General features: G+C 44.6%; 47 protein-coding genes and 1 pseudogene (1 of these 48 running past the window's edge). 17 read left to right on the top strand and 31 right to left on the bottom strand.

What is annotated here, in order from left to right:
• The coding region (locus RH88_RS16690; protein ID WP_005598194.1) for a retention module-containing protein at window positions 1-11,612 on the bottom strand (11,612 nt) is incomplete at its 3' end.
• 366 nt (window positions 11,613-11,978) lie between these two features.
• Here RH88_RS16690 and RH88_RS16695 point away from each other — a divergent pair.
• Window positions 11,979-13,571 carry an EAL domain-containing protein gene (locus RH88_RS16695; RefSeq protein WP_005598195.1) on the top strand — a complete coding sequence of 531 codons (1,593 nt, stop codon included), beginning with the start codon at window positions 11,979-11,981 and terminating at the stop codon, window positions 13,569-13,571.
• Window positions 13,572-13,637: 66 nt separating this feature from the next.
• On the opposite strand, the gene RH88_RS16700 is transcribed toward RH88_RS16695, so the two are convergent.
• The 7 genes from RH88_RS16700 to RH88_RS16730 form a co-directional block, all read right to left on the bottom strand.
• The gene (locus tag RH88_RS16700) at window positions 13,638-14,546 is read right to left on the bottom strand and encodes an aldo/keto reductase (RefSeq protein WP_005598196.1); all 909 of its coding nucleotides are present in this window, start codon (window positions 14,544-14,546) and stop codon (window positions 13,638-13,640) included.
• A 297-nt stretch (window positions 14,547-14,843) separates the two neighbouring features.
• Window positions 14,844-15,896: a 3-deoxy-7-phosphoheptulonate synthase AroG gene (gene aroG / locus RH88_RS16705; protein WP_005598197.1), complete on the bottom strand. Its 1,053-nt coding sequence runs from the start codon at window positions 15,894-15,896 to the stop codon at window positions 14,844-14,846.
• A 393-nt stretch (window positions 15,897-16,289) separates the two neighbouring features.
• Window positions 16,290-16,691: a VanZ family protein gene (locus tag RH88_RS16710; RefSeq protein ID WP_005598199.1), complete on the bottom strand. Its 402-nt coding sequence runs from the start codon at window positions 16,689-16,691 to the stop codon at window positions 16,290-16,292.
• A gap of 113 nt (window positions 16,692-16,804) precedes the next feature.
• Window positions 16,805-17,701 (bottom strand): heme o synthase, encoded by an 897-nt coding sequence (gene cyoE, locus RH88_RS16715; protein WP_005598200.1) that lies wholly within the window; start codon window positions 17,699-17,701, stop codon window positions 16,805-16,807.
• On the bottom strand, window positions 17,694-18,788 hold the full coding sequence (locus RH88_RS16720; RefSeq protein ID WP_005598202.1) for a COX15/CtaA family protein: 1,095 nt from the start codon (window positions 18,786-18,788) through the stop codon (window positions 17,694-17,696). Before RH88_RS16720 ends, cyoE begins: the two co-directional genes overlap by 8 nt.
• Before the next feature lie 9 nt (window positions 18,789-18,797).
• Window positions 18,798-19,346 (bottom strand): hypothetical protein, encoded by a 549-nt coding sequence (locus tag RH88_RS16725; protein WP_005598204.1) that lies wholly within the window; start codon window positions 19,344-19,346, stop codon window positions 18,798-18,800.
• Between the two features lie 24 nt (window positions 19,347-19,370).
• Window positions 19,371-20,138 (bottom strand): SURF1 family protein, encoded by a 768-nt coding sequence (locus RH88_RS16730; protein ID WP_005598206.1) that lies wholly within the window; start codon window positions 20,136-20,138, stop codon window positions 19,371-19,373.
• On the opposite strand from RH88_RS16730, the gene RH88_RS16735 reads away from it, so the two are divergent.
• Window positions 20,128-20,364 carry a DUF2909 domain-containing protein gene (locus RH88_RS16735; RefSeq protein ID WP_005598209.1) on the top strand — a complete coding sequence of 79 codons (237 nt, stop codon included), beginning with the start codon at window positions 20,128-20,130 and terminating at the stop codon, window positions 20,362-20,364. The two genes, RH88_RS16730 and RH88_RS16735, sit on opposite strands and share 11 nt — an antisense overlap.
• An 82-nt stretch (window positions 20,365-20,446) precedes the next feature.
• On the opposite strand, the gene RH88_RS16740 is transcribed toward RH88_RS16735, so the two are convergent.
• The 4 genes from RH88_RS16740 to coxB form a co-directional block, all read right to left on the bottom strand.
• On the bottom strand, window positions 20,447-21,331 hold the full coding sequence (locus RH88_RS16740) for a cytochrome c oxidase subunit 3 (protein WP_005598212.1): 885 nt from the start codon (window positions 21,329-21,331) through the stop codon (window positions 20,447-20,449).
• A 64-nt stretch (window positions 21,332-21,395) separates the two neighbouring features.
• Window positions 21,396-22,037, bottom strand: a complete 642-nt coding sequence (locus RH88_RS16745; RefSeq protein WP_005598214.1) for a cytochrome c oxidase assembly protein — start codon at window positions 22,035-22,037, stop codon at window positions 21,396-21,398.
• Between the two features lie 10 nt (window positions 22,038-22,047).
• Window positions 22,048-23,688, bottom strand: a complete 1,641-nt coding sequence (gene ctaD / locus RH88_RS16750) for a cytochrome c oxidase subunit I (protein WP_005598216.1) — start codon at window positions 23,686-23,688, stop codon at window positions 22,048-22,050.
• Complete coding sequence (coxB, locus tag RH88_RS16755; protein WP_081467388.1) at window positions 23,685-24,848, bottom strand: cytochrome c oxidase subunit II; 1,164 nt, start codon at window positions 24,846-24,848, stop codon at window positions 23,685-23,687. Before coxB ends, ctaD begins: the two co-directional genes overlap by 4 nt.
• A gap of 337 nt (window positions 24,849-25,185) precedes the next feature.
• Between coxB and RH88_RS16760 the strand changes: the two genes are divergently transcribed.
• Window positions 25,186-26,889 carry a phospho-sugar mutase gene (locus RH88_RS16760; protein WP_005598222.1) on the top strand — a complete coding sequence of 568 codons (1,704 nt, stop codon included), beginning with the start codon at window positions 25,186-25,188 and terminating at the stop codon, window positions 26,887-26,889.
• 88 nt (window positions 26,890-26,977) lie between these two features.
• On the opposite strand, the gene RH88_RS16765 is transcribed toward RH88_RS16760, so the two are convergent.
• Both RH88_RS16765 and RH88_RS16770 read right to left on the bottom strand, forming a co-directional pair.
• Entirely contained in the window at window positions 26,978-27,397 is a 420-nt protein-coding gene (locus RH88_RS16765) for a GNAT family N-acetyltransferase (protein ID WP_005598224.1), read from the bottom strand.
• Window positions 27,398-27,506: 109 nt separating this feature from the next.
• Window positions 27,507-28,142 carry a LysE family translocator gene (locus tag RH88_RS16770; RefSeq protein WP_005598226.1) on the bottom strand — a complete coding sequence of 212 codons (636 nt, stop codon included), beginning with the start codon at window positions 28,140-28,142 and terminating at the stop codon, window positions 27,507-27,509.
• Between the two features lie 275 nt (window positions 28,143-28,417).
• Here RH88_RS16770 and RH88_RS16775 point away from each other — a divergent pair, with 275 nt between their 5' ends.
• From RH88_RS16775 to RH88_RS16785, 3 genes are all read left to right on the top strand, one after another.
• Window positions 28,418-29,245: an AraC family transcriptional regulator gene (locus RH88_RS16775; protein WP_005598228.1), complete on the top strand. Its 828-nt coding sequence runs from the start codon at window positions 28,418-28,420 to the stop codon at window positions 29,243-29,245.
• 74 nt (window positions 29,246-29,319) lie between these two features.
• Complete coding sequence (locus RH88_RS16780; protein WP_005598230.1) at window positions 29,320-30,117, top strand: AzlC family ABC transporter permease; 798 nt, start codon at window positions 29,320-29,322, stop codon at window positions 30,115-30,117.
• On the top strand, window positions 30,114-30,428 hold the full coding sequence (locus RH88_RS16785) for an AzlD domain-containing protein (RefSeq protein ID WP_005598233.1): 315 nt from the start codon (window positions 30,114-30,116) through the stop codon (window positions 30,426-30,428). The genes RH88_RS16780 and RH88_RS16785 overlap by 4 nt, the downstream gene beginning before the upstream one ends.
• Before the next feature lie 98 nt (window positions 30,429-30,526).
• Here RH88_RS16785 and RH88_RS16790 read toward each other — a convergent pair whose 3' ends face one another.
• The 3 genes from RH88_RS16790 to RH88_RS16800 form a co-directional block, all read right to left on the bottom strand.
• Window positions 30,527-31,141, bottom strand: coding sequence for a fumarylacetoacetate hydrolase family protein (locus RH88_RS16790; protein WP_005598234.1), 615 nt, complete (start codon window positions 31,139-31,141; stop codon window positions 30,527-30,529).
• A 152-nt stretch (window positions 31,142-31,293) separates the two neighbouring features.
• Window positions 31,294-32,298, bottom strand: coding sequence for a porin (locus tag RH88_RS16795; RefSeq protein ID WP_005598236.1), 1,005 nt, complete (start codon window positions 32,296-32,298; stop codon window positions 31,294-31,296).
• Window positions 32,299-32,789: 491 nt separating this feature from the next.
• Window positions 32,790-33,449 carry a pyridoxamine 5'-phosphate oxidase family protein gene (locus tag RH88_RS16800; RefSeq protein WP_005598237.1) on the bottom strand — a complete coding sequence of 220 codons (660 nt, stop codon included), beginning with the start codon at window positions 33,447-33,449 and terminating at the stop codon, window positions 32,790-32,792.
• A 111-nt stretch (window positions 33,450-33,560) separates the two neighbouring features.
• Between RH88_RS16800 and pdxR the strand changes: the two genes are divergently transcribed.
• Together pdxR and cspE are read left to right on the top strand one after the other, a co-directional pair.
• Complete coding sequence (gene pdxR / locus RH88_RS16805; RefSeq protein ID WP_005598239.1) at window positions 33,561-35,003, top strand: MocR-like pyridoxine biosynthesis transcription factor PdxR; 1,443 nt, start codon at window positions 33,561-33,563, stop codon at window positions 35,001-35,003.
• 258 nt (window positions 35,004-35,261) lie between these two features.
• Entirely contained in the window at window positions 35,262-35,474 is a 213-nt protein-coding gene (gene cspE / locus RH88_RS16810) for a transcription antiterminator/RNA stability regulator CspE (protein ID WP_005598240.1), read from the top strand.
• 75 nt (window positions 35,475-35,549) lie between these two features.
• Here the strand turns inward: cspE and RH88_RS16815 are convergent, their stop codons facing one another.
• The 8 genes from RH88_RS16815 to RH88_RS16850 form a co-directional block, all read right to left on the bottom strand.
• Entirely contained in the window at window positions 35,550-36,185 is a 636-nt protein-coding gene (locus RH88_RS16815; protein ID WP_005598242.1) for a DsbA family protein, read from the bottom strand.
• Window positions 36,186-36,212: 27 nt separating this feature from the next.
• Window positions 36,213-37,082 carry a patatin-like phospholipase family protein gene (locus RH88_RS16820; protein ID WP_005598243.1) on the bottom strand — a complete coding sequence of 290 codons (870 nt, stop codon included), beginning with the start codon at window positions 37,080-37,082 and terminating at the stop codon, window positions 36,213-36,215.
• Window positions 37,083-37,258: 176 nt separating this feature from the next.
• On the bottom strand, window positions 37,259-37,897 hold the full coding sequence (pcp, locus tag RH88_RS16825; protein WP_005598245.1) for a pyroglutamyl-peptidase I: 639 nt from the start codon (window positions 37,895-37,897) through the stop codon (window positions 37,259-37,261).
• Window positions 37,898-37,905: 8 nt separating this feature from the next.
• Window positions 37,906-38,811, bottom strand: a complete 906-nt coding sequence (locus RH88_RS16830; protein WP_005598246.1) for a DUF979 domain-containing protein — start codon at window positions 38,809-38,811, stop codon at window positions 37,906-37,908.
• A 2-nt stretch (window positions 38,812-38,813) separates the two neighbouring features.
• Window positions 38,814-39,536 carry a DUF969 domain-containing protein gene (locus tag RH88_RS16835; protein WP_005598249.1) on the bottom strand — a complete coding sequence of 241 codons (723 nt, stop codon included), beginning with the start codon at window positions 39,534-39,536 and terminating at the stop codon, window positions 38,814-38,816.
• A gap of 665 nt (window positions 39,537-40,201) precedes the next feature.
• Window positions 40,202-42,148 carry a tetratricopeptide repeat-containing diguanylate cyclase gene (locus RH88_RS16840; protein WP_005598251.1) on the bottom strand — a complete coding sequence of 649 codons (1,947 nt, stop codon included), beginning with the start codon at window positions 42,146-42,148 and terminating at the stop codon, window positions 40,202-40,204.
• A 310-nt stretch (window positions 42,149-42,458) separates the two neighbouring features.
• Complete coding sequence (locus RH88_RS16845; protein WP_005598253.1) at window positions 42,459-43,556, bottom strand: methyl-accepting chemotaxis protein; 1,098 nt, start codon at window positions 43,554-43,556, stop codon at window positions 42,459-42,461.
• A 343-nt stretch (window positions 43,557-43,899) separates the two neighbouring features.
• Complete coding sequence (locus tag RH88_RS16850) at window positions 43,900-44,742, bottom strand: hypothetical protein (RefSeq protein ID WP_005598254.1); 843 nt, start codon at window positions 44,740-44,742, stop codon at window positions 43,900-43,902.
• Between the two features lie 485 nt (window positions 44,743-45,227).
• Between RH88_RS16850 and RH88_RS16855 the strand changes: the two genes are divergently transcribed.
• Entirely contained in the window at window positions 45,228-46,106 is an 879-nt protein-coding gene (locus RH88_RS16855) for a hypothetical protein (RefSeq protein ID WP_005598256.1), read from the top strand.
• Window positions 46,107-46,458: 352 nt separating this feature from the next.
• Here the strand turns inward: RH88_RS16855 and RH88_RS16860 are convergent, their stop codons facing one another.
• From RH88_RS16860 to RH88_RS16880, 5 genes are all read right to left on the bottom strand, one after another.
• Window positions 46,459-46,689 carry a DUF3820 family protein gene (locus RH88_RS16860; protein WP_005598258.1) on the bottom strand — a complete coding sequence of 77 codons (231 nt, stop codon included), beginning with the start codon at window positions 46,687-46,689 and terminating at the stop codon, window positions 46,459-46,461.
• A gap of 123 nt (window positions 46,690-46,812) precedes the next feature.
• Window positions 46,813-47,484: a DUF3313 domain-containing protein gene (locus RH88_RS16865; RefSeq protein WP_005598260.1), complete on the bottom strand. Its 672-nt coding sequence runs from the start codon at window positions 47,482-47,484 to the stop codon at window positions 46,813-46,815.
• A gap of 97 nt (window positions 47,485-47,581) precedes the next feature.
• The gene (locus RH88_RS16870) at window positions 47,582-47,932 is read right to left on the bottom strand and encodes a helix-turn-helix domain-containing protein (protein WP_005598261.1); all 351 of its coding nucleotides are present in this window, start codon (window positions 47,930-47,932) and stop codon (window positions 47,582-47,584) included.
• 234 nt (window positions 47,933-48,166) lie between these two features.
• Entirely contained in the window at window positions 48,167-49,333 is a 1,167-nt protein-coding gene (locus tag RH88_RS16875; RefSeq protein WP_005598263.1) for a D-alanyl-D-alanine carboxypeptidase family protein, read from the bottom strand.
• Window positions 49,334-49,508: 175 nt separating this feature from the next.
• A complete protein-coding gene (locus tag RH88_RS16880; protein ID WP_005598265.1) occupies window positions 49,509-49,865 on the bottom strand; it encodes a hypothetical protein in 357 nt (118 codons plus the stop codon).
• A gap of 720 nt (window positions 49,866-50,585) precedes the next feature.
• Here RH88_RS16880 and RH88_RS16885 point away from each other — a divergent pair.
• From RH88_RS16885 to RH88_RS16895, 3 genes are all read left to right on the top strand, one after another.
• Window positions 50,586-50,795 carry a cold-shock protein gene (locus tag RH88_RS16885; RefSeq protein ID WP_005598267.1) on the top strand — a complete coding sequence of 70 codons (210 nt, stop codon included), beginning with the start codon at window positions 50,586-50,588 and terminating at the stop codon, window positions 50,793-50,795.
• Between the two features lie 65 nt (window positions 50,796-50,860).
• Window positions 50,861-51,397, top strand: coding sequence for a YaeQ family protein (locus tag RH88_RS16890; protein WP_005598269.1), 537 nt, complete (start codon window positions 50,861-50,863; stop codon window positions 51,395-51,397).
• Complete coding sequence (locus RH88_RS16895; RefSeq protein WP_005598271.1) at window positions 51,390-51,929, top strand: hypothetical protein; 540 nt, start codon at window positions 51,390-51,392, stop codon at window positions 51,927-51,929. The genes RH88_RS16890 and RH88_RS16895 overlap by 8 nt, the downstream gene beginning before the upstream one ends.
• Window positions 51,930-51,976: 47 nt before the next feature.
• On the opposite strand, the gene hmpA is transcribed toward RH88_RS16895, so the two are convergent.
• Complete coding sequence (gene hmpA / locus RH88_RS16900; protein WP_005598273.1) at window positions 51,977-53,137, bottom strand: NO-inducible flavohemoprotein; 1,161 nt, start codon at window positions 53,135-53,137, stop codon at window positions 51,977-51,979.
• Window positions 53,138-53,333: 196 nt separating this feature from the next.
• On the opposite strand from hmpA, the gene norR reads away from it, so the two are divergent.
• The 5 genes and pseudogenes from norR to RH88_RS16925 form a co-directional block, all read left to right on the top strand.
• On the top strand, window positions 53,334-54,917 hold the full coding sequence (gene norR, locus RH88_RS16905; RefSeq protein WP_005598274.1) for a nitric oxide reductase transcriptional regulator NorR: 1,584 nt from the start codon (window positions 53,334-53,336) through the stop codon (window positions 54,915-54,917).
• 62 nt (window positions 54,918-54,979) lie between these two features.
• The gene (locus RH88_RS16910) at window positions 54,980-55,339 is read left to right on the top strand and encodes a glutaredoxin family protein (RefSeq protein WP_005598276.1); all 360 of its coding nucleotides are present in this window, start codon (window positions 54,980-54,982) and stop codon (window positions 55,337-55,339) included.
• A gap of 51 nt (window positions 55,340-55,390) precedes the next feature.
• On the top strand, window positions 55,391-56,005 hold the full coding sequence (locus RH88_RS16915; RefSeq protein ID WP_005598278.1) for an HAD family hydrolase: 615 nt from the start codon (window positions 55,391-55,393) through the stop codon (window positions 56,003-56,005).
• A gap of 89 nt (window positions 56,006-56,094) precedes the next feature.
• Window positions 56,095-56,715 (top strand): NAD(P)H-dependent oxidoreductase, encoded by a 621-nt coding sequence (locus RH88_RS16920; RefSeq protein WP_005598281.1) that lies wholly within the window; start codon window positions 56,095-56,097, stop codon window positions 56,713-56,715.
• Window positions 56,712-57,671: pseudogene (locus RH88_RS16925) on the top strand (monovalent cation:proton antiporter-2 (CPA2) family protein) (it continues 962 nt past the right edge of the window). Before RH88_RS16920 ends, RH88_RS16925 begins: the two are co-directional and overlap by 4 nt.

The raw sequence follows: 57,671 nt of genomic DNA on the forward strand, positions 1-57,671 counted from the left end.
AAGTCATTGCTATCTGGCGCAGGGGTGAAACTCACTAGGTTTTGCGTGAGCGCTTGGTTGATCTCACTCACCGTACCGCTAATGGTAATGGTGTTCCCACCCGTGACATTAACGGTGAGGTTGTTGTTACTCGCCACCGTGGCATCTTGCGCCAACGTACCGCTATCAACGTTCAGTGTTAACGTGTAGCTCGCATTCGGGTCATCCAATGTGGCATCGATATCATTAATCGTGAATCCTTTAACGAACACCGAGGTATCTTCTGCGGTTTGAAGGTTATTGATATCTTCAAAATAAGGGCGGTCGTTAACAGCCTCTACAACCACTCCCACTTCAAACTGGCTGATTGGGCCAAGGTGTTTAACGCCATCATAACCCGTATCAACGGACTGCACTTTGATCGTCAGTTGGTCTGGATCCCACGTGCCTTGGTTTTGGTCACCCGAGTTAAACACCACTTTATCGATCGATTGCGCATTCACCTCTAGTTGCCATACTCCACCACCTAAATCGGTCGCGAGCGTAATGCCATCATCAAAGAAGATCTGACCACCAGCAGGGACATTCTCCACCGTAATCAACAAGGTTTCTGGCTGATCTTGAGCGCTATCTGATGGCAATAAATCTATCTTATCAATCACACTGGCGTTTATGGTGATGTCAATGTTCTGCCCTTCATCACCCGTCACCGAATCAACTGGATCGGTATCGACAGGATCTCCTACCGGAGTTACATCTATCGTAAATTGACCAGTATGTTCCACAGGAACACCCAGCAGTTGTTCTTGAGTAAAGACAACAATATTAATATCAGCCTTACCACTGAAGTTTTTGGCCGGTGTGATCGTTACTTGTGATAAATCGATGGAGGTAACACTTGGATTGGTTAATTGAATCGTCCATTCACCGCCACCGTTGTTTTTCACCACAAAATCACTCGAAGTACTATCAACAATAAAGTCGTCTGGTACACCAGTGAGTTTGGCAGATAAGAACTGCTCTGAACCATCAGTATCGGTAAGGGAGATCTGTAAGCCACTGCCGTTACTTTCCAGGTGAATATCGGTATCTTCATCGCCAACCACGACAATGTTGTCAGACGCTTCTGGCATCGTCACTGGGTCAACAACCGGTGTAATGTCGAAAGACATCTCGGCACTAAAGGTCTTGTCGGCCTGTTCATCTGGTGTTTGTGTGGTCCCCGTTTGGTCAAAGATGGTTTTATCACTAACGGTTCCAGTGACTCGCACTTCAACGGTATTGTTGTTATTGCCCGTTGGGTAATTGTGTTTTGGAACAAAATAGATTGCTTGCAATGCCGCTTCTATCACCGCGGGATCACTCGATTCAATCACCAACACACCTGGTGTTGTGGTTGTAATTGGATCGCCATTAATGTCGGCAAAGAAACCTAAGTCACTATCAACCAGTTCAATCTCTACTTTACTTAACGTTTCACGCCCTTGCGTTGGTGCATCACGTTCATCTGCGAGCGCGATATCAAGCTCAAGTTTGATTAAGTTATCTTCTAGAGCGTCAGCGGAGAGCTCTGCGCCTGTACCCGCTTCAACAGAGCTTGCATCAATCGTGAAACTTGGCGTGACGTCGGTATCTTCCGGTTGCGGACTACCGCCCGATGAGACTGGCACATCAACCAATGGCGTCACGGCAAACTTCACATCAACCGGTAACACTTTCTCATCACCGGAGATGGTATCAGTGGTCACGACCGACATAGGAATAATGAAATCACCAGCGTAATCTTCCGGAGTTATAAACTCCCAACCAGCCGGAATAATCAGATCGCCACCCGCTGTTACTTGCGCTTCAAAAATATACATTTCATTGGCGAAATCATACGTACCGCCACTGATCACCAGCCCCGACACTTCCGCCGGAATGTCACTGTGCGCAATGACGATGGTGACTTGGTCTGCGATACCATCCGCCGTGCCCGCTTTCAGTTTGATCACGTTCGATAATTGGCTACTAACATCAAACTGGTTATCTTCTTGGCCTAAGATAATCGCGGTAGGCGCCGTGATTTCCTCAACCTCTGCAGCTTCACTGGTTAGGGTGGATACATCACTTGGGAATACTAAGTCGACGATGGTTTTCACTTCGCGTGGCGCGCTGCCTTCGCCTTCATCACCGGCGTCTCGCACTTCAGCAACGAACTCGACTTTTATGCTATTTTCAGCCGCCCCAGCATTGGGATAAGTGAGGCCTTTTGGCGCTGAAATGGTGAAGTTTTCTTCATCCAAAATCGTCCACGAACCATCACCATTATTGACCGCGCCAAACACGATCAATTGATCCATTACCGCTTCGAGATCGGCATCTGGAATGCCACCAGTAAAACCTGCAAAACGCACCACCACTTGATCGACATTTTCCGTTGAGCTTGGGTCGAGATCTTGGAACTTAACGATGTTGGCATCACCATTTTGATCATTAATGGTAAAGTCAATTCGACCGTTACTGTTACCATCATCGGCATCATTGATTGACGTGACGACGTTACCATTGCTGTCTTCAATGCTCAGAGTACCATCAGGTTCCACAACAGGACGCACGACAATACTTAGTTGCCCCGTGACATCTGCTTCCACCGTCAGCGATGGATCATCTTCATCGATCTCTTTGACTTTTAATACGCTGGTTAGGGTAAAGTCCTTACTGGAGTCCTCCCCTGGGCGCACAAAGATTTTCGGTGGTGTTGAGCTCTGATCCAGCCCAGTAATATTCAATACGCCATTAGTGTAAGAAATATTACTAAAACCGGATTGCAGAACACCGTCAATCACGACATCGTTGCCATCAACTCGGATGTCGACCTCTTCACCGGCAATAGTAGGAAAACCAGAGATAGTGATTTCAGTGACAAACTCGTAATCACGGCCATTGGTGGTTGCGGTACTATCTGGCGAAGCGCCATTGGTTTCGATAGGCCAAGGTACCCGAATAAAGGTATCTTCATTGCCTGCCGAGGTGTTGCTGTAGCTATTCGTCGCGCCCCCCATTTCAATCACAGGCTCGATATTGACCTTTAGGACACCATTCACTTCACGCACGTGGCCATCATTTTCTGTCACCACCACTTTCGCATCGATGGTGATGTCATCCGTCGAGTACTTAGGAGGACGGATGGTGATGCCTGATTGATAGTTCTCTTGCGTAATGTTGGCTTGATAGATTGGCTTACCCCCTTCTTGGCCTACGTAGACCAAGTCAATCGCACCGCCATTAGCATCAAACAGCTCAACACCATCTGGAATATTAGATAACAGAACAGACAAACTCTCAGAGCCGTCAAAGACGCTATCATCTTCCTCGCCCGATAACACCGCGAAACTAATATCGGCCTCGGTACTTTCATTGATGGTCACTTGTGCGCCAACCAAGCCAGACGGTGGATCATATTCGTACCATGTTCCCAGCACGCCGCCCGTTGCAGGCTCTTCTGGTACATCCGGTAAAAATGGAATATCAGCGACGCCTTTCACGGTGACATTGACGGTTTTCGCCGCGCCCATCGGCTTAGTATCCACCACTTGTGAGCCATCGGCTAAGGTGGCGGTATCTTTAACAATACCAACCACATCAAAACTGAAATCAACGTTACTGTGCAGTGGCGGTTGGATTTCAACGAATGGCAATGCCGCTTCAGGGATCTCAAACACACCCGGCGAGAGTTCCACTATTGGGCTATCACCGGTGCCGATCCAACGCACTTCATAGCCAACCAGTACAGAGCCATCTTCTGATTTGAAATTATCAAGATGCACAAACTGTGCTTCTGAATCATCGTTTGGCGTGTCGATATCATCTGTTGAGCCTAACGAGATAACCTTATTGAGCGTAAACGCTTCGTGATCGGTTTCTGGATCAATCGTGTCTTGCGTTTTCGCGTTATCTTCAAAGATGGTGATTCGACTGACACTGAAAGAGCCTTGGTCAGCAATCGGATTAACATTGATCACCAACTCTTGCACGACGGATTCAGCCTGCTCTTTGCCTGCGAGTGCGTTGTCGGTCTCTTCTGTCAATGCGGTGGCATTAAACTTAATGAAACCTGAGAAGTGATCAATCGGATTCACTTGCACCGAATTAATATCGCCCGAGGTAATTTCATACACGCCCGGAGAAACTTCATTGATCACTTGGTCATTGCCATCCAGCAGTTCGAATTTACCTTCCCCTGCGGTGACTTCTAAGCGATAAGTGATCGTTTCTGGGTTACTGCCATCTTGCGTTACAGCTTGCAAGGCAAGGTTGGCATTTTCACCATCTTCAAACAGCGAATAAGTGTAGAGACTGTTCGCATCATTCCACTCTGCGATATCAGCAACCGCCTCAACCTCGATGTTCAAATTGCCGCCAATGGCATGATCTGGGGTTACACCATTGAGTATTTCAACCGTTATCGGCACCGAGAAACCACCATCACCTGACGAATAATTTCGATCGGGCACAAAGTAAAGATTATCAATGCTGGCAATCGTCGTCGTAGGATCGATAGTTTGTTGTACATCATCCGCATTTAACACCACACGGCCATCTGGTTGCGTGGTTAACTCAGTGTAAGTCGTGCCATCGAAGAAGTAGAATTTACCGTTATGCGTGCCCGCTTCAATAATAACCGTGCCGACTTTCTCACCATTATCTAAGTCGAACAACTTAACGGTTAAGTCCACTTTGCTTGGCGTTATCGCTAACGAACCTTGATTGTCTTCGACATTACTGTTGGTTATAGGCGGATTAAAGGTCAGTGAACTGTCTCGGCCTGAATCCTCAAAGCTCACCACGCTTGAAGATTCAATTATCGCGTCTCTATCTAAGATATTCACAGTGTAGGTTTTGACTGAGGTATCTTGATCACCATCAGTCGCGGTAACCGTCATGCTAAAGGTGAATTGGCCACTTTCATGCTCGAGGTTATCGACTGGCGTAAAGCGGAACTGGCCTCGATCGCCCGAGGTAGGGCGAACTTGCAATGTCCCTTGTACAATGTTGTCGGTGATAGTGCCGCCAGAATCACGGATGGTTTCGACAACCGTCACTGTTGTACGCGCTCCGGCCGGATCTAAGGCATCAACGTAAGTTCCGTCGGCAAGTAGAAAACGAATCTCCCCATTTGGAGTATCGTTACCTTCCACTAGCGTTATTTCAGCACCATCAGCGCCCGGTTTACCAAAAAGATTCGATCGAGTGCTATTCGTCTCGCCTTCAATAACCGTGATTGTTCGGTCGATGATATTAGGAACGTCATCACGTACCACAATATCCAGTGGCAGAGTGGCGGTTGGATCTTTGTCGAAATCCAATCCGCGAATATCAAAACCAATTGTAATATCGTTTTGACCTTGTCCGGCAGGATGGTCAAAAGGTTGCTCAATAGTAAAGGCGTAGCTGTTATCTGCAGTATCAAAAATCAAGGTGAAGACCGTATCGCCATCCGTTGCGGTTTGCGCGGTATGAGTCACCTTAGTGCCATCGGTTTGCACTGCGGCCCATACCAAGTCTTGCTCATCTGATTTTAACCCATCTAATGCACTATCAAGATTAACGATCTCATACTCTGTGATGCCATCAGCGCCCTCTTCTACAATAAAATTACCCGCCGCAGTGGTACTCTCTTTGTTACCATCAGAGCCGATGCGCGCAAGATCATCCTCATCAACTAACTTATTACCGCTTATCTCGGTCATTGTGGGTAAATCATCGCTGATATCAACCAAGATACTTTTCGCGCTGGTATCACCATCGAAATCAGTGGCAATAACGGGGAACGTTAATGTAGTGAGATCTGAGCCTTGAGCGTGATCAATTGGCGCTTTGAGTTCAAAGCTATAGTCACCATTAGCTTTAAGAGTTAAAACAAACACCTCAACGCCGCCAGCACTACCTGTGTAAGTATGTTGGTTAGTCGCGGGATCAATAACAGGGCCGGACATCGCCACATCGATGCCTCCGGACTGCAAGCCAGTAACCGGAGAAGTGGTCGATTCTAAACTGTATTTAACCACTGAATCGGCGCCTTGTACCGTCGTAAAGCTGCCATCGACCGTAAGTTCTGTCGCGCTAGGACTAGAACCATCACTGAGATCATTTTCGTTAACCGCCAAACGCTCAACGTCATCTACGGTGGGCACGTCATCAATGACGGTGATCGGCAGCGCAATCGCTGAACTTTCATCGTTATCAAAATCAATTACGCTGATTTGGAAGTTGATATCAAGCTGGTTTTCACCTTGACCCGTTGGGTGATCGAGTGCTTTTAACAAGGTAAAATCATAGCGCTGCGTCTGAGTGTTAAACACCATGGTAAACACCGCTTCGTTACCCGTTTCCGTTTGCGCGGTGTAGGTAATGAGATCGCCCACAGTGGTTGTGGTTGCCCACTCTAAGTTTTCGCCGCCTGATTTTAAGCCATTAAGTACCGATGCTTCATTGGCAATGGTGATCGCTTTGAGCGCATCTGCCCCTTCAGTAATATCGAACGTACCGCCAATGGTAATGGGTTCTTTATCTGGATCAGAGCCGACGATAGCAATGTCGTCTTCATTAACGATTTGATCGCCAGTGAAGCTATTAATCACGGGTGCATCATCGACTAAATTAACAATCAATGGTTTAGTGCTGGTATCACCATCTTGGTCAGTGGCAACCACTGAGAAAGTAATATCTTTGTCGTCTTCTGTGTCGGCGTGGTCAATCGGCGCTTTTAGCTCAAATTCATAACTACCAGCACTGCCATTCAAGGTAAGAATGAATACCTCACCATCCGCAGTAGAGCCAGTATAAGTATAAGTTTGTGTCGCTTGATCAAACACTTCGCTAATCGTGAGCGCTTTACCTTGTGATTGCAGACCTGCAACCGGATCAGTCAATGAGGCAAGGTGATAAGTGATCACTTGGTCAGCCCCTTGCGTCACATCGAAAACGCCAGAGTCTTTGAGTGAATCAGTGCCCTGATCAGAGCCGCCGGTTAAATCATCTTCATCCACGCTCAGTGGCAAAATCGTATTAATCAGTGGAATGTCATCAACCACTGTAATCGTTAGTGGCTTGGCTGCGGTCGTATCGCCATCAAAATCGGTGGCGCTCAGTATAAAATCAAGCGCGAGACTATTCTCACCTTGTCCTACAGGATGATCCAAAGGCTCAAGCAAAGTGAAGCTATAGCTGTTATCGCTGGTATCAAGAACTAAGGTAAACACCGTCGCCCCTGAAGTGGTCTGAGCGGTATACGTAAACTGTGTGCCATTTTGCACCGGACTACCCGCTTGCCATTCTACCGCTTCAGTGCCCGATTTGAGCCCCGAGAGTACGCTATCAATATTGGTGACTTGAAAGCTTTTTAGCCCATCGGCTCCAGCATCAATATCAAAGTTACCATCGATTTGATTGCTGCCATCAAGAGCTGAACCAATGGTTGGAATGTCATCTTCATCAACACTGGTTTCGCCAGTAAAGCCATTCAGTACCGGTGCATCATCAACCAGTTTGACCACTAATGGTTTTATGCTGGTATCGCCATCTCTGTCGGTGGCGACAATTGAGAAGGTGAGATCTTTGTCATCTTCATTTGCGGCATGATCAATCGGTGCTTTTAGTTCAAACTGATAATTACCGTCGCCTTTTAGCGTCAGCACAAACACATCACCATCAGCACTTGATCCGGTATAGGTGTAGGTTTTTGTCGCTGAATCAAACGATTCGTTGATGCTCACTTCCTTACCCTGTGACATCAAGCCGCTTACAGGAACGGTCAATGATTCAAGATGGTACGTGATCACTTGATCAGCGCCTTGCGTGGTATCAAACACGCCAGTATCGATCAGTGAATCGCTACCTGCATCGGTGCCATTGGCTAAATCGTCTTCATCAACACTCAGTGGCGCAATGGTGTCTATTTGCGGCACATCATCAACGACCGTAATCACCAATGGCTTAGCCGCTGTGGTGTCGTTATCAAAGTCCGTTGCTGTTACTTCAAAGGTCAGATCAAGCGTGTTTTGCCCTTGCGCATCAACATGGTTAAGCGGCTTATCGAGCGTAAAGCTGTAGCTATTGTCACTGGTGTCAAACACCAAGCTAAACACGGTTTCACCCGAGGTTGTTTGCGCTGTATAGGTGAACTGAGTGCCAACTTGTTCAGGGCTGCCCGCTTTCCACTCTAGGCTATCATCGCCAGAGCTTAGGCCATTAAGCAAAGTGCCGATATTAGTCACCTGATAGCTTTTAACGCCATCAGCGCCTTCGCTAATATCAACGGTGCCGCCAATAATATTGCTGCCAACTTGCCCAGGCCCAATATCCGAACCAATGGTTGGGATATCATCCTCATCTACGCTGGTCTGGCCGCTAAAGCCATTTAGGATCGGCGCATCATCTTCTAGAGTGACGACGAGTGGTTTCGTACTGGTATCACCATCTTGGTCAGTGGCGACAATCGAGAACGTCAGATCTTGGTTGGTTTCACTGTCGGGATGATCGATCGGCGCTTTTAGCTCAAATTGATAGTTACCGTTGCCACTTAGGATTAACACAAATACAGGGCCATCGGCGGTTTCACCTGTGTAGGTGTAGGTTTTTGTCGCCGTGTCGAACGACTCACTGATGGTGACCGGTTTACCTTGTGATAACAGACCAGAAACAGGGCTAGTTAATGATTCCAGTTGGTAAGTAACGACCCCATCAGCACCTTGCGTGGTATCAAACACGCCAGAGGCGGTCAACGAATCATTGCCCTCATCGGTACCGCCGACCAAATCGTCTTCATCAACACTCAATGGTGCGATGGTATTAATCAGCGGAATATCATCCACCACAGTGATCGTCAGCGGTTGCTCGCCCGTGGTGTCATTATCAAAGTCCGTCGCGGAGACTTGGAAGGCTAACTCTAGGTTATTTTCACCTTGCGAATCAGCATGATCGAGAGGTTTGAGCAAAGTAAATTGATAGCTGTTATTGCTGGTATCAAATACCAAGGTAAAGACTGTCGCTCCTGACGTGGTTTGCGCCGTATAGGTAAACTTGCCGCTATCTTGTTCAGGGCTGCCCGCTTTCCACTCCAACGCTTCATCGCCAGAGGTTAAACCATTAAGTAGCGTAGCGGTGTTGGTCACTTGATAGCTTTTAACACCATCGGCGCCTTCTTCAACATCAATGGTGCCACCGATCACGTTACTGCCGTCGAGCGCAGATCCTATCGCTGGAATATCGTCTTCATCAACTGTAGTCGTGCCAGTAAAACCGTTTAAAATTGGCGCGTCATCCACTAATTTCACCACCAGCGGTTTGGTGCTGGTGTCGCCATCTTGGTCAGTAGCGACGATGGCAAAGGTGAGATCTTTATCATCTTCATTGGTTGCATGATCAATCGGCGCTTTGAGTTCAAATTGATACGCACCGTTGCCACTGAGGGTTAAAACAAATACCTCACCATCGTTAGTCGAGCCGGTATAGGTATAAGTTTGCGTATTAGGATCATAAGACTCGGCAATCGTGATTGCTTTACCTTGCGATTCAAGACCCGACACCGGAACGGTAAGCGATTCAAGACTATACGTCACAACACGGTCAGCACCTTGAGTGGCATCAAAAACACCAGAATCAATCAGAGGATCATTGCCAGCATCAATACCACCAGGCAGGTCATCTTCATCGATTGATAGGGGGGAGATCTCGTTAATCAACGGAATGTCATCGACCACAACGATATCGAGCGATTTGGCTGCGGTCGTATCGTTATCAAAATCCGTTGCGCTGATCATCACATTCAATGTGATGGTGTTTTCACCTTGAACATCGGGATGGTCTAATGGCTTATCTAAGGTAAATCGGTAGCTGTTATCACTGGTATCAAATACAAGAGTAAAGACTGTGTCACCTGCGGTGGTTTGCGCAGTATAAGTAAACTCAGTGCCGCTCTGCTCTGGGCTCCCCGACTTCCATTCCAGTGCTAGCTCACCAGAGGTTAAACCAAACAGTAACGTATCAACGTTGGTGATTTGATAACTTTTAATACCATCAGCACCTTCTTCAATATCAAAGTTACCGCTGATTTGATTGCTTCCATCAAGAGCTGAACCAATGGTTGGAATGTCATCTTCATCAACACTGGTTTCGCCAGTAAAGCCATTGAGTACGGGTTTATCATCAAGAATGGTGATCGGCAATGTGCCTTGGGCGGTGTCATCGTCGTAATCGGTGGCCGTTAATGGGAAATCGATAGTGGTACTATCGCTGCCCACTTGATGATCAATTGGCAGTTTCAATGAAAACTCGTAATCACCTGCGGTATTAATCGTCAGAACAAATACATCACCTGCACTGGTCGAAGCGGTATAAGTAAAACTACCATCACTGTTTGCAACTTCATTAATCGCCAGTGGTTCACCTTGTGAGGTTAAACGGCCATCGGCGTTAAAGTTAGTAACGTCCAAACGATATTGCTCAATGGTGTCACTGCCTAAATTAATATCCACTACATTACCAGCTACTGTGGCTGAGGGATCGGTTGCCGTACCGTCCGTTAAGTTTGCTTCATTCAGGGTGATATTTGGCACATCCACGATTTGTGGATCAATACCATCGCCGATGGTGACGCTGGCACTGATTGGCGCCTGAATCGAATTACCACCGCTATCGGTGCCCGTAATATCAAAATTCACCACGATTTGATCATTAACCAAGGCCACATTGCCACTACCAACAGAAGGTAGATGGTCAATAGGCTGCGATAATGTCGTGGTAATAGTTAGTGTGAGATCTTTTCCTATAGGGGTCACATCCAAGTCGATGCGTATAACCTCACCAGCCGCAGATACACCAATAATGGCATTTTCACTCGCGTCATAAGTAAACGCGACGTCTTGGTTTGCCGATTTAATATCGTTGTTTAATTCAGCCAGCAGGGTGGCAAGAGAGATGGGGTCAGGGACAAAACTGGTTGGATCAAGCGGCAAGTCGCCAGCTTCAATAAATACGGAGGCAGTGACAATAGAAGGATAAGTATCAGGGTCTAGATCCCCCTCTACCACTAGCTCTGCTATGCTTTCTCCCCCAGCAGCAAAGACCGTTGAGCGGCCATCCTCTTCTGGGTCATCAAATATATCACGGCGCGGAGCACTGGTTTCAAAGAAGGTTTGAGCGAGTGTTTGAGCGTTGGTGTAGTCAATTGTAACAAACCCTGCATTGGCAGAACCTAACACGCCCCCCGCAGCCGCGGCTTCTAAAATAGCTGTCGGGTCTTCTCCCGCCAAGATGGCAGCTTGCAGAGCCTCTATCTCGTCGATGGCAAACGTTGTATCTTCAATATTCGACAAATCAACGTTAATTTCGCCACCAATCGGCGCATCTGCGATAGTTTGTTGAGAGACAGTATTATGGTCGAAGCAAGCAACGCAGTTTTGCGTGATAACGGCGACTTCGTTTCCAGACTTAAGCTCTACCTCTGCGCCATTAACAACAATGACTGTATCTTTGTTCGTGACAACATCGCCGACTTTTAGATCTCGCGCATTCCCTTTTTCGTCGATGACAATTGCATCTCCGGTCAGTTTAGCAACCTTGAATCCACCGTCGCCCACTTTATTGTCCATCTCATCCCCCGAAATTTCTTAAATCTTGCAAGTAACTAGTAATTCTTATCATTTTATTTACTATTTTATCACCAGAAACTTACCAAATAAGAAACGATTTTGCATTGATTTTCACTCATTTAGTGACTTTCGTTGTTCAAAAGTAAGTATAGTCATTGAACACAAAATTGGTTGTATGGAATCAAATAACGCACAAATGAAAATACACACATATGAAAATCTGACTAAAGAGCAGACTTTTCAACGTTAGAATGGGACAACTTGAGATGTATTAGTATTGAGACATGCTAAAAAAAACTGAAGTAATTCATAAACTCTCAGTTAAATTTATTTATAGTTGCATAAAGCAATGACAAGCAGGTTCTAATGTACTCAGCAAAGTTTAACTTACGCAAAATCTACACACTCACTCGAGAGATGTGTTCCCATTTGCCAAACTTAATCCCTGTCCTCGTCATTTTCTTCCTTGCCTTCTCATTTTCTATCTTAGGCAATTACTACCATACAAAAAAAGCGGCCTATCAAGATGGGAAAGAGCTCATTCTCGCATTGGAACGCTATATCGAAAAAACGGCTAGTGAACTCTATGTTTTGAATAAACAAATAGGTAAAACATGCAGCGAAGAAGATAAGTTGGCATTACGTAGTCATGTCTTCCATTCTGAATTCATTAAAGAAGTAGGGATATATAGTAACGGTCGAATAATCTGTACAAGTAATGAAGGCCTGACTGATATTGACCTTTCCAATGCGATTGTAGAAAGAATCAATGCTTCTAAAACACATATTACAATTGAAGTCAGCCGCTCCAACAGTGCGTTAAACACCTTTTTCATTTATGCCTCAATCAATGATCACTATGGCCTAAATGCTCTGATGCCCCCGCAACGCTTTATCAATCTCATTGCGCAAAATTTAGATAACAAACAATACAAATATCGACTCAGTATATTAGGTAGGGATCTCAATGGAGAAATACCAAGTAACCTAAAACAAAAAGACCAGTTTATTTTCGACTCTGAAATCTACCCACTGCAAATAGAACTACGCCCTAGCGCTGGCACATATCAATATCACTATTTCAGCCATATTTGGCAGACCATTTTAGTGGCATCTCTGTTTTCTTTAATTTATTTGATTATTGGCTATCAACTGTTGGCTAAGCGTTCGATTGAATTTAACTTAGTCAGCGCCATTGAGAATGACCAAATTGAATTGTATTTACAGCCAATTGTGGATGTAAATAACAACGAAGTGGTTGGTAGTGAAGCCCTTGTGCGCTGGAATCACCCGACACAAGGTCAAATCTCACCTGAAATCTTCATTCCATTGGCGGAGAGCCTCGGCATAATTGACTTGCTGACCAAAAAAACACTATCAAATGTAGCTCGATTTCTCACCAATAATCCCAGCTATCAAGCCAAAAATTATGTCAGCGTCAATCTCAGCCGTGTTTGTTTGGTTGACGATGATTTTATTACTCACTTACTGCTGTTTACCAAACGGTACCCTAAGCTTGTTGGATGCTTGCTGCTTGAAGTCACCGAAAATTTGGATTTTGATCAGCAGCAATTACAAGTAGCATTACGCAATCTCCAGCGAATTCAAAAAATGGGTTTTCAGCTCGCGATTGACGATTTTGGCACTGGTTACTCAGGTCTCAACTTCATCCGTTTGCACCGCTTTCAAGTCATGAAAATCGATCAAGTGTTTATTAAGAGCCTACAAAACGATTCAAGTATTACACCGGTTTTGATTTCGATGATTCAACTTGCAAAAGAGTTGGAAATGAAAGTCATTGCTGAAGGGGTAGAAACCAAGCACCAAATCGATTTGCTGAAAGAGCTCGATGTTAGCTATATACAAGGGTTCTATTACTCACGGCCGATCAAACCAGCGGCGCTAATCGAATTAGGCAGCGAAATCAAGTTCGACCAAGTTAGCCGACTCCCCGCTTAATCACAAACGTGGCGCCAAAAAAAGCCAACCTTGTGGTTGGCTTATACGTTTTCTATTCCATCAGGCTTAGGCAACACCATGACCTTTAGAAGCCACCCAAATGCGATACCATTGTTCACGAGTCAATTCGATTGATAGAGAATTCACGGCGCTTTCTACGCGCTCAATCTTACCCGAACCAATAATTGCCAGCGGTTTTGAGGGTAGGCGTCGTACCCATGCATAAATCACTTGTTCAATCGACTGCGCACCAACTTCTACACGAATCGCTTCGAGCTCAGCTCGAACACGTTTTGCTTGTTCGGATTGGCCAGTAAACAACTCCCCACCAGCAAGGCATGACCACGCCATCGGTCTTACGCGCTTCATTTGTAGTTGATCTAGCGTACCATCATGAGCAACATCAAAATTCAGTGGATTAATTTCGACTTGGTTCGTCACTAGTGGCTTGTGCGTTCGCGACTCAAGCAGATCAAACTGACTTGGCGTAAAATTAGAGACACCGAAGTATTTTACCTTACCAACTTTATGCAGTTCAGAAAAAACCTCAGCAACTTCATCCGCATCCATCAATACATCTGGACGATGAATCAATAATAAATCGATGTGATCAACATTGAGGCGAGACAACGAATTATTCACCGACTCATGAATATGCGCCGAGCTGGTATCATAATGATTCACTTTACGTTGCGGATGTTTTGCACCACACAACTGAATGTCGCACTTAGTGACAATTTGAATTTGCTCGCGAACAGACGGATCCAACTTCATCGCTTCGCCAAACAACTGCTCACACTCATAGCCACCATAAATATCTGCATGATCAACAGTCGTGATCCCTAAATCTATGTGCTGCTTTAAAAACGTCAAACGTTGTTGAGGCGTCATGCCCCACTCCGCTAGTCGCCAGTAACCTTGTACCAGTTCTGAAAGCTCCGGACCTTGTGGGCCAACTACCACTTTAGACACCATCTCTATCACTCCTAAATTATCCTGCCACTAGGCTAAGCTGCTTTGAATAAATGCTCAATGCGAACCCGAGTAGAGCGCCTGATAATTACCAGTTTTGGGTCAACCGCCACACTTTTCTTACTCCAACGCTATGACTACATCAAATAGACACATCGCTTGAAAGCTACCGATAAGTGTAGAGGATGAAATCATAAGCACAGAAACTAAATGTTTTCCTAAATCTAGCTTCTACCAAAACAAACAGACAGCATAAAAAAAGCTCCTACAGATAGGAGCTTTTTCATTTAAAATGAGTGGCTAGGCGTTACGACGCTGTTTCACTGCCTGAGCGAGCTGACGCAGCACTTGTTCAGTGTCACCCCAGTTAATACAACCATCGGTAATCGATTGGCCATAAGTCGCGGCTTTACCATCAATAAGGTCTTGGCGCCCCTCAACCAAATGAGATTCAATCATCACACCAAAAATGGCATCTTCACCTGCCGCTAGCTGGCCTGCCACATCTTCAGCAACCACCATCTGGCGCTTATACTCTTTTGAGCTATTGGCATGGCTAAAGTCAATCATCACTTTCTGCGGCAAACCTGATGCTTCAAGCTCTTGCTTAATTGCACTCACATGCTCTGCGCTGTAGTTCGGCTCTTTACCGCCACGTAAAATGATGTGGCAATCTGGGTTTCCACTGGTCTCAATGATCGCCGAGTGACCAAACTTCGTCACTGATAGGAAATGGTGAGAAGCGCCAGCGGAGCGAATCGCATCTGAGGCGATTTTGATGTTGCCATCAGTACCATTCTTAAAGCCAACTGGACACGATAGGCCCGATGATAACTCACGGTGAACCTGAGATTCCGTGGTACGAGCACCAATTGCACCCCAGCTGATTAAATCGCCAACGTATTGCGGCGTAATCATGTCTAGGAACTCACTTGCCGTTGGAATACCAAGATCAGTTAAATCGAGTAGCAACTTACGGCCAATACGCAGTCCATCGTTGATTTTGAAGGTATCATTCAAGTATGGGTCGTTAATCAAACCTTTCCAACCCACCGTTGTACGTGGTTTTTCAAAGTAAACTCGCATAACCACTTCAAGGTCTTCACTCAGTTCATCACGCAGTACTTTCAGCTTCTTGCCATACTCTAGCGCCGCTTCAGTATCGTGAATCGAACATGGACCGACAATAACCAATAGACGATCGTCAGTGCCCTTTAAAATATTTGAAATTGATTCGCGTGAACGAAATGTTGTAGAAGAAGCGGTTTCTGTTGCCGGAAATTTTTCTAATACAGCTACCGGTGGTAATAACTCTTTTACTTTGTGAATTCGTACATCATCTGTTTGAAACATCGCTACTTCTTCCTGTTTATTTCGAGTGATTGGCATTATTACGTGCTTGCCGATTCGACCCTTTACGTTCCTGTTCCTTGTAACTTATCTATCAAAAACAAACCTTGCAACCATTATTTTATTTAAAAGGCAATATTTCTGCACATTTTAAACTTTACAGCTAATGTAAATAAAAGATTACACCCGTTATCAAAGATAAGAAACTAAGGAAAATCTAATCAAAAATTAATTAAATTCAAAGAATTATAAAAATAACTTTTTAAGCTTCTCGCAAGATTCAGAGCAGATTCAACAAAAACTACTAGATACGTCATCCTAAAGCAGGTTCAATCTGAAAGGGATTATGAGATCTGTGAACGCGGTAAGGTCACAAATTCTCGACTGAATAGGCGATCAATTAGACTGAGTTGCCAAATAGAGGCGATAGACAGCACTACCCAATAAAAGCCCGGAAATATTAATCAAAAAATCTTGCCATGAAAATTCTCTCAACGGGCTAACGGCTTGAAAAGCCTCATCTGCTGAGACGAGACAGAGCATTAAGATCAACAGCGGGGGGAAGCGAAATAAGGCGTTACGAAAATAGTATTTTGGGGTCGCCCAACAGGCTATAAATCCCAATAAAAATGAGAGGATACTGTGCAGAGCCCAATCACCACCAAGCAATACTTCAACTTCTCGTACGCTGTTGCCATGCACATTAAACGTCTTCGCCATTGACGCTAAACCGCCAAGCAATACGACAACCATGAGCAGTACCACTCGGCGATTAAAATATAAAGGACGTTTATTCATGCTTGCTGTTCTAAGGGGTCATGCTGTCTGGATGATGAAAATACGACCAGCATACGTGAACCCCTCGTGATATCAAAGGTCATTTTGTTGATTTTTGGTTATTTTTTATATCGTTAAGTAATGTAGTGATCGACCAACAGTAAAACAAAAAGCAGCATCAGATGGTAAATAGAGAACTTAAAAGTCTCGATGGCTGTTTTCTCTGTTGGCTGGTATTTCAACTTCCAAGCATAACCAATAAAGCCTGCACTCAACACAATGGAGCCTATCCAATAAAGTGGACCACTCATCCCAACCAAAGCGGGCAATAAACACACTAAGGCCAATAAAATGGTGTAAAGCAAGATAGAGGTTTTGGTGTATTCAATCCCATGAGTCACTGGCAGCATAGGAATATCGGCTTTGGCATAATCATCTCGGCGATGGATGGCGAGCGCCCAAAAGTGTGGCGGCGTCCAGATAAAAATGATCATCACGAGCAGCCAAGCATGGCTATGTAGCTCCCCCGTCACCGCGCTCCAACCCAACAACGGTGGCATTGCCCCTGCAATCCCAGCGATGACAATATTTTGTGGCGTCGCACGTTTCAAATACATGGTGTAAACCACTGCATAGCCCAAAAGACTGGCAAACGTCAGCCAAGCCGTTAGCGGATTAACGGTAAACAGTAATATCATAAACCCCGCAACACCGAGGGTAGTGGCAAATCCCGCCACACGCATCGGTGACATCTCCCCTTGTGGTAAAGGGCGGCGGTGCGTTCGAGCCATCACGGCATCAATACGACGATCAATTAAATGATTGAAAGCTGCCGCCGAAGAAGCCATTAAGCCAATGCCCAGCATTCCTAATATACTTTGCTGCAAAGGCAGGGAACCCGGCATAGCCAAACACATTCCAACTAGCGCCGTTAGTAGCATCAACATCACCACTTTTGGCTTGGTTAATGCGAGGTAACTACGCCACACGGCTTTGCTCTGGCTGTATTCATAACTTAGAGATTTACTCATGGTAGGCCTCCTTGCCAACACGCATACCTAGTGCAGAAGTTTTTGGGGTTGATTGCCACAATAAATGATTAATATAAAGTACATTAAGTAAAAGCAATGCGGCTCCGAGATTGTGAGCAACCGCAACCACGATGGGTAAGCTAAAGACAACATTACTGATCCCCAACATAAGCTGTAGCGCCAGCAATCCTGTTAACCACTTAGCTTGGTGCTGACAGGGCAAACTTTCCTGTTTGAATAACTGCCAAATCAAACTAATCAATACGAGACTAACGACCATTGCACCAAAGCGATGCATGACATGAATCGTCATTCTTGCACCATAATCTAACGTACCAAACTCATAGCTCTCTTGTGACGGTTGGATGAGCTGAAAAGCGGTGCTGAAATCCAAATAATCACGCCATTGTCCTTGGCATATCGGCAGTTCGGTACACATTAAGGCGGCATAATTGGAGGATGTCCAACCACCAAGCGCAATTTGCATTACCAGCAGTATTAAAGCCAACACGGCAATGATTTTTATCACACTAGAATTAGGCGATATCCGTTGCTTGGTATTATGCACAAGATGGCCGACATTGGGCTCAGGCTCTTGTTCTAGTGCGGAATGTGAGCATTCACTTGCTCGAACCTGCCAATACAACAAAGCCAATAAGCTAAACAGTGTAAAGCCGCCAAGTAAGTGTCCCATCACCACTAAAGGCATCAACTTCATCGTGACTGTCCACATTCCGAGTAGAGCTTGGAATACGACCACGACACTGATCAAAACAGGCAACACTCGGCCCACTTGTTTTTGCACAATAGCGATAACTGAAATGGCAAAGACCAATAAACCAAGCGAACCTGCAAAATATCGATGGATCATTTCCAGCCATGCTTTATCCGTCTCGACAGTTAAAGCAGGAAAAAGATGGTTGGCTTGAGCAATTTCCAGCTCACTATTGGGTACGCTAAGCAGACCATAACAACCGGGCCAATCTGGGCAGCCTAGTCCGGCATCCGCTAGACGAGTATAAGCACCTAAAAGAATGACGATAAACGTCAGCAGCAAACTCAGTTGTAACATGCGTTTTAATAGCATAGAGCCTCCTTAACCCACCCGAGATAACTTGAGTAGTTTTCTCAGATCAGCCAGTAATCCTTTACTTTGAGCCACTAAATGGTCTTGCGAATCCACCTTTGGGTAGCGCATGACGAGCTGACCTCTTGGGTCAACAATCACATATTCAAAACTGTCCACCACTTGCCCAAATGCGCTGTTGATCGTAAGTGTTGACAAACCAATGTCCTGAAGCGCTTGTTGATCACTACGCTCGCGAACCAGCACGACAGGCTCAACCCGCTGTTGATATTTTCCTAAGGCAGTATGGCTTTGTTTCAGTAGATAGAGTTGTTCTAGGCAGAGCGAGTCGCATACTTCTGGCATCACATAGGCCAATTGCCAACGCTGACCAACATAGGGATTCTCAACACCAAGGCTCGCATAACTGGTGGAGGGTTCAATTAACGTACCTTTATTAGTCACGCCAGCCGTGTACCACTGCTGCTGTAGAATCAACTTGGCTAATAGTGCAGGCAAAGCAAACACGAAAATAAGTGCCAATAACATGATGCGACCGCGAGTAACTGATGCTTTCATTTGCTCTCCTTAGCTCGATGACAATCAAGGTAAATCGTTGACCACTTTTCGCTTTGACTTCACTGCCAACGACAGCCAAATAAGCGCTAATATTGCCAATGCTACTGCCATGGCAAACCACTGCACCGCATAACCAATATGTTTTCCTGCACTCATTGGCAGTGGGTTCCACGGCTGTGGGTAATCCCACTGCTGATCAATCGATTGTGGTTGAACGACAAACCTCTCAATTGGGTATTGCCAAAGGCGGCTTAACGCAGCGATGTTCAAATTTTGAATACGCACTGGCAAGGTATCCTCAGCCATCAATGCGTCACTGAGCGGGTTGTTTGAACGTACATACAATCGCCCTTCCCCTTGATACCTCTCATCCAACCAATTGACTTCAGGCAGTATTGAACGGTTCACACCCGCAGGAATAAAGCCTCGTTCAAGTAATACATAACGCCCTTGTGCCGTTTTCATCAACTGAATCGCCAAATAGCCCACATTGCCCTCAAATACTTGGTTATCTAGCAATAAGTATTTTCCATGTAGTGGCGTCACAAGAACGTCCACTCTTTGCCCGGTCAAATAGCTCTCTTGGCTAGGCTGTACATCGTCTAATGGCAGAAGAGTTTGCCACTGCTTGCTATCAAGCTCTTGCTGTATCGCCTGTTTCTGCTCAGCCCGATTTAATTGCCATAATCCCAAGTTGACCAATATCGATATCGCAACCACAGTTAAGATAAGCGCCAACCAAAACGACGGTTGTTTTATTAACTCACTTAAGGACAACGCTATGGTTTTCATCTTCAAATTACTGCTTGTGGTACTACTGCTTTTTATCATCGCCAACCTCGCCAAAGCCTTAATTGAGATGGTTAAATCGCCCAATGAAGACGAAGCAAACGAATCTGATCAGCCTCCTATGAGTCACTATCTAGGTCAACGTCTCGTTCTCTCCGCCCTAGCGGTGGTGTTACTCATTGTGGCTTTACTTACCGGCATCATCGAAGCCAATATCCGTCCTTATTAGCAATGCCAACCATTGATTAAACACACTCTCAATCCAGCTCTATTCACCCATCGTTTTGATATTTGAGAACGATGGGTTCTCGCTAAAGCACGTAGACAAAGATGAACAAACACAACCACACCACATCAACAAAGTGCCAATACCAACTCCCGGCCTGAAACGCGAAATGATCTTTCGGAGTAAAGTGATCTTTCGCAACCCGAGCCAACAAGATGATCAAGAAAATGGTGCCTAAACAGACATGCAAACCATGAAAGCCGGTTAATAAGAAAAAGGTATTGCCGTAAATTCCTGCATCTAACGTCAAGCCCAGCTCTTCATACGCATGAATGTATTCCGCCGCCTGAAAATATAGAAAGAAGAATGCCAATACGATGGTAATTTCGAGCCACACTATCAACGCCATGCGCTTGTTACGCTCTAAACTGACGTGCGCCATATGCAAAGTGACGGAAGATAACAGCAGGATCAGCGTATTTTTTAGCGGAATACCTGCCCAGCCCATAGCCATGGTTGTCGTACCATCTGGTGTCGTGGTCAATGGCCATATTGCCTCAAACGCCGGCCACAGCACTTCATGAGTCATCGCATTATTACTTGCTCCAGCAAGCCAAGGAACCGAGATCAAACGTGCATAAAACAGTGCCCCGAAAAATGCACCAAAAAACATGATTTCCGAGAAGATAAACCAGCTCATTCCCTGACGAAACGAGCGTGATATTTGCGCAGAATAGAGACCGGTCATCGACTCAGTAATCATGTTACTGAACCACCTTGCTAAGACGTAGAGCAGAAAAAGAAAGCCAAAACCCAATATAATTTTTGAAAAGAGACTCGCACTGCCACCCTCTGCCATGGTTTGCACCGTCAACCCTGCCCCTAGCGCAATCAAAAACAAGGCGATGGCTGCCACGATCGGCCAGGTACTTTGTGCCGGTACATAATATGATTGAGGTTTAGAGCTCATGCTGTTTCTCCTTGTAAGCCACGAGTTTCGCGGTTGTGGCATGCTTCTGACCAAGCATTTGTGTTCAGTTACCCTGCAAATTATTGTCGCGCATTGTTTGTTTAGTCATATCGCGTGATGCCGGAGCCTCAATTTTCGCCACTTGTTTGCTCTTCTTATTTTGTGCAGCCGTGATGTCATAAAGCGTGTAAGAGAGCGTTAAGGTATGAATCGATTGAGGTATATCTCGTTCTATGTAGAAAATCAGCGGCATGTCCACGCCACTTTGGGCATCAAGCGGTTGCTTGTTAAAACAAAAACACTCCACTTTGTTAAAGTAGCTTGCCCCCATTCCGGGAGAAACCGAGGGGACGGCTTGGCCAATCACCGTTTGATCGGAACGATTAAATGCATAGTAAGAGGTTTGAATTACCTCCCCAGGATGTACATCCATGCTCATAACTTGAGGTTTAAACTCCCACGGCATGGTCGGATTAGGGTGAGCAATAAACTCAACTCGAATCGTGCGCGACGTATCAGGTGTTAACGCAGCGGGTTGCTCCACAGCCTCACGATTAGTTTTGCCATTGATGCCAAGTGCATCGCACATAATGTCGTACAACGGCACTAATGCGAAACCAAAGCCAAACATCGCTATCGTGGCGACCAACAACTTAGCCGTTAAGGTTTTGTTCGCTTTGCGTTGAATATGCTCTTGTTCATCCATGATCATCACCTCAATCTATTTTAGGCGGCGTCGAAAAGGTATGGTGAGGAGCAGGGCTTGGAACGGTCCATTCCAAGCCTTCCGCCCGTTCCCATGGCTTCGCAGGGGCTTTTTCTCCACCACGAATGCATTTAATGACAACCCACAAGAACAACAACTGTGATAAACCAAATGCAAAACCGCCAATCGAGACAATTTGGTTCACATCGGCAAACTGAATCGCATAATCTGGGATCCGTCTTGGCATCCCCGCCAACCCCAGAAAGTGCATCGGGAAGAACAACACATTGACCGAGATAATCGAAGTCCAAAAATGCCATAAACTTAATTTTTGGTCGTACATATGCCCAGTCCATTTAGGCAGCCAATAATAGGCCGCCGCCATGATCGAGAAGACCGCACCAGACACCAGCACATAATGAAAATGAGCCACCACAAAATAGGTATCGTGATATTGGAAGTCGGCAGGCACTATCGCCAACATCAAGCCTGAAAAACCACCGATTGTGAACAATACAATAAAGGCGATCGCGAACAGCATTGGCGTTTCAAATGTCATTGCTCCTCGCCACATGGTGGCCACCCAGTTAAAAACCTTCACCCCTGTTGGTACGGCGATCAACATGGTGCAATACATAAAGAACAGCTCGGCAAATACTGGCATCCCGGTGGTGAACATGTGGTGCGCCCAAACAAGGAACGACAACAACGCAATACTACAAGTGGCGTACACCATCGAGTGATAGCCAAAAAGCTTTTTGCCGCTAAATGCTGGGATAATCGCCGAAATAATGCCAAATGAAGGCAAAATCATGATGTACACTTCTGGATGACCGAAGAACCAGAAGATATGTTGGAACATCACTGGATCACCGCCCCCCGCCGCATCAAAGAACGAAGTACCAAAGTACTTATCCGTCAACACCATGGTGACAGCCCCCGCCAGCACCGGCATAACGGCAATCAATAAAAACGCGGTGATCAGCCATGTCCAGACAAACAACGGCATTTTGAACCATGTCATTCCTGGCGCACGCATATTAACGATCGTTACGATGACGTTTATCGCCCCCATGATCGAACTGATCCCCATAATGTGCACCGAAAAAACGAACAACGCGGTGCTATCTGGCCCGTAGGTTGTCGACAAAGGCGCATAAAATGTCCAGCCAAAATCAGGCCCACCACCCGCTGTGAACAGTGAACCAATTAAAATTGCAAACGCAAAAGGCAAGATCCAAAAGCTGAGGTTATTCATACGGGGCAATGCCATATCTGGCGCACCGATCATTAACGGAATCATCCAGTTTGCCAGCCCTGTGAAAGCAGGCATCACAGCACCAAACACCATCACTAAGCCATGCACTGTGGTCATCTGATTAAAAAACTGTGGATCAACAAGTTGCAACCCCGGCTGAAAGAGCTCTGCACGAATGATCATTGCCATTGCGCCGCCGGTGAAAAACATAATCAAACTAAACCATAGATAGAGCGTGCCGATGTCTTTATGGTTAGTAGAGTAAATCCAGCGAGCCAACCCTTTAGGTGCGTGGTGCTCTTCATGATCGAGTGCGGCAGTTGAATTTGCGCGACTCAAATCAGCATCGGCAACTGGCGATGACTTGGTTGGGTGAGGAGTCTGGGTTTTCATTGTGCCTCCTTGCCTTGGCTTTGCATCTTAAAGGCATTGATGTCCGCGGCTTGAACCACATCGCCGGTATTATTCTCAAAACCATTACGTTGATAAGTGATTACAGCGGCGATCTCTTGTTCGGTCAGTTGGTTACTAAATGATTGCATCGCGGTACCCGCAACCCCATTTACGATAGTACTGATGTGTGCATCCAAATCGCCCGTTGCCACTGCACTGCCTTTAATCGCTGGGAATGCACCAGGAATACCCTCGCCATTGGCTTGGTGACAAACCGCACATCGTTCAACATAAATCTGTTCGCCTTCCAGCATTAACGCTTCGAGAGTTAATACACTGCCTAGCGCTTGCGCCGCCTGCTCTTTGGCTAACGCTAACTGAACTTTTTGATCGGCAAGCCATGCATCGTAATCATCCTCTTCCATTGCGTGTACCACGATGGGCATAAAACCATGGGCTCGTCCGCACAACTCGGCACATTGACCGCGATACACCCCAGGTTTATCAATGCGTGTCCAAGCTTCGTTGATAAAACCAGGGATAGTGTCTTTTTTCACTGCAAAATCCGGCACCCACCAAGAGTGAATCACATCATCAGAGGTCATTAAAAAGCGAATTTTACGATTGATAGGCAACACCAACGGGTTATCGACTTCCAGTAGGTAGTGCGCTCCTTTTGCTTCAATACCATCGATTTGCTTCTGACTAGTCGCCAACAAACTAAAGAACTCCACCTCTTCACCAAAGTAACTGTAATGCCACTTCCACTGAGAGCCGGTGATTTTGACGGTAAGATCTGATTGGGTGGTATCTTCCATTGCCACTAGGGTTTTAGTGGCTGGTATCGCCATGGCGATCAAGATAATGATGGGGATGACAGTCCAAATAATTTCAACTTTGGTGCTCTCATGAAAATGTGCAGCCACCGCTCCCTTCGACTTGCGATGTTTAAAAATGGAATAAAACATCGCGCCAAAAACAATCAAGGCGATTGCGCAGCATATGTAAAAAATCAGCATATGCAGCTCATAAACCTGCCCACTGATTTGTGTCACGCCTTGCGTCATGTTTAGTACTGGCTCTTCAGCGCTTGCTGAAAATGCCGATATTGCAGCCCCGACTTTCAATGTTAGCCATAGCCATGCTGGTATTCTCTTCAAAAGAGCTCTCCTCTGCTTCTGCCCAGTCGAGCGCGAAAACGAAAGGTTCAATCACTTTTACGTAGAACATCAGAAACTCTGCTCAACGTCCATTTGCGCTTTATTCGTGCTTTCCATGCGTAATACTTAGATTACATCTCAAATGAAATTGGAAAATTAATTCATTTGAGTTCACCTAAAACTGACGCGATTTGTTATATTTATGTTAATTAATGCTAGTTATCGATTTTAAAATGTGCAAGAAAGTGCAGTGACAAAATGGTTTAGCGATTGCGCTCTCGCAAATGATAAGCAATATCACCTAAGATAAATGAAACGTCTCATATAGGTAATCACGATGACAGAACAAATGACACAATGGCTGGCACTCGATCCAGACCCAAAAACACGTGAAGAATTGCAACGTTTGATTGCTGAGAATCAACAACACGAATTAACGGACCGATTTCGTAGCCGCTTGGAGTTTGGTACCGCGGGCTTACGTGGCAAAGTGGGTTGTGGTCCTAACCGAATGAATAGATTGGTTATTCAGCAAACTGCGTGTGGACTTGGTCACTACTTACAAAGCCAATTTAGCGATGCTAATCAACGAGGAGTTGTGATTGGTTATGATGGCCGCACCGACTCAAAGCAATTTGCTCATGATACAGCCGCCGTGCTGGCACAGTTGGGTATCAAAGTTTACTTAACTCATGATGTCGCAGCAACGCCTATCGTTGCTTTTGGGGTTAATTACCTCAATACTGTCGCTGCTGTCGTTGTAACGGCTAGCCATAATCCTCCGGAATATAACGGTTTTAAGGTTTACTGGCAAAATGGTGCGCAGATCATTCCACCACACGATTCCGGCATCGCAGCTTGTATCGACGCCGTCGCTAATCAGCCAATTTCATTACTGTCACTTGAAGAGGCTCAACAGCAAGGTAAACTCGAGTGGCTTAATGATGATTACTACCAAACCTATCGGCAAACCATGAATAGCAATACTCTGCTAACTAATCATAGCCAGCCAGATGCGATTGGTATTGCTTACACAGCAATGCACGGTGTTGGCGCAAGAATGGCAGAAACCCTACTTGCGGATGCCGGCTTTAGTAAAGTTTACAGTGTAAAAGAGCAACGCGAACCTAATGGTTCCTTCCCGACGGTTAACTTCCCTAATCCCGAAGAAGCCGGTGCTATGGATATGGTGATCGCCCTTGCCAAACAACACAACGCGCAATTAGCCTGCGCCAATGATCCCGACGCTGATCGTTTTGCCGTAGCGGTTCAAAAACCCGACGGCGACTACCAAATGTTAACCGGCGATCAAGTTGGTGCACTATTTGGTCATTACTTACTCAGCAAAACAGAATCGTCCAAGCAACTGGTGGGCAACACCATCGTTTCATCTAGCCTACTCAGTAAAGTTGCCGCAGCTCATGGAGCTGAGTATTTCCAAACCTTAACTGGATTTAAATGGCTCACCAACGTCGCGATGCAAAAGCAATCTGCAGAACATCAATTCTTATTCGCTTATGAGGAAGCGCTTGGTTATACCGTCGGAAGCAAGGTGTGGGATAAAGATGGCTTATCGGCACTCGTCGCTTTCGCTCAGTTGAGTGCAGAACTTTACAGCCAAGGAAAAACGATTTGGGATCAGTTAGAAAGCCTCTATCGCCAGCATGGTATATTTGTTAATGCTCAAAGAAGCATCGCCCTAGCACCCAACACGCCACCCGTTGGCGATAAACTGCGCACGGCACCGCCAGTCGCGATTGCCGGACGTAACGTAGAGATCACCGAAGATCTTAAACACCAGCGCCGCCACTATGCTGATGGCCGTATTGAAACGATTGATTTACCGAGTAGTGATGTACTGATTTATCACCTTTCTGGAGGTGCTCGCGTTATCGTGCGACCATCAGGCACGGAGCCGAAATTGAAGTGCTACTATGAAGTGATTGAACCCATTTCGAGCAATGATGACTATTCTGCATCACTTGAAAAAGCTCAATTGTCGATGGACATGCTCATTGCAGAGCATCAACATATGATTTAAATTGACGCTAATATCGTTGAAAAAGCAAAAAAAAGCATGGTAAAACCATGCTTTTTTATATTATCAAACAGACTTAGAAGTTTTCTATCTAACCAATTCGCTTTTGCAAAAAGATTTTATCGACACCCGCCATCGGATAACCACTATAGCGACCGACTTCTTCAAAACCGAGTTTGAGGTAGAAGTCTCGCGCTTGAAATGAAAACGTATCCAAATAGATATCCGTGATACCCATTTGTTGAACTTTGCTCTCGGCTAAACTGAATACTTCTCTGCCCAGGCCTGACTTACGTTTATTCTCATCTAACCAAAAATATTTTACAAATAGGGTATTCGTATAGATTTCGCCAAACAGGCCGCCACAAAACTCACCATTATCATTGGTCGCAATACACGCCACATCGAGGCTATCTTCATGAGGGAATACTTTCATATTGAAGGCATGAAGGCCTGCATGAATTTCTTGTTTAATGCTTTCTTCAGGATCGATCAAAAAGTCTATCTGCATATTCTATCCTCAATTCAGAGTACCACTGCTCTATTATGCGGTCGTCACCATAAATGCCAGGCATAAAAAAGGCCAGCAATGATGCTGGCCGATACAATAATTGTGTTAACTAGGCTTGAAAAAAGCTATTCAGCATCCACAAAGCAAGTACTAAAAAGATCGCGCCCATAAACTTGTGTTGATAGGTTCTAAATTTAGCATTTTCAAGCAAACCTTTCCCCATAGTTCCAACGAGAGCGACTAATAAGAGATTGAAGATCAGCCCCAAAACATTGAGCACCAGTCCGAGTGCTAACATTTGCTCACCCGAGGTCGCGGCAACTTTAGTGGAAACAAATTGTGGTAAAAACATCACAAAGAACACCAATGCTTTCGGGTTGAGTAGGTTACTCACCAATGCTCGCTGGTAAAATTTGGTCGCCATCTTACTCTGACCTTCGAGTTCAGGCGCATCGATGCCTTGAGTGCGAATACAATCCCAGCCCATTTTTAGCAGATATGCCCCACCAAGTAAGTGCAATGCTTTTAATGCCATTGGGCTCATCGCGATCAGAGCTGACACGCCTAAAGCGGCAAGCAAAGTAAGAATAATGCCCGATGTAGCATTACCTAAACTGGCAAAAATACCCACGCGACGACCATAGCTAATACTTGAACTAGCTATCAGTAACATATCTGGCCCAGGAAGAAGCAAAAGTGCCACCACTGCCGTTAAATAGACAGGCAAAATAGAGATATCAATCATAATTATTATTTGCAGCTTAGCGAAAGGACGGAGATTTTATATTGCCCTGACTTTAATATCTAGATTTTATCGCTGAAATAACAAACATTTTAGGCATTAGCTATCAAGGCAGAGTTTGAGCTAATGTCGAAAATGCTATTTATCAATAGCCTAGAGTTTGAGTGACTAAAATTCGTGCCGATCATATAGTGAGCAAAGAGCAAGTTTGTACAAAAACTTCTGTTGGGGATCATCTATCCTGTCAGCAACCCATTTGGCAAGGAGCGCTGTTCACTATGGCCGACAATCATTTTAAAGAGAGTGCGAAGTTTCAACTAGCGCAAGAGCTCGGTGGCTTAGAGTTGATCGACGCTAAATATAAGCACCAAAATTTTTCTCGCCATAGACACGAGGGCTATACCGTTGGGGTAATTCAAAAAGGCGCGCAACGCTTTTTCCGTAATGGTGGTAATCATATTGCACCAGAAGATAGCATTATATTGGTCAATGCCGAGCAAGTGCATAATGGCCAAAGTGCCAGTGAACATGGTTGGGAATATAAGGCAATGTATCCCCTACCTAAGCAGTTTTCATCGCTCACGGACGGAATCAGCCGTGAGGCCATGGTACCCTATTTCCCTGAACCGGTTGTTTACGACCCTGAAATGGCACAACAGCTACGTTTGGTTTTCGATACCTTAGAAAACTCGGATAACCGCCTACTAAGGGAAACCTTAGTCTATGGCACGTTAGTCAAGCTAATGGCTCGTCATGCAAAGAAATACACCGTCAATGAAGAAAAAAGCCGCAATCAACGTCAGTTAATGCTAGCGAAAGAGTTCATTGATGACTTCCCTCAAGCGGATGTCTCTTTGGCGGAGTTGGCGAAACTGGCCAACCTCAGTCCTTATCACTTCGCGCGTTCTTTCCAAAAAGAGTTCGGTTTTCCACCGCACAGCTATCAAATCCAAGCTCGTTTGCGCTATGCCATGACGTTAATGAAACAAGGACACCGCCTAAGTGATGTGGCACAAGAGTCAGGCTTCCATGATCAAAGCCATCTGCATCGACATTTTAAACGCGCAATGGGCGTCACTCCAAAGCAATATAAACAATCACTTTAACGGCAATTTTGTACAAGGTTTGTTTATCTCAACATGGCGTAATGTGGATAAACAAAATCAATAAGGAAGTATGTATGAGCAAGCCGCATCGCAGCCAAAAGCATGATTCAACCCAGAGTAATTCGTCAGAGCGAACTTCGATAGAAAATGTCTCAATCGACAATAGAACAACTGACCAACCAGCCCAAAGCAATCGACAACTCTTTTTACGGGGCTGCATCGCCATGGTGCCGCTTAGCATCGCGGTTGTTCCATGGGGATTATTAGCAGGCTCCTATGCGATTGATTCAGGCTTGAACCCCATCGAAAGCCAAGCACTGTCAGCAATTTTGTTTGCGGGATCAGCCCAGCTTGTCGCAACAGGGATGATAAAAGCTGGCGCTGGCATCGCAACGCTATTACTGACGACCTTATTCATCACCTCGAGACACTTTCTTTATAGCGTATCGATGCGCAGTACGATTGGTAAACTTCCACTACGCTGGCGGCTAGCGTTAGGTTTTTTGCTCACCGACGAGCTATTTGCTATTTGTGGCAACCAAACCACTCAACGTTTTGAGCCTTGGTACGCTCTCGGGGCTGGGCTAAGCTTCTATCTATGTTGGAATTTAGCTACCTTTGTGGGCATTGTCGCTGGCAGCTATATACCCGCGATGAACGAGCTGGGACTCGAATTTGCCGTCGCAGCCACATTTATCGCCTTAGTTGTCCCCAATGTAAAGAACTCGCCAACTTTGGCAGCCGTTATCGTGGCTTTAATCCTTTCGGTAGCACTTAACCTTTTTCACGTCGAAGGAGCATTAATGATCGCCAGCCTAGGCGGCATGTTAACAGGTTATTTGGTTGAAACTTTGCGCGGAGAGCAAGTATGACCATACTTTCTATTTTCGCCATGGCTGGGTTAGTATTTTTCAGCCGCTATGTCTTTCTCGAGCCAAAGTTGCCTTTACGACTCGCGCCTCAAGTACAGCGCATTCTGAGCTATTCAGGCCCTGCAGTACTGACTGCCATTCTAGCGCCGATCGTTTTTCTACCCGAGGGGGAATTATGGCTAGCCCCGACTAACCCTTACTTACTTTGCGCGATATTAGCGGCCATATTGATCTATAAGAGTGCCAATGTGCTGTTAACAACGGTAGTCAGTATGGTGGTGTTTTTACTGCTGAATAATTTGCTGTTGTAAGTAACGCCAATCCACATCCCTAGTCATTCGAAAAGCGGCATAGGGCCAAGACAACAACGCCAGCAATAATTGCTGGCGTTGTTTTTAATTTTAGTGGCCTAGTTTGCTAGCCATTCTATTTCAATTAACGTTTTTCCTGCGTGGATCAAACGGCCGAGAAATACATCCCCTTGCTGTACTTCACCCACGCCTTGCGGGGTGCCACTCATGATGACATCACCATCGCACAAGGTCGTGTAACTTTGTAGCTCAGCGACGATCGTTTGTGGTGAATAAATCATCTGTTTTACTCCCCCACGCTGTACTCGAACGCAGTTGATGAATAGTTCAATCTCAAGCTCGTCAATCGTTAAACCGGCTAAAGGAATAAAGCGACTAAACACAGCAGAGCCATCGAATGCTTTAGCTCGCTCCCAAGGTAGACCTTTCTGTTTTAGCTCCGATTGAAGTTGACGCTTCGTTAGATCCAGACCAATGCCCACGGCTGACAATTGTCCTTGGGTGACCACAAAGCAAATCTCACCTTCATAGTGCAGAGTCTCTTGATGGTAAGCATTAAGTTGAGTGGCAATCGCGGTTGAAGGCTTATTAAACACTACCATTTGTTGCGGAATCACATTATTCAGTTCTTTAATGTGATCTAAGTAATTACGGCCAACACAAAGAACTTTGGTTGGTGAGAGTGCTTTTCCGTCAACAATAATCGAGTGCATGCCTTCGTCCCTGGGAAACTAATGAAGGCACATTTTAGCCAAACTCATTCGACGGAAAACAAAAATTGATTTTAGAAATGAAAAACTCAGAGCTTGCGCCCATTATGAGCCAAACTCCGAGTTCGTATTAATCAACTATCAAGCAGATTAAGTTAGAAGAAGTAACGTACACCCGCGGTGTAGAAGTCTTCTTCTTTGATACCAATATCATTACCTAAATCAAACTGATAACCAGCAAACGTAACTAAGCCAGATGTAATGGTGTATTCAACTTGCAGTGCGCTTTGACTGTATTGAGTTTTACTCGTCTTATCGTCTTCAACCGATTCATAGTTAACACTAACATTCACGCCATTATCTAGGCCAAATGCCGCTAACGCTTCGTATTGATAAGACTCGGCAAGTAATTGCTTCTTAGCGTTAGTGAAAAAATGTTCATTTTTACCGTAAACGCCCGCAACATAAATTCCTTTACCATACGACCCATAGTTGACTGATACAAGGTGTGATTCAGCCTTACCACTATCTACATCACCGCCATTATAAGTATAGCCAACGCCAAAACCGGCAAAGTCACCACTAATCGCAATCTGTCCTCGAGTATCATAGTTACTCTTTTGTTTACCCTGCCAACCCAAACCGATGTTTAAAGAAATATCATTACTAACGACCAATGTATTTCTATAGCTCACCATTTTTTCTGCACGCGCTGACCCGAGATTATATTGGTCTGAATATAGAAAGTCGTTGGCAAACGCGATCGGTAAATCAGCCACACCGCCTACGTCATAATAAGGTGACCATTGTGTACCAACTACCGCACGCCCCGCTTGCTCATGGCTCGCCCCAATATAGCCAAGTCGTGTATTAAACGAGGTATCGCCTCCATCTAGATAATTGAGGGACCATTCGCCCTTTGCGTCAACCGTAACGCCGTTACCAATTTCTTTTTTACCTTCAATATTGATTCGAGGTGACACCTGATGAACTTGTACTTCGGGATCGTCACCATAAGAACCATACTTACCAATCCCCACATCAACGTAACCGCCGACGGCTAGACTGGTTCCATCTCCACTGTAAATTTGTGCAGCAAAGGTACTGGTTGAAGCGAGTAAAGTTGATGCCACTGCAATGGCTAAGCTATTTAATTTCATCATTATATCCCTATCTATGTGATAGTTGTTTTTTATAAACGTGCTAAATACAACACGCGCTATCCATTCAAATTTAGTAATGAAACTGTAACTTTCAAATGCGAAACGTTGCTTATTTTCACTTGTAGCACAAAAAAGCCACCACTAGTGTCAATGTTCATTTTTTAAACGCATAAATTTAAAGACAATATTCTTAGGGATGGATGAAGTACGGTATTTAGTGACAATGATCACAATTCAACTAAGTTATTTAAGTTGTGTGATGCTGAGCACACTAATACCAAGTGCCAATGGTAATTGGCCTGTAGAAGGATTTTGCCAAGAATAAAACGTGAATGTTTTTTACACGGTAATGAATAAAGACCCAATCAGCGGCTATCTTTCCATTGGTATGGAAATTGAAACGCACCGATAACACAGTCTATTTTCTCCCCCGGTTCACTGAGGCTGAACGTCAACCTCAGCCTCCTAAGTGTCCCACTTAAATGACATTATGCATCTCGCCATCGCTCACCATACGCCATGGAATAATCAGGTAGTTTGGGCGTATCAGTCATGGTGTCACTTGCCACTAGAGGGCCAACTACTGTTTTATAAGGTATGAAACCTGCCCAAACGGGTATCGACAGATCTTGTTCATCATCGGCAACGTCATTCTCACTGACTTTGACAGAAGCTTCAGTTAACGGTATCGCCAGTAACATAGTCGCATCCAATTCCTTATCGCTACTCAAGCGAATCTCTTCACATCGACCAGGGGCGATTTGCTCAATAAAGTGATTCAATAGCCTATCTTTCTCAGCTCGTTCTTCAATCGCGGTAAACTGGCCAAACACCACCGCAGAACGATAATGCGCACTGTGATGAAAGGCTGAACGTGCCAATACCCACCCGTCGAACAAAGTAAAGGTTAAGCAGGTTGAATGACCTTTTTTAAGATTACGCATCAAACGGCTGTTATTTGCCCCGTGAATATAGACATGGTCACCCACTCGCCAAGCCAACATCGGGATCACCACTGGCCCCGACTCTTCACTGATAGCAATGTGTGCAATCAACGACTCATCAATAATACTGTGCAGCAGTTCTAATTGAGTGCGTGCTTTATGTGCGCCTTTTTTTATCGTACTTCGAGAGGTAGCAGATAACATAAACTTCCCTATTCACATTTGTGTGGTCAACTAACGTTGCTTTATTACCACTATATTGCCAAACTGGTTTAAATTTTAGAGCCAGTTTAAAGCAATTTGTGGATCCAGTTTATGTCTCGAATTTCACCTCATATTGATATTGGCGATCTTTGCTTACCAGAGAGTAATGCCACATTACAAGCGCGCTTATTTCATGCGATTCGCGATAAGATCGTGCACGGATTGTGGCCATTAGCCGGAAAGCTCCCCTCAACGCGAAAACTGGCTTTAGAGCTTAACCTTAGCCGCAACACCGTTATTGCCACCTACGAACAATTGCTGTGTGAAGGGTACATAGAGAGCCAGCGAGGCAGTGGATTTTACGTTTCACTCGAACTGCCAGAACATTATTTGAATCCTAACAACACCGCCGAAACTCCTGCATCGCATAGCGAGCTGAAACAAGATATCAATCGATCGTTTGCGCCTGGCATTCCAGATCTCACCCAATTCCCATTGAAGAAATGGCAACGTTATCTGCAACGTCACAGCTCTCGATCGCATATTTTAGGTAATAGTAATTTACAAGGCGTACTTGAATTGCGCAGTGCTTTATCAAGTTATTTAGCCTCTAGCCGTTCAGTGGTCTGCCGTCCAGAACAGATCATTATCACTTCTGGCGCGCAGCAGGGGCTTGCCATTGCTGCATTAGCCATTCTCCAACGAAACGAACAAATTTTGCTTGAGCAGCCCGGCTATGTCCAAGCCGATAAAGTGATGAGTTTGGTTGATGCACAGAAATGCTATGTTGATGTCTCCCCGTTTAAAGGCGTGAATATTGAGCAAATCATTACCAGCGAAGCTAAGGCGCTTTACATCACCCCCAGCAATCAATACCCGATGGGCACCACAATCAACAGTGAACAACGATTAAAACTGATTGATTGGGCAAGCCAAGGAAAGCGTTGGATTATCGAGGATGACTACGATAGCGAGTTTCAGTTTGCACACCGGCCACACACCAGCTTACAAGGGCTCGCTGCACAAATTGGTCTCGATAACTGTGTTATCTACATTGGCTCATTCAGCAAAGTAATGTTCAATGGCTTACGGCTAGGTTATATGGTGGTACCCGATTCTTTAGTTGAACGGTGCCTCGTAATGAAAGATGCATTAAGCGGAGACTCACCTGTCCATACTCAATACGCCCTCGCCGATTTCATTACTGAAGGAGAATTGCTGCGCCACATTCGGAAAATGCGTCGGTTATATAAAGCCAAACACCAAGCAATGCTAAGTGCTATCACGCTGTATTTTGGTCACCATGTTGAAGTCATCAGCCAAGCGGCCGGGCTGCATATTACATTACGTTGGCAAGGGAAGATCGATGAAGAGACTTTACGCCAACGCGCGCTGAACATTAACCTCATTCTGCGTACATTGAACTACTATCAACCGCACGCTAAATCAGGCCGTGACTGGCATGGAGTGGTGCTTGGCTTTGGTAACACCTCGCTCGAGCAAATTCCCGTCTTAGTCGAACAATTGGCTAATGAATTCTTTAAAAATAATTAGCATTTATCGGCGATGGTTTTTTGCTTTATCAAGTGGATTTACTAGACTTATTAAATAGTTCTCGTGATGACGCATAGATAGTGCGTGACGGTTACGCGAACTAGACACAAAGCTATTAATGTAAAATGTACAGTTTTTTCACAGAAACCTTTCGAACTTCTTCGTTTAAGCACTGCGACAACTTTACCTTACAAAACCATCTAATAGCTTTTGTTAACCGCTAATGTTTAGCAATCTAATACGATATTTGAGGTATGTATGTCTGGTAAAATGACAGGTTCTGTAAAATGGTTTAATGAAACTAAAGGCTTTGGTTTCATCTCACAAGATGATGGTGGCGCAGACGTCTTCGTTCACTTCCGCGAAATTGTTTCAGATGGTTTTAAAACGCTGACAGAAGGACAGAAAGTGTCTTTCAACGTCGAGCAAGGTCCTAAAGGCCCTCAAGCGACTCAAGTCACTCCGATCTAATCGGTTGTCCGAATCATCATAGTGGCGTGATAGTGGCGTGATACTTCATCACGCCACTCGTCCAAATTCAAACGGTTATTCTCTCTTATCTAATAGCAAACGGATCTCTCTAAGCGTTTGCTCTGCATCTTGGTATTCAACCGCCAACTCTTTCACTACGCCCTTGTGTTGAAAAAACAAGGAAGGGAAGCTGCATCCCCTTATCGAACGAGCCAAAGCGATTTCACTATGGAGCTGCTGATTAAGCGCCTTTGATGCCAATAATTGTCGAAACTGACAGACATCGAGCTGCAACTCTTCTGCGAGTTGAATTAATACCGCATTGTCACTCGGGTTAAGCGCACGAAGGTAATAGCCTTGTTGAATAGCGGTGATCATCGCCTTTTCTGCCCCTAAATGGCGAGCAGCCAAGACGGCACGACAAGCGGGATAAGTTGAGCGTCGAGGCGTGTTATCACGCCAAAAATCATAGTTGAATTGGGTGCCTAAATAGCGCTCAATTTTCTGCCAGTAGGAAGCAATTTGCTGCTGCATTTCCATCGGCATCGCTTGGTCGTTATCTTCTGCCAATCCTCCAACTAAATAGACGACATCAAGTCGATGAGCTTCATTGTGGATCAATGCTTGTTCGATTCTGTTCCATGTAGGTTTATAACCCCAACACCATGCACACATTGGATCGTGCACATAATATAGCTTGCTTTGCTCCATTCCCTGATCCCTTCGCGCTTGCCACTTCTATTCACTAAAAAGATGCTTCTCGTGAGTAAAATAGAAAATCCCCTCACCACGAGCAATATGCATTTGTCCTGCATTGATTCCCATTTGATATCCATCTTCAAGTACCGCTTGGTTCATAGTTAAACGTTTAACTGAAAACTCTTCTGGTGGGGCAATGACACGAATGATCGCATCTTCAGGTGGAGAATGGATAAATTCTAACGATTGATTGTAATTTTCCGCACGGACAAGCATAGACTCCGCAATACGTGGGTATTGAGCAAGTAATCGCTTCATCAACCACGCTGCACGCATCGGCTTCATGTGATAACTGAGTGGATGTGATAATACAACGGTAATATCTCGCGCACCACGTCGATACGCCTCTTTAACCGGAATTGAATCTGCCACTCCACCATCGGTATAACAGCCGCCAGAGAAGCAAGGAGGTGTGCGATAGGCAATTGGCAATGCGGTGGTGGCTTCGATAACCATTTCCAGATTAGACGGTGTCAATTGGAAGTAGTCTGCATGTCCTGTTTCAATGTTAGTAGCCGCGGCTATCATTGGCGTTTTGAACAGTGCATCATTATCCAATGGATAACGACGATTAGATTCCTTAATCAACCATTTTACATCAACTAAATCGCCGCCTCGAGCAAAGCGGGCACGATTGAAAAAATGTTTATTGGTGGCGAGTTGAGTAATTACATGGTGGCTTCGACCAGGCGCATGAGAAAGGTAACCCAATAAATTTGACGCGCCTGCGGAAACACCAATCGCAAAATCATAAGGTTTATAATTCTGCGCCATAAATGAATCTAAAACACCACAGGCGAAAATGCCACGCATCGCTCCGCCTTCCACTACCAACGCTGTTTTGCTCATCTGTTTTCTCAATTATTTCATTCTGGCAATAGCTTACTTAATGACGTACTACTGCTCTAATTGTTTCTTGGTATTAGTTTAATGTGTCAAACCTATCAATAAGATTAGCATAAGCAAAATGAAGGATAAAAAATACCCGCACTAAGCGGGTATTATGTTTTCAATAAATGAGCGGTTTAGCAGATTTGACCAGCGCCAATCGCCACATCGTGCGGGTTATCGATCGTCGCTTGTGCAACTAATCTCAAACCTTCAGCAATCACATCCAACGACATGGTCGCTTGATTTCCTAGCGTATCTTGCTCTGGTAATAGTGGGATATGCACAAAACCATGACCAATCTCTTTGTCACGTAGGTAGTGCTGAACACCGTAAAACAAGTGGTTACACACAAACGTGCCTGCCGTGTTAGAGACTTGGCAAGGAATACCATTCTCTTGTAGCGTACGTGTAATCGCTTTGATTGGCAGAGTGGTAAAGTAAGCATCAGGGCCATCCACAACAACTGGCTCATCGATCGGTTGATTACCACCGTTATCAGGGATACGGAAGTCATCGACGTTGATCGCAACACGCTCCGGTGTAATCGCTGCGCGACCACCTGCTTGACCGACAGTGATTACGTAATCAGGTTGATACTTTTCAATCGCAGCAATCACGGTATCAACCGCTTCATAGCGTGTCACTGGCACATCACAAATAACAATTTCGCCACCGTTTAAGGTTGCGTTTTGCAGTTTTTTTACCGCTTCTAATGCAGGGTTAATCGCTGCGCCACCAAAAGGTTCAAAACCGGTAATCAGTACTTTTTTCATAAATGCTCTCAAAAGGCGAAGGTATACATAACAAAGATGTTAAAGGCCAAGATAGCCAAGCCAGGGACAATCTGAATAAGGATCACGTGGTGTTTGTTTTTTAACTCTAACAAGGCTGCAGGCACGATGTTGAAGTTTGCTGCCATTGGAGTCATCAAGGTACCGCAGTAACCTGACAACATACCAAGCACACCAATGATCGCCGCATTACCACCGTTTTCAAGAATTAACAGTGGAATACCAATGCCAGTTGTAATCACAGCAAATGCCGCAAATGCATTGCCCATAACCACGGTAAACAGCATCATCCCCACACAGTAAGCAATCACTTTCACCAGCAGCATGTTTTCAGGGATCATCATCTTCACCAAGCCCGCGACGGTTTCGCCAACACCAGCTTGATTGAATAGATAACCTAACGCGGCCAAAAACTGCGATAAAATTGCCGCCCAACCGATTGAATCAATTAGACGTCGGCCCTCGTTAAGGCTGTGCATTGGGCGGCTTTTAGTCACAATAAGCGCAACAATAATCGCCGCAATAGAGCTCACGCCCAAGCCAACTAAAGCGCCTAAAGAGGTCAGTTGGCTAATTGCGACTGTCCCAACTGGCACTACAATCGCAGGGAAAAACAATTTGTTCTTCAGTACTGAAGCACTGTCTCGACGTTCTTCATCCGAGGTTGTACCGTAATTACCAATGCCCATGAAGCCGCCCGCAGCTAATGCGGTAAGCATCAATACCATCACACCCGTAATCCAATGGGGGATCATCGCACCAAAAATAAAGGTAACGCCATAAATCAACCAAAATAGACCGCTGCCGACACGTTTTGGGTTTTGCTTATCTAAAAAACTTTGTAGTGAGAATGCCAACAGCAAAAGACCGGTGGCTTGATATACATACTCAAGCATGCTTAATGCCCTTCTTTTTCTGGTTGAGATTCCGTCGAGATTTGCGCCTCGTTCGTGGTGGTGTGTTTATTCATACGAGCACTAATAAACTTGCTGTAAATAGCGAACACAACAAAAGACATAATCGCGGTTGGCAGAGCCCAAAGAGCCATGGTTTCGAGTTTTACATCTAATTGGTTATCGCCCATCACACCTTTAATCAGCAACAAACTTCCGGTACCAATAAAGAGGTTTTGACTAAAGAAATTACCAAAGTTCTCGCTTGCGGCAGATAGAGCACGAATCGTCTGACGTTTTTCATCACTGAATTCTGGCGTCGACTTTTCAGCCGCCGCTTCTGACATTGGCGCAATAAGAGGACGAATCATTGAAGGGTGACCACCAATGTTTAAACCCATACCGTTGGTAATCTTACGTAATGCTAGGTAAGTCATTAAGATTTTACCTACCGAGGCTTTTTTCATCGAACCAATCAGCGCTTCTGCACGTTGACGCAAGCCATAGCGCTCAAGCACACCAATCATTGGTAGTACAAGAATAAACAGTGACATATAGCGGTTTTGTGTAAAAGATTGACCCAAGGTCGATAAAATGTCCTTCACCGCAAGATCTGCCACTAAACCCGTAGTGACACCAGCAACCAAAATAACCAATAGCGTGTTTTGTTTTAACGCCAATCCCACGGTTATTATTACTATGCCAATCAATGGCCATAAATCGATCATAAAATTCTCTTTTCTTCCTGTAATAATTATTCTATCAACAGAAAAATATCCCAAGTGACTTTATGATTTAGGCATCTGAGTTGTATCACCCATTTCAGATAAGAATATGAAGCGTCATCTCTTTCCAAGTCTTTGACACTAAAATTAGGCTACTTAGGAATACTGTTGATACCCGAGTATATGCAGCAAAAAAGACGTGCTTCAATCGATGTTTATTGTGCTATCCATCACAATTTTTTCTAGTAAATAGGTAGAGATCGGAGCTCTTATTCATAAACGGAGTAAGTTTGTACAAAACCAAAGCTCAGTGGTTACTTTTTGTTCATTATTTCATCTCAATCATAATCGGTCGCAGAAAAACATTTGCACTCAGTCTCCGCAACGCTAAAGTTTCGCGAATTAATTTCATACAATTACCACTAAGTTGGCGGATCTTATGCTGCCGACACTATGATTATTTCTATTTCAACGCAATCTGAATACATCCAGACTTATGAATGACACCGATACCAGTAAACGAGTAAGTGGAACGGATGCCGATGAGATGGTTACGCTATGATCTTATTAACAGACAAGGTAAGCGAACACTAAATGGATTGGCGCAGAGTGAACAAAGCATACAAATATCACAACCATATACCTTGTTCACTGATGCTAGGGAGAGTTTAATCCGAGAGGTCTTCCACTGTCACAAACTGGTTGCGACCTTGATGCTTAGCTCGATAGAGGCACTTATCGGCGACAATGAACATTTCACTGTCTTGGCGTAAATCATCGATGGAACACGCTGCACTCACTCCGACTGAGATTGAGACGGGTAGCTGATGTTGCGGAAGAGCCAGAGGGGATTTACTGATTGAGTTTACCAATGATTGTGCTCGCATACGAAAATCCGGCTGATCTTGTATCAATAAGAGAAACTCTTCCCCACCCCAACGAATAAACAATTCATGTTCTTTAAGTTGACTACGCAGAATCTTAGCGACCTCTGCTAACACTTCATCCCCAACTTCATGACCATAACCATCATTGATACTCTTGAACCAATCCAAATCCACCAGTACAACGCGATACGAATGCTTGGTATTAAGAGCATAAGGCGCTTTCAATTCCTGATAATAGAGACGTCGATTGCCACCCCCTGTTAGAGGGTCGCGATAAGAAAGATCCTGCAAATATCTATTTTGACGACGATCCATGACCGAACGTGAGATAAACCACAATGTAACCAATAAAATAACCGCAAACCAGAAGGCTAAAATTCTCATCCGGTTGTCGTTTAGTTGATTCTCAAGGTCGATCAATTCATTCTGGACGCTAAGTAAATCACGCTCTTTTTCAACTTCCCTCACTTCAAATGCCGTTTCTAAAACGTGGAACTCATCGATGATTTGTCTGCGTTCTTTGCCGTGATAGTGTTTATATAGCTGTAAGGCTTTTTCATACTGGCCATCAGCTTCATACACACTAGCCAAAACCAAGTTGCTGCGAATCAACCATCTGTGGTGAGCAATATGTTGAAATTTATCAATACTAGCGGTCATCACCTTGATCGATTCAGAGTTTAGCCCTTGAGCATGTAGCGCTTTAGCTTGTATGTATTGGCAGATAGCCGCCTGTTTTGGCCGCTTATCAACTCCTTCATATGCCAGGCACTGCAATGCGTCTTGTTCTGCAGCTGATGCGTTGCCGAGTAATAGCTCCATTCTCGCCTTCGCCTTTAAGGCCAAAATAGAGTAATAGTTAGGTGTTTCATTGGAGAAGTAACTCATCGCCTTAAGATAAGATTGGCGCGATAAGTGAGGATCTTGTAACTGATTATAAACGTAAGATTTATTTAGATAGATGATAATCAAAACATTATCTGTTGTTTGTTCAAAATTTAGATAGAACTGCTCTGCACTCGTTAAATGCTCGAGTGCCTTATCCCAAAGCTCCAAATGGACATAAAGCAAACCAAGATTATTGTAAAAACGGCCATTGAAATCACTTTGTGGATATTTCTTGCCAAGCTCAACACCTTGGAGAAAATAACGTTGCGATTGTTTTAACTGATTGGAGGCATTATATAAAATACCAGCAGTATTATACGATTCAAGCAACAAAAACTCCGCTTGATGAGTTTCAGCCAACTTTATCGCTAGCTCTATTTTCTCTAGACCATCGCTGTAGCGATCACTCTTTAATGAAGCAACTGCTTGATCTAAGGCTAGCTGAGCTTGCAACCAATAAATACCTTCCTCTTGCGCCAGTTCGGCCAGCTCTTGTTGGTAGTCCCGCACTTTTTGACCAAGGTTTTGTTGTTTGGCAATTTCTTGCTCAATCCAAAGTATATAAATTTGCTCGATAATGGCTGTATCTTGCGTTTGTGACGTTTGCCACTCGAGTAATTGTTGTTTAGCGGTGGAGGGCTTCGTTTCCGCTTGATGCAAAAAATTAATCAACGGATGTTGAGGGGCAATTAGCAATAATTGCGATTCAGGTGAAAGCAAAGGCTTTGTGGGGGCTTTCTCGCTCTGGCCACTAGTTTGAAATAGGAAAGACTCAATCGTTACCATAAATAAAATGGACAGCACGATCGTTAACAACACAAAAGTGAGCTTCTTGAGCATGAAAAGCAAATACCTATCGTCGAAAAATGGCTACCGATAAATCATATCGTATTCTGCTCTATTTAATACAATGACACGGGCGTAAATTTAATAGTTGCATCGTATTTATTGTAACGATTTTCATCGTAATAATCACATTTAGGCTAAGTAGATAATCGATTTGTACATATCGACCAACTTCAAGTTTGCCTTACTTTGAGTTAACACTTTAAAACGTTAGTTGGCAGAACAAGCTCAATCGACACCGATAATCAAGATCCTCCTAAGCAAAATAGTAAATAAAGGGTGATGTTCCACCCTTTATCTCTGCTTATCCGATTTGGCGCTTAATTGATTCATCTAACAATCGGTCAATATTATACACCACCCCTTCACTTGCTATTTCCATGCTTTGAAGGTGTTGCATCATGGATTCAAGATCTTCACGTTGACCAGATAGCAAAGCATCTCGACCAGAATTATGCACCGCTTCATGAGGTGAATTAATACTATTGAAGCTTGGCAATTGGCTAAAGTACTGCGCTCCAGCACCTTCAAAATACCATTTACCTAAGCGACATTCTTTATGGTTATTCACCGCACAAGCGTACTCACGCTTGTTCACCAACTGATAAACGTTATTTTTCCACACGACATGATCCAGCTTAACCGTGTTTAAGAAAGCATGTGACGATGCTGAACGGATAATCTCTTGCATGTGCTTAGATTTGCCCAATACATCATTCACCACACTGCTGATTTGTTCGGTTGAACTGGACACATCAATCGCACAATCTTGGCTAACTTGAATCGATTCTTTAATCGCTTCAACCTGAGAGAGTATCTGTTTTACAAGGTTTTCGATCTGGCCACTAGCATCTTGCGCCTTGCTGGCCAGTTTACGCACTTCATCGGCAACCACCGCAAAACCTCTGCCCGCTTCTCCTGCTCTCGCCGCTTCGATTGCCGCATTGAGTGCCAATAAATTAGTTTGCTCAGAAATGTCTTTAATCGAGCCGACTAATTTACCAATTGAAAGGGCTGTTTCATCCAAAATGACAGATGAAGATTGGCTTGTCTGTGTTTGTTGATTAATACGTTCAGTACGCTGAATCAAGCGTTCAAGCGCTTGGTTGGTTTGACTAAACATTTCACTCATTATACTGAGCGTTTGATTTTCACTGACCAAAATTTCCGCACTTTCGGCCATACTATTGCGTATTACATCCAGTAACTGTCCTCCTGAAAGCACATTGGACATGATATTGGCATCTAAACTCTGGGTACTGTTGGTTTCCTTGAGCAAGCAATTGGTTTGATCTAGCTGAGCAGTTAAATCTTCTACTTCTTCTTTATACTGTTTCTTTAACTGTTCGATTTCTTGTCTCAGCTGGTGATTTTCTTGTTTTAATTTTTTATAGAACCACACTTAAATGTAACTCCTTATTTATGAATAGACAGAAGGCTGTCACTAATAAGTTACAATTTGTATTGATTTATATCAAAAAATAATCAACAACTTTTCTCGCCTAGCGAGAATATCATTTCGACATGGTATAAATCTGAGTGGTCAGTGATATTTTACACATCACATTGGTGTCTTTACTCTAACAGTAAGTAACGCTCTCATTAGATATGAGTTATCCCACACCATTTTATTTATCAAAATAGCGTGCAGTAAAATAACCTCACGCGATGCTAATTTATGGCTACAAAAAAGCCCAGACACTGTCTGAGCTTTTGCATATTACTGTCTATTTACACATGCTAATTTACAACGCCGTCGAATCACACTTCTCGAGTTCAGTGTTAATTCGATCGATAAACTTGCCTGTTTCAGCATATTTGGTGAAAACCATATACTCATCACCGATATAGAACTCTAAAGCGTTGCCCTTGATGTTTAGAGGTAAGTCACTATTTAATGACGCATCTAGCAGCACACCATAAAGTACTGTCGATGGTGTCATATTAAGTAGGTTATCTTTTTTCTGGGGGTTTAACGCATTCTCGTAGGCTAATTGAAGCGCTGCGGAATCCACGCCTTTATCGACATACAATACTCGTAAGCCATCTTTCTCTTTTAACACCATCGATGGCGAGCCAAATTGCTGAGTAATCGCACCCAGTGTTTTGCGTTTATCACCCTGTTTTAAAGGCTCCAATCCAGAAAAGTTCATCACAGACTGGTCTTTATATAGACGAAAACCAATCCGTTGAATACCATCTTTATCTGCAGAGTCGGCTTTATTGTAAGAAACTAAACCAAAGGTAGGAAAAGGGTTTTCACTTTGAGGAAAAGCCGAAAAATCCGCTAGGGAAGTAATCCGAGTCGCCGGTTCTGAACACGTCACAATGCTTTGAGACTGAAAGTACCCAGCAGGCCCGACGTAACCATCATCATAGCCACGCTCAAAAACAAATCCGTCCTGAGTTAACTCTCCAGCTTTAGAGGCTTGAGAAAAATCCGCAATCTTAAAGCTTAGATTGTTAATCGTTGCGGATTGCAGGTCACTCCCCATTAAATCAATCTCACCACTCGGCATTTGTGTCGCATAAATTTGGCTTGACGCGAGTCCCGCCATCAACCCCATAATCAGCGTTACTTTTTTCATCACTTAATTCCTTTCTTGTTATGCGGAACACTAACAAGATAGTAAGTAAGTCAGATAATTACTATATAGCATATGCTCAAACTAACTTTGTACAATGAAAGCTATTGATTTAAAAGAAATTCTGATTTAGTCAAACAGACCTCAGAAAACCGCTCATTCATGTTTTACTGAGCAATAGTAGAAATGCCCCTATCTTTTAGAGGCATTCAAACTGAAACACATAGGATGTTGAGCAAATTACCCGATAGTGAATAAGAAGGACACTGAATAAGAAGGACACACATCATAAAGTAACCAAAGTATGGTTTGCTGATAACCTCGTGGTAAGTTCGGACATTGAGTCTTGCCGCTTTATTTAAGTCTTTTACTCTTGAGAGGTTAAACACCACTCGAGGCCAACGATGACGACAGCCAGAAGGCAACAGATATCCATCGATGCGACACCCTATTATCACTGCGTTTCTCGCTGCGTCAGACGTAGTTTATTGTGTGGTATTGACCCGCTAACAAAGCAAAACTTTGAGCATCGACGCGAGTGGATAAAAAACAAAATATATGCACTCTCGCAAGTCTACTGCATCGATATTTGTGCTTATGCGATTATGAGTAACCACTATCATCTGGTCGTACATATCAATCGAGACAAGGCTGCAGCTCTTTCTGATCATGAAGTAGTCGAGCGCTGGCAGCAAGAGCACAAACTCCCAAGCCTTGTGTCACGTTGGTTATTGGGGCAACTAACCAGTGAGGCGGAAACCGAAGCTTGTCTGTTAATCATTGACGCTTGGCGCGCTCGCTTATGGAGCCTTAGCTGGTTTATGAAAGAGCTCAATTTTGATATTGCTTGCCAAGCCAATAGAGAAGAAGATTGTAAGGGGCATTTTTGGGAAAGCCGCTTTAAAAGTCAGGCTTTGCTGGATGAACAAGCACTCGCTGCGGCGATGGCTTATGTCGATTTAAACCCATTGAGAGCGGGCATTGCCAAAACGCCAGAAACCTCAGAATTCACTTCGATACAAGCCAGATTGAAAGCATTAAACCATCAACAAGAAACCGCTCCTTGCCTGTACCCGTTTATCGGTAATCCAACCAATGAAAAACTCGATGGCATTCCCTTTCGGCTAATGGATTATCTTGAACTGGTGGATTGGAGTGCGCGCCTATTTCGAGAGGGTAAAGCTTGTTTAGAGGCCAATGTGCCGCCGATACTGCAACGACTCAACCTAAACCAGCGCAATTGGCTCAAAGCCTGTACTGAACTAGAGCACCATCGCAGTACCGCCGTTGGTTGTCTCTGCACTGTCGAGCCAGCCAGAAGTCACTTAAACAAAAAACGGATACATCTGTTTCGCTTAGATGGTTGAATATCGCCGATTTACTCTCTTCATAAAACGACCACAGCCAACGAATGACCATCTTCGTTTACCTCCGTTCGCGCCAACCCAACTCCATTTAACCAATACCGTATTTTTCCACCAGATAAACGCTAAATGAGCAGTAATTTAAAGAGTATCGATGACCTTGATACTGCTCGACATCTCAGCATCATGATTTCTCTATATAGTGTCTGTCCTGTTTGTACCCTTTTTGTATCGGTGCCTGTCCTTTGTATATTAAAAAGCACCATTGATGGGGGCATTTTAGGCGTTAGTGGGCTACTCGATAGAAGAAGTGAATTGAGCTGTTACGAACAATCAATTCAATTTCTTATGGTGATCAATACCGTGGATGATCGTCATATTTCAAAGGTTGTACCACACTATCTAGACCTTCAACCTTAAGGGCTAAACACAGTTGCATCAGACGCCCCAACTCCCCTTCAGGAAAACCCTTCTTATCGAACCAAAGCAAATATTCTTCTGGTAAATCAATCAACACTCGCCCTGCATATTTACCAAAAGGCATCTGCATACGCGCTAACTTGATGAGGTTTTGTTTTTCGAGCATTAGATCTTCTAACTGTGGTGTTATATTGAGTTAAGATTAACAGACAAACACCTCTTTCGGCAGAGGTATTCTAGCTCAAATAACGTAAAGAGGTATTTTCTCTCTCGCTCATAAACATAGCGGTTACGGCTGCTGCCAACCTTGCATAGTGATACCTAATCGATCTACCCAGTAATCGATCGCGTCTTTGGCATCATCAAGGGAATCAATCATGGTCGAAATATCTTTATTTCCCGCTTGTCGGTCAATGGCGGCGAATAAGGGTTTACCGGACATAGCGTCACTGACCAACAACTCAATACTCGCACTACCGACGTTGGTGTGTTCACCGGTTGTGACTTTTGAAATGGTTGAGATCGCTAAGCCAAATGGCAGCACACTGCTTGTGACCGCTAAGATTGGATTAGGGGTTTCGACATTGCTCAGTGCGATACTGAGTCGTAAAGAGTGTTTGGTCGGTTGAGCAACCACCGACTTGTAAGCCGAAATCTTATGCTTGATTTGATCGACTAAATAACGGCTTAACTCATCAATCTCCGCTTGGCTAAGCGACTCATCTTCGACAATCACGATCACCTCATCGATCACTACCGAATCATATTCGGCCAACTTACGTTGCAACCGCGAAGCATCACGTAGCCCCATTTTAACCCACACAAGATCGACACCGCCTTCAGGGCCGGGACAAAAATCTTGATACGATGTAAACGAGGTGGCTTTAGTTAACGGGCCCGAAGCGCAACCAGCCAGTAATAACAATGTTGCGAATAGCCACCAAACTCGTTTTGTTCTCATCAGCACTGGTCTCCAATTTATTTATTGGTACATCATACCTTAAATGAATTGTCCATGCTGATTATTTAACCGTTTATTCGCTCATTGGACGAGCCCGTTATGCGGGTTGAAATACCGTATGTAAATACTCCACCACGACCTGATTTCCTTCAATATAGGCACGCTTGATTTCCCCATCCACTGTCATGCGGCTCTCTAAGTACACTTCTTTCACGTTCGGCTGTGTGCGCAGTGATGGGACAACTCGGTGAGATTCCAAGTTAAGCAAATTACAAAATCGTGATACGAACGCCATCGAAAGTGGTCGTTCACCTCTCAAAATACTCGAAAACTCTAATTGATTCATACCCAGTTTCTTGGCGAACTCCATCTGGGTTAGGCGCATTTTAGATTTCTGTGACATCCAAACTTGGTATAACGCTTCGTTGTCTTTTACGGTAAATTCCATGATGAGTTCCTACACTGCTTTCGCCTCGATTCGGGCGCATTCATTTTGACGTTATTGTGGCGTTTTCAACGGGTATAATGTCAGTGTAAGGTAAGCGAAGTTTAAGGATTCAAGCAAATTGCGGCTTATTGAATAAGCTGCGAGGATATAATGTAACTAAGTGAAACAAGTCTCGAAAATAGCGGGCTCTTGCCCGCTCGAATGATCATTCAGGGTAATAGAGATGAGGGTAAATTATAACCAGCTCGCCACTAAGCGTTTAAACCAATCAATAATGCGTTTAACGAAGCCGCCCTCTTCAACGGGATCTAATGCCACTAATTCAGCGCTAGCCACTTCATCACCATCGACACTGTAAATCACTTTACCAATCACTTGCTCGCTCTGAATTGGCGCAATCAAATCACCATCATAAAGCAGTTCAGCCTTAACCTTGCTCGCTTGGGATTTTGGTAGGGTAATAAACACATCATTGGCGACACCAACGCTGAGCTCATCACTGTCCCCCATCCAAACTCGCGCTTTAGCAATCTCTTGCCCTGCATCACCCGCAGAGACCGTATCAAAAAAACGGAAGCCGTAGCTCAACAGTTGCTTACTTTCCGATTCACGACTTTTGGTGCTGGACGAGCCCATCACAACCGAAATTAAACGCATATCACCGTTCGTCGCAGACGTCGCTAAGCTATAACCCGCGCCACTAGTGTAGCCTGTTTTCATGCCATCCACATTTAAGCTTCGGTCACGAAGTAAGCCATTTCGGTTGTATTGCGTTATGCCGTTATAAGCAAACTCCGTTTCACTGTATAGCGGATAAATGGTTGGCAAATCACGAATGATTGCTTGGCTCAATAACGCGATATCATACGGCGTAGAATACAGCCCATCACTGTCTAAACCATGTGGGTTAGTAAAAGCGGTATTGTCCAGGTTTAGCTTTTCTGCCCAATTGTTCATCAAGCCAACGAAAGCATCTTCACTGCCCGCAACATGCTCGGCAATCGCCACACTGGCGTCATTGCCAGATTGCACAACTAATCCACGATACAGATCCATTAGCGAGACTTCAGTACCCACTTCAATGAACATCTTCGAAGAATCGGGAAAGTTCTTAGCCCACGCTTTTTTACTGATCGTAACTTGGTCGTCTAAGCTGACATTACCAAAATTAACCTCCTGTCCCGCAACATAAGCCGTCATCAACTTAGTTAAACTCGCTGGGTTTAAAGTCTGATGGGCGTTTTTCTCTACCAATACTTGTCCGGTATTGTAATCCATCAAAATATAACCCTTCGCACCTAGTGCTGGAGCATCAGGCGTGATCGACGGTGCGGCAATCGCAGCAGTTGAACCTAAAGTTGCTGTAATACAAACCGTCTTGATGAAACGTTTTTTGTTCATGGCACTCTACCAATTAGGAGACTTCACTCAGTATATTCAAAGCGTAGCTACTTGCAGCACTACTGTTACGCTTAGTTACGGTTATACAAGGTTTGAGGCAAATTAATGTGATATCGGTTGAATGGTATAAAAAAGCCAGCATTCAAGCTGGCTTTCCATACAAATAATAAATGCGTTACGCAACTTGCAACGATTTTGCCTTCGAAGTGATGGCATCGCGGTAACTAAACCACAAATAAGTCACCACTAAGGAGAAGAATAAGTAAGACAGTGCAAAAATAAACGGAGAGGTAATCAGCTCAGCTGACATCCCCCAGCTCACCCCAACGATTGTGACCGTTAATTTGGCCAGCATGCCACACATCAGTAGCAGTAATCCTAATTGAGGAAAACGTGTCGAGCGAAAAGCAAACCAGTAACAGCTACCCACAGCTAAAGCGGCAATTGATAAACCAAGCATGAATGAATGAAGATGATCAGCAGATGCAACACCTGCAGATAACGATGCCATGATAATTAGAACCAGTTTCATAGAATTTACCCCATAGATAAGTGGTTAAAAGCATCCTTCCATAAATGCAAACTCATTTTGCGGGTATTTTCTCAGGTAGAATTTTAATTTCAAGTGACTTTTTGAGCACTTTTCGCAGTAAAAATCTAATCCATAGCAGATGTAAATCAATGGTTAAAAAAGCAACTCTCTTATTTTGTTCGATTAAAGTATCTTAGCCATTAAATAATGAAAAAGAGAGGTTTTGCTAACATTTCCGCAACAGAAAAATAATTTTAATTTCTTGTCATATTTGTGATATCCCCCACTGACACATCATGTCCAAATAACCCGCAATTACTGATCGCCTTTTAGTCAGTCATCAAAATAAAATCCCGTCAATGAATGTTACCCGAGCTTACTTGGGCCATGCTTATTTATCTCAACTAAAGGGAAATCACGAAACCAATAATTAATTTTAAAAACATCATGTTGCAACAATGACAAGGCGTAAAATCCGTCATTTTAATACAGATTTGAAAATACGATATTTAGTTCAAAACATTGGCCGAAGTCACTGGAAATGTAGTTGACTTCAATCGGTTAAACCTTAGACTACTTATTAGCTAGAAAACGGTTCTTGGCTAGACGCGTTTCGTTGGAATTCATGGACTTCTATCGTTACGTCGTGCGCAATAGCAGTCTCCTTTTCCACGCTATCCGTGCCCTTAGGCTTATTTAAGATATACGAAGGAAAGACACATGTCAGATACAGTGACTGGTACAGTTAAGTGGTTCAACGAAACTAAAGGTTTCGGTTTCATCAAACAAGAAAACGGCCCAGACGTTTTTGCACACTTCAGTGCAATTACTGGTGACGGTTTCCGTACCCTAGCTGAAGGCCAGCCAGTAGAATTTACTATCTCGCAAGGTCAAAAAGGCCCACAAGCTGAGAACATCAAAGTTCTTTAACTTGTTGCCAAAATAGATTGTAATAGCCAGCTCATTTAGCTGGCTTTTTTATTGGCGACTCATACATGGCTCTAAAACCAACAATCTACAAGTTTCGTATTTCCCTTTCAGATACCAACCGTGATTATTACGATTCACTCTCTTGCACTATCGCTCTTCATCCGTCAGAAACCACTAGTCGCATGATGGCTCGCGTATTGGCTTACTGTTTGAATGCCAAACCTGAATTGCAATTTACCAAAGGTCTCTCTTCAATTGAAGAGCCTGACCTGTGGTTAAAAGCGTTAGATGGAACTATCGAAGAGTGGATCGAAGTGGGTGAGCCAGCCGTCGATCGAGTAAAAAAATCAACCCGCTTAGCAAAGCATGTACAAATCTACGCATTCAACAGCAAAGCGGACGTATGGTGGAATCAATCTAAAAGTAAGCTGAATGCGCTACCAGCGACCATTCATTGTTTTGATGGCGCTGCAATTGAAGCACTAGCTGCCGATGTAGAGCGAGGCATGGAGCTGTCAGTGATGATCACCGGTAACAGCTTATTTGTCGATGGCAAAACCTCACACGAAGTGACTTGGGAAACACTACAAAGCCATGAGTAATCTGGCTCAAGCACTGATCAATATTGGTGCAGATCAACTTGAACACGTCAGCAGTGACTCTGTGGAATGGCAAGCCTTTTGCCAGCACAATGAATCATTATTTAATCGAGTTCAACTTGCTAAACCCGAGCAAGCATTCACTCATCACTTGTTGGGTATTTTGACGAAAGCTCATATTGAAGCTTTAAGTCGTGTCGAGCAGCAGCGTGATTCTGTCGAGGCGATGAATCAAGCCATAGAAAAGAATGTGGGCGCCGAACACCATAGCCGCTTTCGATATCAAGAAGGCGAGCAGCTGCTAGTCATTACGCATCTGTGGCTTTATGTACAGGGCTATCTGGGGATGGACTTTAGCCTTGCTAATGACCATGCGCAAAGTAGCGTGCAAGCCCTGATAACAATGCAGGGGGGCGATAGCCAAGCGCTTCGCAGCCAGTTGATGGCCAGCTTTTATCAAGGTAAAGCGCATACCGCGACTAGCCAGCAGCAAAGCCATTGCATCATTCAATGGTTAAAAAGCCTATTCAAATAAGCAAAAAGCTCCCTTGGGAGCTTTTTGCTTTATCAGACGAATGCGAATTACAAATAACGATGAGGGCCAAATACCTCATAGTGGATCTGTTCTCTCGGCACCTCCAATGCCTCAAGCTGTTGTACAGCATGCTCCATAAACGCTAGTGGTCCACACAGATAAAATTCACCATCACTCACCGGAATTTTCTCGGCAATTGACGCCAGATCCATCATGCCATCCTGATCGCGATACCACACCTTTTGTTGCCACTGGTTGGCCTCAATAAGCTGTGCACTTTCCACGCGAAATGTATGTTGATCGGCGTCTTCACAGGCATAGAAATAGCTTACATTGACCTTTTTCTGTTGTGATAATGTATGCGCCATTGCTTGAATCGGCGTCGCACCAACTCCTGCTGCAATCAACACCACAGGTTTCTCTGTGGGTTGGTAAAAGAAGTCACCTGCGGGTGGATACAAGGTCACGGAATCACCCACTTCTAACTCATCATGGAGATAATGGGAAACCAGCCCTTTGTGTTCATCACCTTCGCGCTTTACTGAAATACGGTAACTGATTCCGTTTGGCGCTTGTGATAGTGAGTACTGACGAATCTCAGTATTCTCGCTACTGCTTGGCTTCACTTCAATACCCAAGTATTGACCGGCAAGGTAATTGAGCACCGGTTTATCATCTGCTGGTCGCAGTTCAAAACTGGTGACTCGCTGTGACTCAGGCGTTTTACGATCGATGATAAACTCACGCCCTTCACGCCAACCGCCCGCACCTTGCGCATTCAGTTGGTAGATTTGCTCCTCACGCTCAATAAATATATTGGCGAGGAAGAGATACGCCTGTGTCCACGCTTCTTCTACCTCAGTGGTAAACGCATCTGACGCTAACTCACGTAGCGTCTCAATCAAATGATGGCCAACAATCTGATAATGCTGCGGCTGAATATTAAAGCTGGTGTGCTTATGAGCAATACGCTCCACAGCTTGAGAGAGTGCAGCTAGGTTGTCGATATTTTTCGCATACGCCGCGACGGCCTCAAACAAAGCGACGCTTTGACGGCCCGTTTGCTGATGCGTCATATTAAATATGTCTTTTAGCTCCGGGTTATGGAGAAACATGCGTTGATAGAAATGCTGCGTCAGCGCTGGGCCCGCGGTTTCTAATAAAGGGATGGTGCTTTTAACAACCGCTATATGATGATCATTGAGCATAAGAGCTTTCTCCTAATTATTATTTTTAGTGCATTCAAGATGCACCACATAGAGAGCACGAACCATGCCAAGACACAATCACTTGTAATTACCTGATTTAATTGAATTTACAACATAAAAATAAGTCAATAAGACATACTTGAAATATGTCATTTAGACACTACAATAGTGAAATAACTTTTTTAGAGCTGATGTTATGCAAGAAATATCTGTTTCCACCTTGCTCGATATGACAGCAGGGCTCGCAAGCGCACACAATGCACAAGATAGATTCAATCGCCTGCTCGATGCGATACGTCGAGTCATCCAATGTGATTGTATCGCGTTACTCGGTTTACACGGTGACACTTTAACCCCTTTGGCGATTCAAGGTGTGACTCGAGATACTTTAGGCCGCCGATTTAAAGTGAGTGATCACCCTCGCTTTGATCAGATCTGTCAAGCGCAAGGTGTGGTGATATTTGATGCGGACTCGCCTCTACCCGATCCTTTTGATGGCCTGCTTATCGATTATGATGGTGATTTACCAATGCATGCCTGCATGGGCTTACCTTTGCATTATTCCGATCAATTGCTCGGAATTTTGACCTTTGATAGTTTGACTCCCAATATCTTCGACACCATTCCACGTCGCAGCCTCGAAGCGCTATCAGCGATTGTGGCATCGCATCTCAAAGTTGCCCTCACTGTTTCTCAGTTAGAACAGCAGGCAAAACGAACCCAGCAGAAATTAGAAGAGTTGAACCTTGAAGCATGGGAACGAGAAGGAGGGGAAATCATTGGGGAAAGTCCACTGATTAACGCTCTTAAAACAGACATCTCGGTTGTGGCGCCTTCCGACTTCACTATTTTAATTCACGGTGAAACCGGCGTAGGTAAAGAGTTGGTCGCACGCAGTTTGCATCATCAATCAAATCGCCGCCAACAGCCCTTAATCTACGTGAACTGTGCAGCCATCCCTGAAAGCTTGTTAGAGAGTGAGCTCTTTGGTCATGTGAAAGGGGCATTTACCGGTGCAGATAAAACACGCTTAGGTAAATTTGCGCTTGCAGACGGCGGCACACTATTTCTCGATGAAATCGGTGAACTTAGCCTTAGCGCTCAAAGTAAACTACTACGTGCATTGCAAAACCAAGAAATTCAACCCGTTGGGCAAGACCAAGTCCAAAGTATTGATGTGCGCGTACTGGCAGCGACCAATCGTGAATTGAAGCGAGAAGTAGAGCAAGGTCGATTTCGCGCCGATTTGTATCACCGACTCACGGTGTACCCAATCACCGTTCCCCCTCTTCGCGAGCGTGAAAGAGACGTTGAACTGCTCGCCGGCTATTTTCTTGAGCATGCGCGTAAAAAACTTAGCATCGTGCAACTAAAACTGACCAGCGAAGCCCTATTTCAACTTTCTCGCTATGACTGGCCTGGCAACGTTCGTGAATTAGAACATGTGATCAATCGCGCCGCGTTAAAAGCTCGAGCCAAGGGTTTATCAGACAATACCGTTAGTGTCTCTGCCAGTGACCTAAACCTGACCGATATCCCTGATATGCCCGAGATCAAACAAGAGCAACCACATCAGCACTCAATCTCTATTGATGCTACGCAAGGACTACGCCAAGCCACTGACCAATACCAGACACAACTGATTATTCAAGCGCTCACGCAAAGCAATTTCAACTGGGCAAATGCGGCGCGGCAACTGCAGCTTGACCGAGCCAATTTAGTCCGCTTGGCCAAGCGACTCGGCATCAACGTCACCAAGAAGCACAAAATTGATTATTAATGCTTGTTGAGTGTTGGCAAGTTGTTACAATAAAAGGGTAATTTAGTTCATCAAGGGTTATCATGAAAGTTATTCGTTGGTTGTTAGGTCGGCTTATTTTGCTGGGCAATTTTGTATTTTCACCGCGCGGAATCAAGCGCACCGCAGAGCAACAAAAGCAAATCGATGAAAAAGCTGCGAAGCTTGCTCTATACCAATTCGAAGCATGCCCTTTCTGCGTTAAAGTTCGTCGTGCCATGAAGCGTCAATCGGTCAACATTGAGCTGCGCGATGCCAAAAGCAACGCTCAACATCGTCAAGAATTAGAAACTGGCGGTGGTAAAGTAAAAGTGCCTTGCTTGAGAATTGAAGATCAGCAAGGCGTACAATGGTTATATGAATCATCCGACATCGTTACATACCTAGAAAAAGAATTCGCCTAATTGCAGCACCCCTCACTGATTGAGGGGTGTTTTGTTTTTGGAGTTATAATTATGGATAGAGTTAACGTCGTACCCTTTAACGCCAAGCGTCTACGCGCCATCGTGTTTGACTTAGACAATACCCTTGTTAGCTCCAATATGGATTTTAAATGGCTGCGAAGCCAAGTTGGCTGCCCACAACATCTTGACCTACTTAGCTATACCAACAGTATTAATTGCCCTAATCAACGCGCCATCGCTCAGCAACAAATTCTCAACCATGAAATCAACGATGCCCAACAGTCACACACTATGCCGGGCTGTCGTTACTTACTCAATTTTATCGAACATCAAGCGCTGCATACTGCGATTATTACTCGCAATTGCCTGCAAGCTGCTCAACTCAAAGTCATCCATAATCAACTGAATATCACTCGAATTATTAGCCGTGAACATTATCCGCCCAAGCCTTCACCGCAGTCATTACTCGCCCTTGCGGACGATTGGCAGATTACAGCGGATGAACTGTTGTATGTAGGTGATCATCTTTATGATTTAGAAGCGGCGGCAAACGCTCAAATGCCATCATGTTTGGTCACCCACGGCCAATCCTCGGTATTTTCGGATAGCGCATCGGTGGTCGTTGAACAGCTAAATGACCTCGTACAGTTGCTTGAGCAGCGCTAAAGCGCAACAATAGTGTTCAAAACATTTAAAAAGATGTTCAAAATTAACTCATTAGAATAATAAACGACTACCGCCAATAGGATGCCAACATGCCAAAAAATAAAGTGCTTGTCCTGTACGCTCATCCATCTCAACACCGCTCTGAGGTCAATCAACCTCTGTTCAATGTTGCTCAAAATACCGAAGGGGTCACCTGCGTCGACCTTTATTACGAATATCCAAGTTACAACATCAATATTGATCGTGAACAGCAGCGTTTGATGGATCACGATGTGATCATTTTCCAATTCCCTCTCTATTGGTATTCCACCCCTGCGATGCTCAAAGAGTGGCAAGATTTAGTGCTTGAATATGGTTTCGCTTATGGCAGCCAAGGCACTGCGCTTAACGGTAAGCATTTCATGTGCGCACTGTCAGCCGGAGGCAAAGCCGACGCTTATCAAACCAAAGGCTATAATCACTTTACCATTCGAGAACTCCTCTATCCGATGGAGCAAATGGCCGCACTAACTGGCATGAAATATATGGCCCCGCTTGCTTTATTTGGTGCGCGCACAGCCAAAGAAGAGGGACGAATTACCCAGCACGAACAACGTTGGAAACGGCTGCTCACAGCGTTAGTCAACGACCGATTCGACTACAAACGAGCTTACGAAGTAGAAAAATTGAATCACCACTTAGACGAGCTCATTTTAGGAGATAACGCATGACCGGATATTTTCTGCAAGCTTTCATCTATCTCGTCGCAGCCGTCATTGCGGTGCCAATTGCAAAACGTCTCGGCTTAGGCTCAGTGCTGGGTTATTTGATCGCTGGTGTGGTTATCGGCCCAATCATTGGTTTAGTGGGCGAAGAGACCACAACCATTCAACACTTCGCCGAATTTGGCGTCGTGATGATGCTATTTCTCGTCGGTCTTGAACTTGAGCCGAAAATGCTTTGGGGGATGCGAAACCGACTATTAGGTTTAGGTGGATTACAGGTTGGTGTCACCGCGGCACTGGTGATGGGGATTGCCATGTTCTTCAACCAAACATGGACTGTTGCTCTCGCCATCGGCTTGATCTTTGCGCTCTCTTCTACTGCGATTGTCTTACAAACCTTTAACGAGAAAGGGTTAAGCCGTACCGAAGGCGGCCAGAATGCATTTTCTGTTTTGTTGTTCCAAGATATTGCCGTGATCCCAATGCTGGCGTTTATTCCATTACTGGCACTACCAGAACTGGTTCAGCAGGCTCAGGCGATGGCATCAACGGCTGCAGAGCATCATGAAGAATTAAGCCTTGTCGCAGGCCTACCTGGCTGGGCATACGCCTTAGTGATCGTCGCTTCAATTAGTGGATTGGTCGTCGGCGGGCATTATCTGAGTCGGCCGTTATTTCGTTTTGTTGCCAGCTCAGGTCTGCGGGAGATATTTACCGCAACCGCCCTGATGTTGGTGGTCGGTATTGCGGCTTTAATGAGTTTGATCGGCTTATCTCCCGCACTTGGTGCTTTCCTTGCTGGGTCGTTTTGGCCAACAGTGAGTTTCGCCACGAGCTAGAGTCCAATATTGATCCGTTTAAAGGGTTACTACTTGGGTTGTTTTTCATCACCGTTGGCGCGGGGATCAATTTCGCGATCTTATTTGATGACTTCTTCCTCATCGTCGGCCTCACGCTCGGCG

The organism is Vibrio scophthalmi LMG 19158, from assembly GCF_000222585.1.
Classification (GTDB): Bacteria; Pseudomonadota; Gammaproteobacteria; order Enterobacterales; family Vibrionaceae; genus Vibrio; species Vibrio scophthalmi.

What these genes read in the sequence shown, in the direction of transcription:
- RH88_RS16920 (WP_005598281.1), top strand. Translation starts at nt 56,095, where the DNA reads ATGCCAAAAAATAAAGTGCTTGTCCTGTACGCTCATCCATCTCAACAC.
- RH88_RS16770 (WP_005598226.1), bottom strand. Translation starts at nt 28,142, where the DNA reads ATGATTGATATCTCTATTTTGCCTGTCTATTTAACGGCAGTGGTGGCA.
- RH88_RS16880 (WP_005598265.1), bottom strand. Translation starts at nt 49,865, where the DNA reads ATGAAACTGGTTCTAATTATCATGGCATCGTTATCTGCAGGTGTTGCA.
- cspE (WP_005598240.1), top strand. Translation starts at nt 35,262, where the DNA reads ATGTCTGGTAAAATGACAGGTTCTGTAAAATGGTTTAATGAAACTAAA.
- pcp (WP_005598245.1), bottom strand. Translation starts at nt 37,897, where the DNA reads ATGAAAAAAGTACTGATTACCGGTTTTGAACCTTTTGGTGGCGCAGCG.
- RH88_RS16745 (WP_005598214.1), bottom strand. Translation starts at nt 22,037, where the DNA reads ATGGATGAACAAGAGCATATTCAACGCAAAGCGAACAAAACCTTAACG.
- RH88_RS16895 (WP_005598271.1), top strand. Translation starts at nt 51,390, where the DNA reads ATGAGTAATCTGGCTCAAGCACTGATCAATATTGGTGCAGATCAACTT.
- hmpA (WP_005598273.1), bottom strand. Translation starts at nt 53,137, where the DNA reads ATGCTCAATGATCATCATATAGCGGTTGTTAAAAGCACCATCCCTTTA.
- RH88_RS16815 (WP_005598242.1), bottom strand. Translation starts at nt 36,185, where the DNA reads ATGGAGCAAAGCAAGCTATATTATGTGCACGATCCAATGTGTGCATGG.
- RH88_RS16870 (WP_005598261.1), bottom strand. Translation starts at nt 47,932, where the DNA reads ATGGAATTTACCGTAAAAGACAACGAAGCGTTATACCAAGTTTGGATG.
- RH88_RS16865 (WP_005598260.1), bottom strand. Translation starts at nt 47,484, where the DNA reads ATGAGAACAAAACGAGTTTGGTGGCTATTCGCAACATTGTTATTACTG.
- RH88_RS16710 (WP_005598199.1), bottom strand. Translation starts at nt 16,691, where the DNA reads ATGAATAAACGTCCTTTATATTTTAATCGCCGAGTGGTACTGCTCATG.
- norR (WP_005598274.1), top strand. Translation starts at nt 53,334, where the DNA reads ATGCAAGAAATATCTGTTTCCACCTTGCTCGATATGACAGCAGGGCTC.
- RH88_RS16720 (WP_005598202.1), bottom strand. Translation starts at nt 18,788, where the DNA reads ATGCTATTAAAACGCATGTTACAACTGAGTTTGCTGCTGACGTTTATC.
- RH88_RS16875 (WP_005598263.1), bottom strand. Translation starts at nt 49,333, where the DNA reads ATGAACAAAAAACGTTTCATCAAGACGGTTTGTATTACAGCAACTTTA.
- RH88_RS16725 (WP_005598204.1), bottom strand. Translation starts at nt 19,346, where the DNA reads ATGAAAGCATCAGTTACTCGCGGTCGCATCATGTTATTGGCACTTATT.
- RH88_RS16915 (WP_005598278.1), top strand. Translation starts at nt 55,391, where the DNA reads ATGGATAGAGTTAACGTCGTACCCTTTAACGCCAAGCGTCTACGCGCC.
- RH88_RS16780 (WP_005598230.1), top strand. Translation starts at nt 29,320, where the DNA reads ATGAGCAAGCCGCATCGCAGCCAAAAGCATGATTCAACCCAGAGTAAT.
- RH88_RS16700 (WP_005598196.1), bottom strand. Translation starts at nt 14,546, where the DNA reads ATGGTGTCTAAAGTGGTAGTTGGCCCACAAGGTCCGGAGCTTTCAGAA.
- RH88_RS16885 (WP_005598267.1), top strand. Translation starts at nt 50,586, where the DNA reads ATGTCAGATACAGTGACTGGTACAGTTAAGTGGTTCAACGAAACTAAA.
- RH88_RS16795 (WP_005598236.1), bottom strand. Translation starts at nt 32,298, where the DNA reads ATGAAATTAAATAGCTTAGCCATTGCAGTGGCATCAACTTTACTCGCT.
- RH88_RS16790 (WP_005598234.1), bottom strand. Translation starts at nt 31,141, where the DNA reads ATGCACTCGATTATTGTTGACGGAAAAGCACTCTCACCAACCAAAGTT.
- RH88_RS16760 (WP_005598222.1), top strand. Translation starts at nt 25,186, where the DNA reads ATGACAGAACAAATGACACAATGGCTGGCACTCGATCCAGACCCAAAA.
- RH88_RS16890 (WP_005598269.1), top strand. Translation starts at nt 50,861, where the DNA reads ATGGCTCTAAAACCAACAATCTACAAGTTTCGTATTTCCCTTTCAGAT.
- aroG (WP_005598197.1), bottom strand. Translation starts at nt 15,896, where the DNA reads ATGTTTCAAACAGATGATGTACGAATTCACAAAGTAAAAGAGTTATTA.
- RH88_RS16695 (WP_005598195.1), top strand. Translation starts at nt 11,979, where the DNA reads ATGTACTCAGCAAAGTTTAACTTACGCAAAATCTACACACTCACTCGA.
- RH88_RS16800 (WP_005598237.1), bottom strand. Translation starts at nt 33,449, where the DNA reads ATGTTATCTGCTACCTCTCGAAGTACGATAAAAAAAGGCGCACATAAA.
- cyoE (WP_005598200.1), bottom strand. Translation starts at nt 17,701, where the DNA reads ATGAGTAAATCTCTAAGTTATGAATACAGCCAGAGCAAAGCCGTGTGG.
- RH88_RS16820 (WP_005598243.1), bottom strand. Translation starts at nt 37,082, where the DNA reads ATGAGCAAAACAGCGTTGGTAGTGGAAGGCGGAGCGATGCGTGGCATT.
- RH88_RS16775 (WP_005598228.1), top strand. Translation starts at nt 28,418, where the DNA reads ATGGCCGACAATCATTTTAAAGAGAGTGCGAAGTTTCAACTAGCGCAA.
- ctaD (WP_005598216.1), bottom strand. Translation starts at nt 23,688, where the DNA reads ATGAAAACCCAGACTCCTCACCCAACCAAGTCATCGCCAGTTGCCGAT.
- RH88_RS16835 (WP_005598249.1), bottom strand. Translation starts at nt 39,536, where the DNA reads ATGATCGATTTATGGCCATTGATTGGCATAGTAATAATAACCGTGGGA.
- RH88_RS16830 (WP_005598246.1), bottom strand. Translation starts at nt 38,811, where the DNA reads ATGCTTGAGTATGTATATCAAGCCACCGGTCTTTTGCTGTTGGCATTC.
- RH88_RS16730 (WP_005598206.1), bottom strand. Translation starts at nt 20,138, where the DNA reads ATGAAAACCATAGCGTTGTCCTTAAGTGAGTTAATAAAACAACCGTCG.
- RH88_RS16765 (WP_005598224.1), bottom strand. Translation starts at nt 27,397, where the DNA reads ATGCAGATAGACTTTTTGATCGATCCTGAAGAAAGCATTAAACAAGAA.
- RH88_RS16785 (WP_005598233.1), top strand. Translation starts at nt 30,114, where the DNA reads ATGACCATACTTTCTATTTTCGCCATGGCTGGGTTAGTATTTTTCAGC.
- RH88_RS16735 (WP_005598209.1), top strand. Translation starts at nt 20,128, where the DNA reads ATGGTTTTCATCTTCAAATTACTGCTTGTGGTACTACTGCTTTTTATC.
- pdxR (WP_005598239.1), top strand. Translation starts at nt 33,561, where the DNA reads ATGTCTCGAATTTCACCTCATATTGATATTGGCGATCTTTGCTTACCA.
- RH88_RS16840 (WP_005598251.1), bottom strand. Translation starts at nt 42,148, where the DNA reads ATGCTCAAGAAGCTCACTTTTGTGTTGTTAACGATCGTGCTGTCCATT.
- RH88_RS16850 (WP_005598254.1), bottom strand. Translation starts at nt 44,742, where the DNA reads ATGAAAAAAGTAACGCTGATTATGGGGTTGATGGCGGGACTCGCGTCA.
- RH88_RS16740 (WP_005598212.1), bottom strand. Translation starts at nt 21,331, where the DNA reads ATGAGCTCTAAACCTCAATCATATTATGTACCGGCACAAAGTACCTGG.
- RH88_RS16860 (WP_005598258.1), bottom strand. Translation starts at nt 46,689, where the DNA reads ATGCTCGAAAAACAAAACCTCATCAAGTTAGCGCGTATGCAGATGCCT.
- RH88_RS16910 (WP_005598276.1), top strand. Translation starts at nt 54,980, where the DNA reads ATGAAAGTTATTCGTTGGTTGTTAGGTCGGCTTATTTTGCTGGGCAAT.